The organism is Actinomyces sp. Marseille-P3109 (assembly GCF_900323545.1).
Taxonomy (GTDB): Bacteria; Actinomycetota; Actinomycetes; order Actinomycetales; family Actinomycetaceae; genus Actinomyces.
In genome coordinates this window covers 1,382,363-1,440,033 of sequence record NZ_OOHN01000008.1, presented here as the reverse complement: position 1 = coordinate 1,440,033, position 57,671 = coordinate 1,382,363, and the positions used below count along the sequence as shown (strand labels likewise).

At 69.4% G+C, this 57,671-nt stretch carries 49 protein-coding genes and 1 pseudogene (2 of these 50 running past the window's edge); 34 read left to right on the top strand and 16 right to left on the bottom strand.

Annotation, left to right across the window (positions count from 1 at the left end):
• On the bottom strand, positions 1-198 hold the start of the coding sequence (locus BQ8008_RS06490; RefSeq protein ID WP_108833302.1) for a hypothetical protein. It extends 552 nt beyond the left edge of the window; 198 of the gene's 750 nt are visible here — the first part of the coding sequence; it begins with the start codon at positions 196-198; its stop codon lies beyond the left edge, outside the window.
• 295 nt (positions 199-493) lie between these two features.
• On the opposite strand from BQ8008_RS06490, the gene BQ8008_RS06485 reads away from it, so the two are divergent.
• The 3 genes from BQ8008_RS06485 (at position 494) to BQ8008_RS06475 (ending at position 2,912) form a co-directional block, all read left to right on the top strand.
• A complete protein-coding gene (locus BQ8008_RS06485; RefSeq protein WP_234415264.1) occupies positions 494-1,408 on the top strand; it encodes a DMT family transporter in 915 nt (304 codons plus the stop codon).
• Between the two features lie 187 nt (positions 1,409-1,595).
• Complete coding sequence (locus BQ8008_RS06480; RefSeq protein ID WP_234415263.1) at positions 1,596-1,904, top strand: ArsR/SmtB family transcription factor; 309 nt, start codon at positions 1,596-1,598, stop codon at positions 1,902-1,904.
• An 84-nt stretch (positions 1,905-1,988) separates the two neighbouring features.
• Positions 1,989-2,912 (top strand): tyrosine recombinase XerC, encoded by a 924-nt coding sequence (locus BQ8008_RS06475; protein ID WP_108833300.1) that lies wholly within the window; start codon positions 1,989-1,991, stop codon positions 2,910-2,912.
• 119 nt (positions 2,913-3,031) lie between these two features.
• Here the strand turns inward: BQ8008_RS06475 and BQ8008_RS06470 are convergent, their stop codons facing one another.
• Positions 3,032-4,147 (bottom strand): serine hydrolase domain-containing protein, encoded by a 1,116-nt coding sequence (locus tag BQ8008_RS06470; RefSeq protein ID WP_108833299.1) that lies wholly within the window; start codon positions 4,145-4,147, stop codon positions 3,032-3,034.
• Positions 4,148-4,263: 116 nt separating this feature from the next.
• The gene (locus BQ8008_RS06465; protein WP_234415262.1) at positions 4,264-4,800 is read right to left on the bottom strand and encodes a M23 family metallopeptidase; all 537 of its coding nucleotides are present in this window, start codon (positions 4,798-4,800) and stop codon (positions 4,264-4,266) included.
• A gap of 872 nt (positions 4,801-5,672) precedes the next feature.
• Between BQ8008_RS06465 and rpsB the strand changes: the two genes are divergently transcribed.
• The 13 genes from rpsB to BQ8008_RS06400 all read left to right on the top strand — a co-directional run bounded on the left by rpsB (position 5,673) and on the right by BQ8008_RS06400 (position 18,874).
• Complete coding sequence (gene rpsB, locus BQ8008_RS06460) at positions 5,673-6,533, top strand: 30S ribosomal protein S2 (RefSeq protein WP_108833298.1); 861 nt, start codon at positions 5,673-5,675, stop codon at positions 6,531-6,533.
• Positions 6,534-6,649: 116 nt separating this feature from the next.
• Complete coding sequence (tsf, locus tag BQ8008_RS06455) at positions 6,650-7,489, top strand: translation elongation factor Ts (protein ID WP_108833297.1); 840 nt, start codon at positions 6,650-6,652, stop codon at positions 7,487-7,489.
• A gap of 287 nt (positions 7,490-7,776) precedes the next feature.
• Positions 7,777-8,529, top strand: coding sequence for a UMP kinase (gene pyrH / locus BQ8008_RS06450; RefSeq protein WP_108833296.1), 753 nt, complete (start codon positions 7,777-7,779; stop codon positions 8,527-8,529).
• 149 nt (positions 8,530-8,678) lie between these two features.
• Complete coding sequence (gene frr / locus BQ8008_RS06445; RefSeq protein WP_108833295.1) at positions 8,679-9,236, top strand: ribosome recycling factor; 558 nt, start codon at positions 8,679-8,681, stop codon at positions 9,234-9,236.
• 64 nt (positions 9,237-9,300) lie between these two features.
• Positions 9,301-10,230, top strand: coding sequence for a phosphatidate cytidylyltransferase (locus tag BQ8008_RS06440; RefSeq protein ID WP_108833294.1), 930 nt, complete (start codon positions 9,301-9,303; stop codon positions 10,228-10,230).
• A 67-nt stretch (positions 10,231-10,297) separates the two neighbouring features.
• On the top strand, positions 10,298-11,560 hold the full coding sequence (rlmN, locus tag BQ8008_RS06435) for a 23S rRNA (adenine(2503)-C(2))-methyltransferase RlmN (RefSeq protein WP_108833293.1): 1,263 nt from the start codon (positions 10,298-10,300) through the stop codon (positions 11,558-11,560).
• Entirely contained in the window at positions 11,557-12,102 is a 546-nt protein-coding gene (locus tag BQ8008_RS06430) for a DivIVA domain-containing protein (protein ID WP_075418578.1), read from the top strand. Before rlmN ends, BQ8008_RS06430 begins: the two co-directional genes overlap by 4 nt.
• A 59-nt stretch (positions 12,103-12,161) precedes the next feature.
• Positions 12,162-13,463: a 1-deoxy-D-xylulose-5-phosphate reductoisomerase gene (gene dxr / locus BQ8008_RS06425; RefSeq protein WP_108833292.1), complete on the top strand. Its 1,302-nt coding sequence runs from the start codon at positions 12,162-12,164 to the stop codon at positions 13,461-13,463.
• Positions 13,460-14,794 carry a M50 family metallopeptidase gene (locus BQ8008_RS06420; protein ID WP_108833291.1) on the top strand — a complete coding sequence of 445 codons (1,335 nt, stop codon included), beginning with the start codon at positions 13,460-13,462 and terminating at the stop codon, positions 14,792-14,794. Before dxr ends, BQ8008_RS06420 begins: the two co-directional genes overlap by 4 nt.
• 94 nt (positions 14,795-14,888) lie before the next feature.
• Entirely contained in the window at positions 14,889-16,070 is a 1,182-nt protein-coding gene (gene ispG, locus BQ8008_RS06415) for a flavodoxin-dependent (E)-4-hydroxy-3-methylbut-2-enyl-diphosphate synthase (protein ID WP_108833290.1), read from the top strand.
• Positions 16,071-16,117: 47 nt separating this feature from the next.
• Positions 16,118-17,107 (top strand): GNAT family N-acetyltransferase, encoded by a 990-nt coding sequence (locus tag BQ8008_RS06410; RefSeq protein WP_108833289.1) that lies wholly within the window; start codon positions 16,118-16,120, stop codon positions 17,105-17,107.
• A 103-nt stretch (positions 17,108-17,210) separates the two neighbouring features.
• On the top strand, positions 17,211-17,501 hold the full coding sequence (locus BQ8008_RS06405) for a hypothetical protein (protein WP_108833288.1): 291 nt from the start codon (positions 17,211-17,213) through the stop codon (positions 17,499-17,501).
• Entirely contained in the window at positions 17,498-18,874 is a 1,377-nt protein-coding gene (locus BQ8008_RS06400; protein WP_108833287.1) for a tripartite tricarboxylate transporter permease, read from the top strand. Before BQ8008_RS06405 ends, BQ8008_RS06400 begins: the two co-directional genes overlap by 4 nt.
• A 261-nt stretch (positions 18,875-19,135) precedes the next feature.
• On the opposite strand, the gene fni is transcribed toward BQ8008_RS06400, so the two are convergent.
• The 4 genes from fni to mvk are packed head-to-tail and all read right to left on the bottom strand — an operon-like array spanning position 19,136 to position 23,396.
• Complete coding sequence (gene fni / locus BQ8008_RS06395) at positions 19,136-20,224, bottom strand: type 2 isopentenyl-diphosphate Delta-isomerase (protein WP_108833286.1); 1,089 nt, start codon at positions 20,222-20,224, stop codon at positions 19,136-19,138.
• Positions 20,225-20,233: 9 nt separating this feature from the next.
• Entirely contained in the window at positions 20,234-21,418 is a 1,185-nt protein-coding gene (locus BQ8008_RS06390) for a phosphomevalonate kinase (RefSeq protein WP_108833285.1), read from the bottom strand.
• Complete coding sequence (mvaD, locus tag BQ8008_RS06385; RefSeq protein ID WP_108833284.1) at positions 21,415-22,437, bottom strand: diphosphomevalonate decarboxylase; 1,023 nt, start codon at positions 22,435-22,437, stop codon at positions 21,415-21,417. The genes BQ8008_RS06390 and mvaD overlap by 4 nt, the downstream gene beginning before the upstream one ends.
• On the bottom strand, positions 22,434-23,396 hold the full coding sequence (gene mvk, locus BQ8008_RS06380; protein ID WP_108833283.1) for a mevalonate kinase: 963 nt from the start codon (positions 23,394-23,396) through the stop codon (positions 22,434-22,436). Before mvk ends, mvaD begins: the two co-directional genes overlap by 4 nt.
• A 260-nt stretch (positions 23,397-23,656) precedes the next feature.
• On the opposite strand from mvk, the pseudogene BQ8008_RS06375 reads away from it, so the two are divergent.
• Positions 23,657-25,533: pseudogene (locus tag BQ8008_RS06375) on the top strand (proline--tRNA ligase).
• A gap of 74 nt (positions 25,534-25,607) precedes the next feature.
• Here BQ8008_RS06375 and BQ8008_RS06370 read toward each other — a convergent pair.
• Entirely contained in the window at positions 25,608-26,648 is a 1,041-nt protein-coding gene (locus tag BQ8008_RS06370) for a Tat pathway signal protein (protein ID WP_234415261.1), read from the bottom strand.
• Between the two features lie 142 nt (positions 26,649-26,790).
• Here BQ8008_RS06370 and rimP point away from each other — a divergent pair, with 142 nt between their 5' ends.
• From rimP to infB, 4 genes are all read left to right on the top strand, one after another.
• Positions 26,791-27,300 (top strand): ribosome maturation factor RimP, encoded by a 510-nt coding sequence (rimP, locus tag BQ8008_RS06365; RefSeq protein WP_108833282.1) that lies wholly within the window; start codon positions 26,791-26,793, stop codon positions 27,298-27,300.
• 196 nt (positions 27,301-27,496) lie between these two features.
• Positions 27,497-28,537, top strand: a complete 1,041-nt coding sequence (gene nusA, locus BQ8008_RS06360) for a transcription termination factor NusA (RefSeq protein ID WP_108833281.1) — start codon at positions 27,497-27,499, stop codon at positions 28,535-28,537.
• A gap of 119 nt (positions 28,538-28,656) precedes the next feature.
• Complete coding sequence (locus BQ8008_RS06355; protein ID WP_108833280.1) at positions 28,657-28,989, top strand: YlxR family protein; 333 nt, start codon at positions 28,657-28,659, stop codon at positions 28,987-28,989.
• 91 nt (positions 28,990-29,080) lie between these two features.
• Positions 29,081-32,104, top strand: coding sequence for a translation initiation factor IF-2 (gene infB / locus BQ8008_RS06350; RefSeq protein ID WP_108833279.1), 3,024 nt, complete (start codon positions 29,081-29,083; stop codon positions 32,102-32,104).
• Positions 32,105-32,205: 101 nt separating this feature from the next.
• Here the strand turns inward: infB and BQ8008_RS06345 are convergent, their stop codons facing one another.
• Complete coding sequence (locus tag BQ8008_RS06345; protein WP_108833278.1) at positions 32,206-33,777, bottom strand: molybdopterin-dependent oxidoreductase; 1,572 nt, start codon at positions 33,775-33,777, stop codon at positions 32,206-32,208.
• Positions 33,778-34,136: 359 nt separating this feature from the next.
• Between BQ8008_RS06345 and BQ8008_RS06340 the strand changes: the two genes are divergently transcribed.
• From BQ8008_RS06340 to BQ8008_RS06330, 3 genes are read left to right on the top strand one after another with little or no spacing between them, the layout of a single operon-like run.
• A complete protein-coding gene (locus tag BQ8008_RS06340) occupies positions 34,137-36,479 on the top strand; it encodes a nitric-oxide reductase large subunit (protein WP_108833277.1) in 2,343 nt (780 codons plus the stop codon).
• On the top strand, positions 36,479-37,420 hold the full coding sequence (locus BQ8008_RS06335) for a hypothetical protein (protein WP_108833276.1): 942 nt from the start codon (positions 36,479-36,481) through the stop codon (positions 37,418-37,420). The genes BQ8008_RS06340 and BQ8008_RS06335 overlap by 1 nt, the downstream gene beginning before the upstream one ends.
• Positions 37,421-37,471: 51 nt before the next feature.
• Positions 37,472-38,290 carry a slipin family protein gene (locus tag BQ8008_RS06330; protein ID WP_108833275.1) on the top strand — a complete coding sequence of 273 codons (819 nt, stop codon included), beginning with the start codon at positions 37,472-37,474 and terminating at the stop codon, positions 38,288-38,290.
• Here the strand turns inward: BQ8008_RS06330 and rarD are convergent.
• On the bottom strand, positions 38,196-39,236 hold the full coding sequence (gene rarD / locus BQ8008_RS06325) for an EamA family transporter RarD (RefSeq protein WP_108833274.1): 1,041 nt from the start codon (positions 39,234-39,236) through the stop codon (positions 38,196-38,198). The genes BQ8008_RS06330 and rarD overlap by 95 nt on opposite strands.
• A gap of 197 nt (positions 39,237-39,433) precedes the next feature.
• On the opposite strand from rarD, the gene rbfA reads away from it, so the two are divergent.
• The 3 genes from rbfA to BQ8008_RS06310 all read left to right on the top strand — a co-directional run bounded on the left by rbfA (position 39,434) and on the right by BQ8008_RS06310 (position 41,484).
• Positions 39,434-39,958: a 30S ribosome-binding factor RbfA gene (rbfA, locus tag BQ8008_RS06320; protein WP_108833273.1), complete on the top strand. Its 525-nt coding sequence runs from the start codon at positions 39,434-39,436 to the stop codon at positions 39,956-39,958.
• Positions 39,955-41,106 (top strand): tRNA pseudouridine(55) synthase TruB, encoded by a 1,152-nt coding sequence (gene truB / locus BQ8008_RS06315; RefSeq protein ID WP_108833272.1) that lies wholly within the window; start codon positions 39,955-39,957, stop codon positions 41,104-41,106. The genes rbfA and truB overlap by 4 nt, the downstream gene beginning before the upstream one ends.
• A gap of 75 nt (positions 41,107-41,181) precedes the next feature.
• Complete coding sequence (locus BQ8008_RS06310) at positions 41,182-41,484, top strand: hypothetical protein (RefSeq protein WP_108833271.1); 303 nt, start codon at positions 41,182-41,184, stop codon at positions 41,482-41,484.
• A gap of 11 nt (positions 41,485-41,495) precedes the next feature.
• Here the strand turns inward: BQ8008_RS06310 and BQ8008_RS06305 are convergent, their stop codons facing one another.
• Together BQ8008_RS06305 and BQ8008_RS06300 are read right to left on the bottom strand one after the other, a co-directional pair.
• On the bottom strand, positions 41,496-42,302 hold the full coding sequence (locus BQ8008_RS06305; protein WP_199907948.1) for an ABC transporter ATP-binding protein: 807 nt from the start codon (positions 42,300-42,302) through the stop codon (positions 41,496-41,498).
• A 10-nt stretch (positions 42,303-42,312) separates the two neighbouring features.
• The gene (locus tag BQ8008_RS06300) at positions 42,313-44,640 is read right to left on the bottom strand and encodes an ABC transporter permease (protein WP_108833270.1); all 2,328 of its coding nucleotides are present in this window, start codon (positions 44,638-44,640) and stop codon (positions 42,313-42,315) included.
• Positions 44,641-44,930: 290 nt separating this feature from the next.
• Here BQ8008_RS06300 and BQ8008_RS06295 point away from each other — a divergent pair, with 290 nt between their 5' ends.
• Both BQ8008_RS06295 and rpsO read left to right on the top strand, forming a co-directional pair.
• Positions 44,931-45,956: a bifunctional riboflavin kinase/FAD synthetase gene (locus BQ8008_RS06295; RefSeq protein WP_108833269.1), complete on the top strand. Its 1,026-nt coding sequence runs from the start codon at positions 44,931-44,933 to the stop codon at positions 45,954-45,956.
• Positions 45,957-46,176: 220 nt separating this feature from the next.
• A complete protein-coding gene (rpsO, locus tag BQ8008_RS06290; RefSeq protein WP_108833268.1) occupies positions 46,177-46,446 on the top strand; it encodes a 30S ribosomal protein S15 in 270 nt (89 codons plus the stop codon).
• A 98-nt stretch (positions 46,447-46,544) separates the two neighbouring features.
• Here rpsO and fucO read toward each other — a convergent pair whose 3' ends face one another.
• On the bottom strand, positions 46,545-47,696 hold the full coding sequence (gene fucO, locus BQ8008_RS06285; RefSeq protein ID WP_108833267.1) for a lactaldehyde reductase: 1,152 nt from the start codon (positions 47,694-47,696) through the stop codon (positions 46,545-46,547).
• Positions 47,697-48,124: 428 nt separating this feature from the next.
• On the opposite strand from fucO, the gene BQ8008_RS06280 reads away from it, so the two are divergent.
• From BQ8008_RS06280 to dapB, 3 genes are all read left to right on the top strand, one after another.
• Positions 48,125-50,497, top strand: a complete 2,373-nt coding sequence (locus BQ8008_RS06280) for a polyribonucleotide nucleotidyltransferase (RefSeq protein ID WP_108833266.1) — start codon at positions 48,125-48,127, stop codon at positions 50,495-50,497.
• A 185-nt stretch (positions 50,498-50,682) separates the two neighbouring features.
• Positions 50,683-52,089 carry a M16 family metallopeptidase gene (locus tag BQ8008_RS06275; protein ID WP_108833265.1) on the top strand — a complete coding sequence of 469 codons (1,407 nt, stop codon included), beginning with the start codon at positions 50,683-50,685 and terminating at the stop codon, positions 52,087-52,089.
• Between the two features lie 95 nt (positions 52,090-52,184).
• The gene (gene dapB / locus BQ8008_RS06270; protein WP_108833264.1) at positions 52,185-52,937 is read left to right on the top strand and encodes a 4-hydroxy-tetrahydrodipicolinate reductase; all 753 of its coding nucleotides are present in this window, start codon (positions 52,185-52,187) and stop codon (positions 52,935-52,937) included.
• A 53-nt stretch (positions 52,938-52,990) separates the two neighbouring features.
• On the opposite strand, the gene BQ8008_RS06265 is transcribed toward dapB, so the two are convergent.
• Entirely contained in the window at positions 52,991-53,752 is a 762-nt protein-coding gene (locus BQ8008_RS06265) for a GNAT family N-acetyltransferase (RefSeq protein WP_108833263.1), read from the bottom strand.
• Between the two features lie 119 nt (positions 53,753-53,871).
• Between BQ8008_RS06265 and dapA the strand changes: the two genes are divergently transcribed.
• Entirely contained in the window at positions 53,872-54,771 is a 900-nt protein-coding gene (gene dapA, locus BQ8008_RS06260) for a 4-hydroxy-tetrahydrodipicolinate synthase (protein WP_108833262.1), read from the top strand.
• 20 nt (positions 54,772-54,791) lie between these two features.
• A complete protein-coding gene (locus BQ8008_RS06255) occupies positions 54,792-55,238 on the top strand; it encodes a pyrimidine dimer DNA glycosylase/endonuclease V (protein WP_199907947.1) in 447 nt (148 codons plus the stop codon).
• 28 nt (positions 55,239-55,266) lie between these two features.
• Here the strand turns inward: BQ8008_RS06255 and BQ8008_RS06250 are convergent, their stop codons facing one another.
• Both BQ8008_RS06250 and BQ8008_RS06245 read right to left on the bottom strand, forming a co-directional pair.
• On the bottom strand, positions 55,267-57,054 hold the full coding sequence (locus tag BQ8008_RS06250; protein ID WP_108833261.1) for an AMP-binding protein: 1,788 nt from the start codon (positions 57,052-57,054) through the stop codon (positions 55,267-55,269).
• A gap of 71 nt (positions 57,055-57,125) precedes the next feature.
• A protein-coding gene (locus BQ8008_RS06245) for an AMP-binding protein (RefSeq protein WP_234415260.1) crosses the window boundary here: on the bottom strand, positions 57,126-57,671 show its final stretch. It continues 1,386 nt past the right edge of the window; 546 of the gene's 1,932 nt are visible here — the last part of the coding sequence; the start codon falls outside the window, past its right edge; it ends in the stop codon at positions 57,126-57,128.

Genomic DNA, 57,671 nt, shown 5'->3' with positions numbered 1-57,671 from the left:
CGTGGCGCCGATCCGGGAACCGATGTTGGCCACCCACCACAGCTCGGCGTCGTGCTCGATGATGAGGAAGCGTCGATGGAGGAAGAGGTTGTCCTCATCAAGGACGAGATCGCCCTCTCTGCCGATCTGGAAGGGGGCTCCGGGCACGATCCGAAACAGTTCACCAACGAAGTCGAGAAGCAGAGGCTCTTCACTCATCGTCGTCACTCCTTCAGATGTCAATGTCAGATGGTCCGAGATGCCTGGGAACGGTCGCGAAGGGCGGCGACATCCTCCCTGTCAGAATGCCATGGCCATCCGAGCGGTAGAAAGGGCTTGATCCCTATTGACGACCGGCTCCCATCCTGCTAGCGTCCCATGAATCGATGTATCGCATATTGTCGATATGTAAGTTGTGGTGCTGGTGATGAGGTATGCCGCCGGGCTGGATACGGGCGTCGGCCGCCTGAGGCCGGGCGGTGTCAGCAGCAATGGGAGGCAAGAGGAGGGAGACATGATGATGCAGCATCTGCGCCGTGCTGTCGGTGGTCGGGCGGGAGGGGGAGCGATCGCGTGCGCAGTGCTCGCGGTGGGATGCTTGGCGCTCGGGGGAGTGTTCGTCCGGCTCAGCGAGGTGGGGCCGATCGCCACCGGCGGCTTCCGGTCCCTGATCGCCGCCCCCATGCTGTTCCTGCTCGACGCCGGTGTCGGGCTCCGGCGCGGAGCCCAGCGGCAGGAACGCATGCCTTTTCGCGACCAAGTCACCATCGCGCTGGGCGGAGCTCTCTTGGCGATCGACCTGTGCCTGTGGAACGTGTCGTTCTTCTACACCACGCTGGCTGAGTCCAATCTCCTGGCGAATCTTGTTCCCTTCGCCGCGGCGATCTACGGGTGGGTGCTCTTCAGGGATGCTCCCGACGTCAGGCTCGTTCTTCCGGCGATCCTGGCGATCGGGGGACTACTGCTCCTGACCCCGGTCGGCGTTCACACAGACCCGCGCCATCTGCTTGGAAACGCGATGGCCCTGGCCACGGCATTCTTCTACACGGGATTTCTCGTTGTCGCCCAGGGGCTGCGAAAGCGGTACCCGGCGCTGCGCATCATGGCGGTACTCAGTCTCTGGTGCGCTGCGGTGTGTCTTGCGGTGGCGATGCTGCGTGGAGAGAACCTGCTTCCGCATTCCGTGACGGGATGGCTGCTGCTCGCCGCCCTGGCGCTCACCTCTCAGATACTCGGGCAGACCCTCATGGCGCACGCTATGCACTTCATGTCGCTGCAGCTCGGGTCGCTGTTCGCGCTGCTCCAGCCTGTGGCAGCGGCCGCCTACGCCTACATCCTCTTCGCCGAGACTCTGACGCCCTCCCAGCTCCTTGGCGTGGTGATCCTCATCGTCACCATCTATTGGGCCAGGCTCGTCCTCGGCTCGTAACGCGCCTCCGGTGCCGGATCGCGGAGCTGATGTCGTCTGCGTTCCCTGCAGGATGCCTCTCTGAGGGTGCAACGGTGCCTCAGGTATCGACATCAGTGCGGGTGGTATGCTCTGGCGCACCTCAGCAGGATTCGGGAGGGGCAGTATGTCCGCGAACGCCCATCGTCATCCGCATGACGATGAGGACATGAACGGACTGGTCGACGCCCTCAAGGTTCTTGCGCACCCGGTGCGCCTCCAGATCCTGCAGTGGCTCCGGAATCCTCGGGCGGAGTTCCCCATCGAGCAGGGGATCGCGGACCCGGATGAGTACGGGGTCTGCATCAAGCAGATCACCGACAAGGTCGGGCTGGCCCAGTCCACCGTCTCGGCGTTCATGCACGCCCTGGAGCGTGAGGAGCTGGTGACCTCCACACGTATAGGAAAATGGACTCACTACAAGCGCAACGAGCGGCGCATCGCCGACGTCCGCGCACAGTTCTCCGAACTCACCTAACTCACCCGCGTGGTCGCTCGCCTCGCCACCCATCGTCATTCGTCTTGCCATCGACCCAACAGAGCCGTCGTCAGGGGGACTATTATGCCGAGGACGCGCGCCGGCCTCCTCTCCGCCTACCAGCGTCACCTATCGCTGCAACGAGACCTCTCCCAGCACACCGTGCGGGCCTACCTCGTCGACGTGGGTGATCTCTTAAGTTTCCTCGGCGTCGGTGAGGGCGACGCCGAGCCCGTTGAGCCGGCCCTGGCCACCCTCGACCTGGCGGACCTGCGCGACTGGCTCGCCGCACAGGCCGCTGACGGGCGCTCCCGCGCCACCCTGGCCCGCCGCTCCGCCTCCGTGAGAACCTTCTCCACCTGGGCCTTCGAGGAAGGGCTGCTCGCCTCCGACGTCGCCGTGCGCCTGCGCGCCCCCCGCGTCGACAACCGACTCCCCGGGGTCCTGACGACCCAGCAGGCCGCACAGCTCCTCAAGACCGCCGCGGACCTTGCCTCAGACGGGAACGCTCTGGCCGCACGCGACCTGGCCATCATCGAGACGCTCTACGCGACCGGTGTACGGGTCTCCGAGCTCGTCGGTCTTGATGTCACCGACCTCGACCACTCCCAACGGACCCTGCGAGTCCTGGGCAAGGGCCGCAAGGAACGTACTGTCCCCTACGGGGTGCCCGCTGCCAGGGCCCTGGAGAACTGGCTGGGGCGACGCCCTGAGATCTGTGCCTCCGACGCCGGAGCCGCACTCTTCCTCGGGGCGCGAGGACGGCGCATCGACCCACGTGCGGTGCGCGACATCGTCCACCGGCTGTGCGCAGCCGCCCAGGTGCCCGACCTCGGCCCGCACGGACTGCGCCACAGCGCGGCCACCCACGTGCTGAGCGGGGGAGCGGACCTGCGCAGCGTCCAGGAGATCCTCGGACACTCCTCCCTGGCCACGACCCAGCGCTACACCCATGTCTCGGCCGAGCGGTTGCGCAGCGTCTACGAGCAGGCCTTCCCCCGCGCTTGAGACGGCGAGCACGTCCATCCAACGGCACGGTGGTGGGCTGACGCCGCGCGCGAGGCCTGGGCCCATGGGCACCTCCCCCGAAGGCGTGCAGGACCCGAGGGTCGGCGGGCGAGCGCGGCTCAGGACAGGCGGGCCAGGCGGCGGGCGATCGCGATGTGCAGTGCGAAACTGCGCTGCATCTGTGCGGTGCTGTGAAGGTTCATGACGACGTGGGCGCGTTGGCGCGGGTAGAAGAAGCTGTGTACCGCCCACAGGCCCAGACCTCCCACCGGCTCGGGCAGGCCCCGCAGGATCAAGGGCATGAACTCGCTGAAGCGGATCGTGGCCAGGCCCGTCCCGTAGTGGAGGCCCGCGCGCAGGCGGGAGCGGGGCCGGGCCAGGCGCGCCAGCAGATCCCGGTCGAGCAGGTCTCCCTCATGCAGGGCCTCCTGGAACCGCACCATGTCCTCCAGGGTTGTCACCGCGCCGCCGTCAGCGGACCCGGCGGACAGCGCCCTGGCATGGCTGATCTCCGCACCCTTGACCCAGACCGGAGCGATCTTCAGACCTGTGATCCGGACCGGAGCGATCTTCAGACCTGCCAGCTCCTCATCGGTGGCCGTGGAGTGCGGCTGACCCGTGCGCGTCATCCCCGCGGGCTGGAACACCTGGGTGCGCAGCACCTCGTGGGCGGACAGGCCGGTGACCTCCTGGAGCACGCACTGAGCCAGGGCGTAGTTGGCGTCCCCGTAGGCGAAGCGCTCACCGGGCCGGCCCTGGGGCGGCAGCCCCGCGCACTGCGCTAGCACCTCGGCCAGGTCCCACCGGCGGTCGGGGTGGCGCATGAGGCGGTCCAGCGAGCACTCGGTGGAGTATCCGCGCGGAGGCTGTATCGGGTCGGGTAGTCCTGAGCGGTGGCTGAGCAGGTGACTCAAGGTCAGGTCCCGGGACAGAATGACGCCGGGAGCGGCGGGTAGCGCGGACAGATCGATGCCCGGGGCGAGCTCGCCGATCGGCGCATCCAGGGACAGCAGCCCCTGCTGGGCCAGGCGTGCCGCCGCGACCGCCACGAAGGGCTTGCCGGCGCTCGCGGTATGAAAAGGCCGGTCGACCTCACCGAAGGAGAGCCTCACCCCCGGGGCGATGATGAGCACCTGCGGGGCCGGCAGGTCTGGGCGTCGCTTTGCGGCCATCCTCTCCAGCCTGGGCCGCAGGGAGGACTCGAACCAGCGCTGAAGGGACTCGGAGGGCCTCATGTCTCCACCTCTCTCAACAAGATGCCTTTGAAGGGGCTGTGCCCGAAAGCTCACCACTCTCCACGACCTCTCATCATCGGAAGGAATGCTGGCGAGATCAAGCATTGATCACCGTTCTACCGGACCGGCTTGAGGCGGATGACGGCCGGTTGCAGCAGGCGCAGTGGGTTGATGTAGGTCTTGGGGCCGGTGCGAGCTCCCCAGTGCAGGGCGCAGACCCCGTCCGACCGGTGCCCCGGCAGCAAGGTGCCGATGACCTGCCCGGCACCCACCGTCTCACCCGCGCTGACGCCCGGTTCCACAGGCTCATAGGTGGTGCGGATCCCGTCGGCGTGGTCGATGGAGACCACCGGACGCCCGGCCACCATGCCGGCGAATGCGACCGTCCCCGCGGCGGCGCTGCGGATCTGCGCGCCCTCCGCGGCCGCAAGGTCCACGCCGCGGTGCCCGCGTCCCCATACGACGGCCGGCGGATCGAAGCCCTCCACCACGGTGGCCGGTGCACCGGTCGGCCACTGATAGCGTCCTCGCGGCCGCCTGAGCTCATGCGGCTGCTGCACCCCGGCCTGCGCACCCGGTTCCGTCCCCTCGATGAACCGGGTGATGAGGATGGCGTCCGCGAAGAGTGAGATCGGCGAGGTCGGTGGAGTCACAGAACCGGTCAGCCCGGACGTCGTCGTGAGCTCGGGAAATGCAGGACCACCAATCTCCCGTGGTGTGCCGGAGCCGGTGGGAGACGACGGTGCGGTGAGTGCCCCGCAGGCGAGCAGGACCGCGGTCAGGGCCGCCGCGCGACGGGCTCTGCCGGGCCTTGTCGCAGGAGGGGCGCCCGGTGGGGAACCATGCGGCACACTGCAGGGACGGCAGGGTCGGCGGTGCCCCGGCAGTCCGGCTTCGTGCGTTCCGTGCGCCCTGCCTGCTGTTGCCGCCTGTACTTCCAGTGCTGTCTGTGGTTTGTGTCCCGGGTGCATGCCATCAGGGTGCGCGCCGGACGGACCCGGTCGCCGGGGACGTCGTCGGCCCTGTGGAAAACGTTCTCAGGAATCGTCCTGTGGTGACCGGAATGACTCCGAATGTCACCGAATTCGCCTCGGCAGGCGGCTCTGCCCTGTGGTAGCCTCACCCCGCAGCATTCTGCGGATCGCTCCGGCGTCAGCGGGAGACGGGACTGGGATGCTGACTTCGCGTGCCTGCACCCGAGCACCTCGGGACGTCCCTCCGGGCGACACGGTCGCGGTCCCGATCGTCATGGTTCGTCATGGTGAACGGGTGGCCGTGCGTCGCAGGCACTAGGCCCCGTCCGCGTCGGCTACCAGCCGGTCGCCGGGCTCCGGTCATCGGTCGGTCCTTGGTCATTCTTTGATCACTGTATCGGTCTCCGGCTCGGTGTGCGCCCATCCAGCGCGCGGAACCACAGGGGAACAACCCAGAAAAGTAACTCCGGGACGCGCCTGGGCCCACTGCTCAGCCGTCCCCCGAATGATCGTGCGTCGAGCAACCTCTCGGCACACACGGAAGGACCGTCATGGCCGTCGTCACCATGCGCCAGCTCCTTGATAGCGGTGTCCACTTCGGGCACCAGACCCGTCGCTGGAACCCCAAGATGAAGCGCTTCATCCTCACCGAGCGCAACGGCATCTACATCATCGACCTCCAGCAGTCCATCGAGGGCATCAACACCGCCTACGACTTCGTCAAGGAGATCGTCGCTCGCGGCGGCAACATCCTGTTCGTCGGAACCAAGAAGCAGGCCCAGGCCGCCGTGGCCGAGCAGGCCCAGCGCGTCGGCATGCCCTACGTCAACCAGCGCTGGCTGGGCGGCATGCTCACCAACTTCTCCACCGTGCGCGCCCGCCTGGACCGCATGAAGGAGCTCGAGCAGATCGACTTCGACGACGTGGCCGGCTCCGGTCGCACCAAGAAGGAGCTGCTCATGATGCGCCGCGAGAAGGACAAGCTCCAGCGCACCCTGGGCGGTATCCGCGACATGAGCAGGCTCCCCGCCGCCGTGTGGGTCGTGGACACCAAGAAGGAGCACCTGGCCATCTCCGAGGCCCAGAAGCTCGGGATCCCGGTCATCGCCATCCTCGACACCAACTGCGACCCGGATGAGGCCACCTACGGCATTCCCGGCAACGACGACGCCATCCGCGCCGTCACCCTGCTCACCCGTGTCGTCGCCGATGCCACCGCCGAGGGCCTGCTGGCCCGCTCCGGCGGCCGCGCCCGCACCGGGGAGGAGGCCGAGGTCGCCGCTGCCGACGCCGAGCCGCTGCCCGAGTGGGAGGCGCAGCTCCTCGCCGGAGCCGAGGCCTCCGAGGCTGCTGCTGAGGCCACCGAGGCCGTCGAGATCGCTGCCGAGGCCCCTGCCGCCGAGCAGGCCTGAGCCCAGGCATCGCATTCACGCCTCCTCGTTCACAGCGCGGCGCCTGCGCGCTGTGAACACCTTTCACACGTTCTTTTTCACACGTCTATTAGTCACTGACTGACCAGGAGACATTCATGGCGAACTACACCACTGCCGACATCAAGGCGCTGCGCGAGAAGACCGGCGCCGGCATGCTCGACGTCAAGAAGGCCCTCGACGAGGCCGAGGGCGACGCCGAGAAGGCCATCGAGATCATTCGCGTCAAGGGCCTCAAGGGCATCGCCAAGCGCGAGGGCCGCGCCGCCTCCGCCGGCCTCATCGCCGCCAAGGTCGTCGACTCCGGCGACGGCCAGGTCGGCATCCTCGTCGAGATCAACGCCGAGACCGACTTCGTGGCCAAGAACCAGAAGTTCCTCGACTACGCCGAGCAGGTCCTCACCGCCGCCCTCGCCTCCGGCGCCACCGACGCCGAGGCCCTGGCCGAGGTCGAGGTCGACGGCTCCACCGTCAAGGAGCTCACCGACGGCATGCAGGCCGTCATCGGCGAGAAGATCGTCGTGCGTCGCGTCGGTCGCCTCGAGGCCGACAAGATCGAGCTCTACCTGCACCGCACCAACCCCGACCTGCCCGCCCAGGTCGGCGTTCTGGTGGGCACCGACGCCAAGGCCGCCGAGGTGGCCCACGACGTCGCCATGCACATCGCCGCCTACTCCCCTGACTACGCCACCCGCGACGACGTCCCGGCCGAGGTCGTGGACAAGGAGCGCGCCATCGCCGAGGAGACCACCCGCGCCGAGGGCAAGCCCGAGAAGGCCATCCCCAAGATCGTCGAGGGACGCCTCAGCGGCTTCTTCAAGGAGAACGTCCTGGTCGACCAGGCCTTCGCCAAGGACCCCAAGACCACGGTCGGCAAGGTCGTCGAGGTCACCGGCGGCGAGCTGACCGGCTTCGTCCGCTTCCGCGTCGGCGCCTGAGCCACCCGCCGCCGGGCCGGCCCGTTGGGTGACCGGCGTCGTCGACCGGCTGGAGACATCCGGGGCGGGGGCACGAGCACCATGCTCGTGCCCCCGCCCCTCTCATTCCGCCTCGTTCGCCGACACCCGTTCGGGGCTGCGCCGTGGAGCACTCCGCGGAGCATGTCGCAGGGCATAGTCCCATGGCGTGTCTGACCCCTCCGGGCGACCACGATCGTGGCACAGCGCCGTCGCGGACGGGGTAGGCTGTGCGCAGCCTGCCCACCGACCCCAGGAGACATAGCGCAATGAGTCAGGAACCGGCTCGTGACGACCGCGTCGCCCACGGCACGCACCCCAGACGTGTTCTGCTCAAGCTCTCCGGTGAGGTCTTCGGCGGCGGATCGATAGGCTTGGATCCCGACGTCGTCTCCGACGCGGCCCGTCAGATCGCCGATGCCGTCCGTGCCGGGGTCCAGGTCTCCGTCGTCGTTGGAGGAGGGAACTTCTTCCGCGGCGCCGAGCTCTCGTCGCGAGGAATGGACCGAGCCCGCGCCGACTACATGGGCATGCTGGGTACCGTCATGAACGCCCTGGCCCTGCAGGACTTCATCGAGAAGGCCGGGGTCCCCGCCCGCGTCCAGACAGCCATCGCCATGGGGCAGGTCGCCGAGTCCTACATCCCCCTGCGCGCCATCCGCCACATGGAGAAGAACCGCGTCGTCGTTTTCGGCGCCGGAGCCGGCCTGCCCTACTTCTCCACCGACACGGTCGCTGCCCAGCGGGCTCTGGAGACCCACTGCGACGAGCTGCTCGTGGGCAAGAACGGCGTCGACGGCGTCTACACCGCCGATCCCCGCAAGAACCCCGACGCCCAGCGCCTCGACCAGCTCACCTACGAACGAGCCCTGGCCGACGGCCTCCAGGTGGTCGACGCCTCCGCCTTCGCCCTGTGCCGCGACAACGGACTGGCCATGCGCGTCTTCGGCATGGGGGAGCCCGGAAACATCACCCGCGCCCTGCTGGGTGAGAGAATCGGGACACTCGTCAGCTGCGGCTGACGCGGAGTCAGGCGGGGCCGACGACGAAACCCCTGATCCCGTCTCCGTCCACCGCGCGGACGAGCAGCACGCACGGTGCCCATACAGTCATCCTCGAGATGACCGATACCAACCCATGAACCCACCGACCGCCCAGTAAAGGAATCACCATGATCGACGACGTCATGCTCGAGGCCGAGGACAAGATGGACAAGGCCCTCCAGGCCGCCAAGAACGAGCTCGCCTCCATCCGCACCGGCCGTGCCAACCCCTCGATGTTCAACGGGATCGTGGTGGACTACTACGGCGCCCCCACCCCGCTCCAGCAGCTCGCCTCCCTGACGATCCCCGAGGCCCGCACCGTCCTGGTCAGCCCCTTCGACCGCTCCGCCATGAAGGACATCGTCACCGCCATCCGCGAGTCCGACCTCGGCGTCAACCCCACTGACGACGGAACGGTCATCCGCATCACCCTGCCGGCACTGACCGAGGAGCGCCGCAAGGACTACGTCAAGCTCGCCCGCTCCCGTGCCGAGGACTCCCGCGTCCAGGTGCGCGGCATCCGCGGCAAGGCCAAGAAGGAGCTCGAGGCCATCAAGAAGGACGGCGAGGCCGGCGAGGACGACGTCAAGCGCGCCGAGCACGAGCTCGATGGCCTCACCAAGCGCTTTGTCGAGCAGATCGACGCGGCCCTGAGCGCTAAGGAGAGCGAGCTCCTGGAAGTCTGACGCCTCCGAGCCTGGGACCCGTTCCCTCCTGAGATCCCAAGCCCCGCCGACCTCTGTGAGCCCAGTGACGACCCTGCTGAACCCGCGACCCACGCGCAACCACGACCCGCTGCCCGCCACCGGGCGGGCGGGCCGCAACCTGCCCGCCGCCGTCGGGGTGGCGGTCGTCCTCATCGCCGTGGTCCTGGGCTCGCTGGCCTTTCAGAAGATCATCTTCGTGGGCGTCGTCGTGCTGGCCGTGTGCGGGGCTCTGTGGGAGCTGGCTGCGGCCTTCGCCCGCAAGAACATCCGCCTGCCACTGGCGCCGTTGTGGCTGGGCACCCTGGGCATCTCCGTGTGCGCCTGGGAGCTGGGGGCGGAGGCGGCCTTCGGGGCCTACGTGGCCACTGCCGGCGCCTGCGTCCTGTGGAGCTTCATGGACCACGCCGAGGCGGAGACCGGCACCGTTCTGGAGCAGGCCGGTCATGACATCCCCCGCACCGACGCCCATGACGAGGTCCGCCGCTCGCGCTCCAGTGCCGCGGCCGCCTCGGTCTTCGCCGCCACCTACCTGCCCTACCTGGCCGGCTTCGCCGTCCTGCTCCTGGTCCAGGATCACGGAGTGGGGAAAGTCATGATGCTCATCGCGCTGGCGGCGGCCAGCGACACCGGCGGGTGGCTGGCCGGCATCACCTTCGGCCGCCACCCCATGGCCCCCTCGGTCTCGCCCAAGAAGTCCTGGGAGGGGTTCTTGGGCTCCCTGCTGGCGGCAGTGGCCACCGGTGCCGGCTGCGTGTGGGCCATCGGCGGCCCCTGGTGGGCCGGCGCCGCCCTGGGTACCTGCACCGTGATCGTCTCCACCCTGGGTGACCTGGGGGAGTCCCTGCTCAAGCGCGACCTGGGGCTCAAGGACATGGGCACGCTCCTGCCCGGCCACGGAGGAATCATGGACCGGCTCGACTCGATCCTCGTGGCCGCTCCACTTGTCTACGCCTTCACCCTCCTGGTGAAATAGGCACGGCATGCCCAACCCTATCGACCAGCCCGGCCCTCCCCAGCCCCGGGACACGAGGAGCACGAGCGTGAGTCCTTCGCGAGTACAGCAGCGCCCCCGGCGCCCGCAGCCCGTCAGCATCACCGGGCGGCCGCGTGACGGCCAGATCCAGGTCATGCCCACCGACCAGCCGCCGGAGGGCGCTACCAGTCCTGACGCCAAGCCGCGACTGTCCTTCGCCGTGCCGGCGGCTCGTGGCAAGGCCCCCCGGCACCTGGCCGACCTCGACCTGGCCGGTCGCAAGGCCGCCTGCAAGGACTCGGGCCTGCCATCCTTCCGCGCCGACCAGCTCTCACGTCACTACTTCACCCACTTCACCCGCGACAGCGCGGACATGACCGACCTGCCCGCCTCCCAGCGCGAGCAGCTGTGCGCCGATCTGCTGCCCGAGCTCATCACCCCGGTGCGCGCCCTGCGCGCCGATGGCGGCCGCACCATCAAGCACCTGTGGGAGCTCCATGACGGCGTCCGCGTCGAGAGCGTCCTCATGCGCTACAAGGACCGCACCACGTTGTGCGTCTCCTCCCAGGCCGGCTGCGGCATGGCCTGCCCCTTCTGCGCCACCGGCCAGATGGGTCTCACCCGCAACCTGTCGACCGCGGAGATCGTCGAACAGGTGCGCCACGCCGCCCAGGCATCGGCCGCCGGCGACCTGAGCGGGGGTCCGGCGCGCCTGTCCAACGTGGTCTTCATGGGCATGGGCGAGCCGATGGTCAACTACAAGAACGTCGTCGGCGCCCTCCACCGCCTCATCGACCCGGCCCCCGAGGGCTTCGGTCTGTCTGCCCGCGGTGTCACCGTCTCCACGGTGGGGCTGGTGCCCCTCATCCGCAGACTCGCCGGTGAGGGCCTGCCGGTGACCCTGGCCGTCTCCCTGCACGCCCCCGATGACGAGCTGCGCGACGAGCTCATCCCCGTCAACTCCAAGTGGAAGGTCGGCGAGCTGCTCGACGCCGCCCACGACTACTTCCTGGCCACAGGCCGGCGAGTGTCCATCGAGTACGCACTCATCAAGGACATGAACGACCACGCCTGGCGCGCCCAGCTGCTGGCCGAGGAGCTCAACCGCAGGGACACCGGATGGGCCCATGTCAACCCCATCCCGCTCAACCCCACCCCCGGCTCCATCTGGACCTGCTCGGAGGACGAGGTTCAGGATATATTCGTCGACACGCTTCGGCGTGCCGGAATTACCACGACAGTGCGAGACACTCGAGGCAGCGACATCGACGGTGCCTGCGGACAGCTCGCGACCGAGGTACTCAACCAGGAGAGGGCTAAGACGACATGAGCGACATGTTCCCCAAGTCAGCGCTCCTGCGACCGGGCTACCGCCCCGAGCAGGTCGACCGCTACTTCGAGACGGCTCACGAGATCTACGACGCCGGCGAGCTCGACGAGATGGACTCCGAGGGCGTGCGCACCGTCGCCTTCGACGTGGTCCTGCGCGGTTACCAGCCGCAGGCCGTCGACGCGGCCCTCGACCGCCTTGAGGCCGCCTTCCTCCAGCGCCGTCGCGCCGCCTTCGTGGCCAAGAAGGGGCGTCAGGCCTGGATGGACCAGGTCACCCAGCTCGCCACCACCCTCTACCCGCGCCTCCTGCGTCCGGCCGGCGAGCGCTTCGCCCCTGCCTCCGGGCAGGGGTATGACAAGACTGACGTCGACGCCCTCATGGACCGCATCGCCGGCTATTTCGACTCCGACACCACCCTGACCTCCAGCGAGGTGCGTGGAGCGGTCTTCCGCCGCGCCCGGGGAAACAAGGCCTACGGGGAGCCCAGCGTCGACCGCTACCTGGCGCGCGTCGTCGAGGTCCTCCTGTCCGTCGAGTAGGCCGAGCAGACCGAGTAAGCCGAGAAGGTCGAGTAAACCCTGAGGAAACCCGCCGCCCCATGACCGGCCACGCATCGTCACGTTCCTGTTCCCCTCAGTCCCTCCAGCGACTGGTCCTGCTCGGATCCACCGGGTCGATCGGCACCCAGACCCTCGAGGTCCTCACCCGCCTGGGCCAAACCGCTCCGCGAGTGGTCGCCCTGGCCGCCGGCGGAAGCCGCCTGGAGCTCCTGGCCCGCCAGGCCGTCGCCTGGGAGGTCCCCGTCCTGGCCGTCACCGGTGGGGGAGAGAACCTCGCCGGTCACCTGCGCCAGGCCCTGTCGACTGCGGCCGCCGAGACCGGTCGCCCTGACCCGGTCACCACGATTCTCGCCGGCCCCGACGCCGCCACCACGGCGGTCGAGGCCGCACAGCTCGGGTCCGGTGACACGGTCGTCAACGGCATCACGGGCTCCGTGGGCCTGCTGCCCACGCTGACGGCCCTGCGCAGCGGAGCCCGCCTGGCCCTGGCCAACAAGGAGTCCCTCGTCGTCGGAGGCGCCCTGGTCCGCCAGTCACTCACCCGGCCCGGCCAGGTGGTGCCCGTGGACTCCGAGCACTCCGCCATCGCCCAGGCCCTGGCCAGCGGCCGCCACGAGAAGGGCCTGACCAGTCCCGTCATCAGCGGGCGCAGCGAGGTGCGCCGGCTGGTCCTGACCGCTTCCGGTGGCCCCTTCCGCGGCAGGAGCCGGGAGACACTCACCGGGATCAGTGCCGCAGCCGCCCTCAACCACCCCACTTGGGACATGGGGCCAGTGGTGACCATCAACTCCTCGACCCTCATCAACAAGGGGCTCGAGCTCATCGAGGCCCACCTCCTGTTCGACGTGGCCCCCGAGCAGATCGACGTCGTCGTCCACCCCCAGTCGATCATCCACTCCATGGTCGAGTTCACCGACGGCGCCACCATCGCCCAGGCCTCCCCGCCCGACATGCGCCTGCCCATCGCCCTGGGACTGACCTGGCCCGAGCGTGCCGACCTGTCCGGCCTGGTGGTGCCCAACGACTGGCGCGAACCGGTCAGCTGGACCTTCGAGCCATTGGACGGCGAGGCCTTCCCCGCCGTCGACCTGGCCCGCAGCGCCGTGGCCGCATCAGCCACCCACCCGGCCGTCCTCAACGCCGCCAACGAGCAGGCCGTCGCCGCCTTCCTGGGCGGCGGGCTCGAGTGGCTGGACATCGTCGCGATCGACGCGGCCGTCGTCGGCGAGCACGAGGGGCTGTCCTCCCCGAGCCTCGACGACGTCCTGGCCGTGGAGACCTGGGCCCGCACCCGCGCCGACGAGCTGATCGCGGCACGAAACGGAGGAACGCACTCGTGAGCACCACCCTGGCCTACATTCTGGGCATTGTCATCCTCATCATCGGGATCGGTGTCTCGGTGGCCCTCCACGAGCTCGGGCACATGATCCCGGCCAAGAAGTTCGGCGTGAAGGTACCCGAGTACTTCATCGGCTTCGGCCCGAGGCTCTGGTCGTTCAGGCGCGGCGAGACCGAGTACGGCGTCAAGGCCATCTGGCTGGGCGGCTACGTCAAGCTCGTCGGCATGCTGCCGCCGGCCAAACCCGGAAAGCCGGACCGGCGCCGCAAGGACGGCAGCCTGGGCATGGTGGGCGAGGCACGTGCCGAGGCCCTCGAGGAGATCCGGCCGGGCGAGGAGCACCGCGCCTTCTACCACCTGAGCGTCCCCAAGAAGCTCATCGTCATGGCCGGGGGGATCCTCACCAACCTGGTCCTGGGAATCCTTCTTCTGGCAATCGCCATCGGCGCCGTCGGCATCCCGGGGCGCACGACCACGCTGTCGAAGGTGGAGCCCTGCGTCTCGTCCAACGTTGACGAGAACGCCCCCTGCCAGGACTCCGACCCGGCCGGCCCCGCCAGCGCCGCTGGTATCAAGGCCGGCGACCGGATCGTCTCCTGGGGCGGGGTGCAGGTCTCCACCTGGGAGGAGCTCCAGGCCCGGATCGCGGCCGGAGGGACCAGCCCCACCCAGGTCGTCGTCGAGAGCGGCGGTGCGACGCGCTCCGTGAGCGTCACCCCGGTCGAGGTGCAGCGCACCGTCCGCGACTCCCAGGGCGCCCCGGTCAAAGACGACTCCGGCACGGTGCGAACCGAGGCCCGCCCCTACGTGGGGATCGCCCCCTCCCTGGGAACCGTTCCGCAGAGTCCGGCCAAGATACCGGGCTTCATCGGACAGGCCGTCGGCGGCACGGTCAAGGCCATCGTCACCCTCCCGGTCGGGCTCTACCACGCCGTCCAGGCCGGACTGGGCATGGAGCAGCGCAGCGCCGACAGCGGCGTCGTCGGCCTGGTGGGCATGGGGCGCATGGCCGGGCAGGCCACCAGCGGTGGCGCCGTCGGCGGCGGGGAGGTTCCCCTGTCGATGCGCGTCAGCAGCATGCTCGTGCTGCTGGGCAGCCTCAACCTGGCGCTGTTCGCCTTCAACCTGCTGCCGCTGCTGCCCCTGGACGGCGGGCACGTGGTCGGAGCCTGCTGGGAGGGCGTCCGACGCATGATTGCCAAGGTGCAGGGAAAACCCGACCCGGGACCGGTGGACACGGCCAAGATGCTGCCTGTCGGCCAGGTCGTCTTCGGCCTGCTCATCCTCATGGCGCTCGTCCTGGTATGGGTCGACATCGCGGCTCCGCTGTGAACCCAGCGATGACCGGGGGCGCTCCGGTGCCGGCGGGAGCGATGCCACACGCCTGCGGTACAGGGCCGGGCAGGGTGGGTGACATACTGGTCGGGTGACTGAAGCGATCGCTCTTGGCATCCCCACCATGCGCGCCCAGGCCCCGGTCCTGGCGCCGCGCCGACCAACCCGCAAGATCAGGGTCGGCAGCCTCAACGTTGGTGGAGACGCGCCCATCACCGTGCAGTCCATGACCACCACCAAGACGCACGACATCGGTGCCACGCTCCAGCAGATCGCCGAGCTGACGGCCTCGGGCTGCGACATCGTGCGCGTGGCCTGCCCCACCGACAAGGACGCCGAGGCGCTGCCGATCATCGCCAAGCAGTCGCGCATCCCCGTCATCGCGGACATCCACTTCAACCCCAAGTACGTCTTCGCCGCGATCGAGGCCGGCTGTGGTGCCGTGCGCGTCAACCCCGGCAACATCCGCAAGTTCGACGACCAGGTCGCCGACATCTGCAAGGCCGCCTCCGACGCCGGTGTCTCCCTGCGCATCGGCGTCAACGCCGGAAGCCTCGACAAGCGCCTGCTCAAGAAGTACGGCAAGGCCACCCCCGAGGCGCTCGTGGAGTCCGCCACCTGGGAGGCCGGCCTGTTCGAGGAGAACGACTTCCACGACTTCAAGATCTCCGTCAAGCACCACGACGTCGTCACCATGGTGCAGGCCTACCGGCTCCTGTCGGAGGCCGGTCGCTGGCCCCTCCACCTGGGCGTGACCGAGGCCGGCCCCGCCTTCCAGGGCACCATCAAGTCCTGCGCCGCCTTCGGCACCCTGCTCGCCGAGGGCATCGGCGACACCATCCGCGTCTCCCTGTCCGCTCCTCCGGTCGAGGAGGTCAAGGTGGGCACCAAGCTCCTGGAGTTCATGGGCCTGCGTCAGCGCCAGCTCGAGATCGTCTCCTGCCCCTCCTGCGGCCGCGCCCAGGTGGATGTGTGGACCCTGGCCGAGGAGGTGGAGACCGGGCTCAAGAAGATCACCGCCCCGCTGCGCGTGGCCGTCATGGGCTGCGTCGTCAACGGCCCCGGCGAGGCCCGCGAGGCTGACCTGGGCTGCGCCTCGGGCAACGGCAAGGGGCAGATCTTCGTGCGCGGCCAGGTCGTCGAGACCGTCCCCGAGGACCAGGTCGTCGAGACCCTCCTCAAGCACGCCGAGGCCATGGCCGCCGAGATGGCCGAGGAGCTCGGCGAGGAGGCCCTGGCCGGCACCAGCCCCATGGTCTCGGCCGCCGGCTGAGGACTGGTGAGGGCGGGGCGCCGAGACCCCGCTCGAGCCCGGTGGGTATGAGCTTCCTGCGACACCGCGATCACGGACGCGCACAGCGCGGCGCCGACCGTCTGACACCGGTTCCCTCCGACCAGGTGTCAGGTGTCATGTCACTGTGCGACCTCGAGCCGGTCAGCGCCGTGGGCCTGGTCCAGCAGATGCAGCGCTGGTCGCGTTGGGGCCGCGGTGACGTCGTCGCCCTGGGCGGCCTGGCCCACCCCGTCGCGGCGGCGTGGTCGGTCGGCTCGCTCATGCCCTTCGGCCTGGCCGGGCGCCCCGAGCACGGACTGCGCGCCGCGGACTCCGGCGAGATCTGGGCGCTGGCCGAGCACGCCGGGCCCCGGCTGTCCCGTCGCGGCTCGGTCTCAGGACCGGCTCAGGACGTCGCCGCCGTCTGGGGCGCTCTGAGCGAGCAGGGGCAGCGCTCCCGCCATGAGCGTTGGAGGCAGCCGGTCCTCACCGCCCCCCACATCGGGGGCGGGCTGGTGAGCGCGCACCTGGGTCGTCGTCCGTCCCAGGCATGGGTGGGGCAGTCGGTTCGTCCGGCCCGACCGGACGAGGAGGAGCTGGTCCTGCCGGCCTCGGTGGACATGTTCGTCGGCGAGCTCGACTACGACCCCACCGTCGACGGTCCCGGGTACAGGCGCCACGTCAGCTGGCTCATTGAGCAGGGACGCAGCTACGTCGTTCTCGATGACGGCGCAGGCCACCCGATCCGGCCCGGATCGCCCCGGGCGGTGGCCTTCAAGGCCGACGTTGGAGCCCTGTGGCGATCCCCCTCCGGCGGCGTCGCTCAGCTGACCGGCGTGTGGACGCGCCCGGACCTGCGTGGGCGAGGAGTGGGGGCGGCGGCACTGGCCGGTGTGGTGGATGCCGTGCACCGGGACCATGTCGGGACCGATGGCGTCGTGAGCCTCTACGTCAACGACTACAACGCCGCGGCCTTGGCGCTCTACCAGTCCCTCGGCTTTCGACAGGTGGGCATGTTCGCCACCGTGCTCCTGTAATACCGGTGAGGCAAGACGATATTCTTTTGTTACAGGGTGCCCTGCAAAGTCATGGTGAACAACATATGGAGCGCCTCAGGCAACTCGCCTACGATCACCAATCGTGCGCAATACGGTCGAAGTCGACTCCGAGAGCACGGAGCGTCAGAATAATATCGAGGTCTGGAACGATCTCGTCTCGCCCAGAGATTTGCTCATCTGTCTTCTGATATCGGTGATGTGTGTCGTCGCAGCGGTACTTTTGTCCTCCTCTTTCGGTGGGAAGCCGCTGTTCTGGGGACTGGGGGCCTCAACGATCGGTTTTATCGCCTGCTGCGTCCTGGTGAGTCCCAAGCGCGAGGTCACCATTGTCGACGAGCTGAGCGTCGGTACGAGTGAAGGGGCGGACCAGTGACCGTGAGCCTTCTTCTCATGATGGTGGCCGCCATCCTGGCCGCCGTGGTGCTGTACACGTTCATCGGGTTCATTCCCGGCACCGATGAGACCGGGGTGCTCGCGCCCGTCACCCTGGCGATCATCCTGGCCGGAGCCCCGCCGCACGTGGTCCTCGCCTTCTTCATCTCCGCCGTGGTCACGCTCAACCTCATGAACGGCATCCCGACGGCGCTGGTGGGTCTTCCCGGTGGGGTGATGTCCGCTCCGCTCATGGATCATGCCATGGTGCTGCGCAACAAGGGCCTGGCCTCCGACACGATCCGGAAGATGGCGGTGGGCTCGGCCATCGGAACCCTCATCTCCATTCCCCTGAGCTTCCTCCTGGCCGGTCTGCTGCTTCCCATGGCCGACTGGATCAAGACCCATTCCGACATCGTCCTTGCGGCCGGAGCCGTGGTCCTGGCCCTGCTCGGAAAGAACCGCATCCTCTCACTGGTGTCAATTCTTCCCATGGCGCTCCTGTTTCAGGCGCTTCCGGCCCTCTACCGGGGCGCGGGCATCATTCCGGACAAGGCCAGCGTCAACACCTCCTTCTTCCTCGGGATCACTGTGGGACCCATGCTCCTGACCCTCCTCGAGCTGCTCAACGCCAAGCGCCGGGAGGAGCTGCCGCACGGCACCCGCACCAAGGCCGAGCTGCTGCGCTCCGGTTTCGGCCGCCAGGCGCTGTGGCCGGGCCGCCTCATCACCAGGTCCGAGGGATGGTGGAGTTCCGCCATGGCCGCCGCCTCCACCCCGCTGTTCATTCTCAGCCCGGTGGGCCTGACCTTCCTGCTGGGTGAGGCCTCCGTGGCCCGCCAGAAGGAGGACCGGGTGCCCCGCGCGCAGCGTGCGGTGACCGTCATGAGCGCGCTGACCCACTCGACCTACCTGGCCGGCGTCATCATCCCGCTGGTGGCGCTCGGGGTCCCGATCTCCGGGGTCTCCGTCGGTCCCGCCGGCCCGCTGTTCAACGCGGGCTCGGTCTACACCAAGCAGCACAACCTGCACCACCTGCTGGACCTTCCCGGGTTCATCGTCACCGTGTCCTTCGGGGCCCTTATCGCGGTTGCGATCACCTACGTCATCGCGGTGCGCTGGTCCTCGCAGATCACCTACTTCGTCATGCGCCGGATCCCCCACGAGGCGGTGCTGGCGCTGTTCGTCGCCTTCGTCATCCTGCTGGCCTATATCGACGCCGACCAGAAGGCGGGCCTGGCCAACGTCTTCGGGGTCCTGCTCGTAGGAGTCGTGTGCGGATCACTCAACCGTCTGGGCGTCGCCTACGGCGTCCAGTTCATGTCGCTCTACGCCGCCCCCGGCATCGTCAAGGCGCTGGCGGCGTTGGCCTGAGCGGCCCTCCAGAGGGAGGCGGCGGAGGTTGGGGACGGACCTCCGCCGCACGCCTGTGTGATGTACCGCGCGAGTCTCGTTGAGTATATGAGTCCTGGTCCGCTGCCTGAGGTCAGTGGCCTCCTGCGGAGGCCGGCCTCGGCAGCACTCGGGACGTCGGTGGTGGCGACGTCATCGGTGTTCCGATATCTGCACCATAAGAGCAGTTCGGAATAATGAGGTAGGGGGGCGATCCCCCTTGACGAGACCGCCTGTCGACGGCTACGCCTCGCTGCGGTGCGCCAGCCGCGTCAGGTCGACGCCGAGCAGACGCGCCTGCTCGGCGGTGCGTCCGGTCACGAGCACATCGGTGCGGCGCAGCTGCGCCACATCGGCCGCTCCCAGCAGGGTCATGAGCGTGCGCACGTGGTCGCTCCAGGTGCGCAGCTCGCGGCGCAGGGCCTCGGGGCCCTCCTTGACCAGGGTGCGCAGCACGTGCCCGGAGGCCCCGACGGCGCAGGCACCCAGGGCCAGTGCCCGGACGACGTCGAGCGGGCTGCGCACGCCCCCGGAGGCCAGCACCGGTAGACCGATCGGCTCATCGACCGCCAGAGACTCCAGCAGGCACAGCGCCGTCGGCTGGCCCCAGCCGATGAGGTAGGACAGGTCGCGTCGCGGTCGACGCTCGTTCTCAATGGCGATGAAGTCCGTGCCTCCCGCTCCGGCCACGTCGACGGCCGCGACGCCGGTGTGCGCCAGGGCCTCGATCGTCCGGCGTGAGAGCCCGAAGCCCACCTCCTTGACCACCACCGGGACGGGCACGGTCGCAGCGATGGCGGCGATCGCCTCGCTCCAGCCGGTGAAGTCACGGTCGCCCTCGGGCATGACCAGCTCCTGGGCCGCGTTGAGGTGGATCTGCAGGGCATCGGCCTCCAGCATCTCCACGGCCTGCACCGCCTCCTGCGGGCTGACGGTCGGCCCGACATTGGCCAGGACGAAGGCGTCCGGGGCCCGGCGTCGGATGACGTGGAAGCCATCTGACCGCTCGGGGTCGCGCAGGGCCACGTGCTGGGAACCGCAGGCGATCGCGACTCCGGCCTCAGCGGCCGCCTCGGCCAGGCTGGCGTTGATGGCCGCCGTTGCCTGTGTTCCGCCGGTCATGGCGTTGATGTAGAACGGGACCTCCCAGCGGGAGCCCAGGACGGTGGTGCCGATATCGACCTGCTCGGCGCTGACACCCGGCAGGCTGTGATGGATGAAGGAGACGTCGTCGAAGGCGCCGGCGCGGTTCTGACCGTGCAGACGCATCGCCAGCTCCAGGTGCTCGTCCTTGCGGGAGGCCCGTTGCGAGGTGGTGGGCTCGTGGCTCATGGGGCGACCTTAACGGGGGGAGACGGTCGAGGAATCAGTGCGTGCTTCAGCGGGGTCGGCTGCGCAGACGGCGGATGAGTCCTGACTGTAGACCGACAGGTCCAGGGGTCGGATCCCGGTCGTCTCCCACGCGGCTCGCAACGCAATCAGGTCCGTGGCCGGCGTGCACAGGGCGATTCCGCAGTCTCCGCCACCGGCGCCCGAGCTCTTGGCCGCGGCCCCGTGCTCGAGGGCGATCTCGACCAGTCTCGCCAGCTCAGCGGTCTCGATGGTCCGGCCGCTGATTCGGCTGAGCCCGGCCAGAAGAGCCCTGTTGCGCGCGATCTGACGCATGATCTGGGCAGCGTCGTCATCCTCGATCGCGGCGATGAGGCGAGCCAGGCAGTCCTGGCTGTCACGCAGGAAGACGGCGTAGTCGTTGGCCCCGTGGGATCCCGCCTGGACGTCGGCGACCAGGGCCGGGGTGGAGGCAGGCGCTCCGGTCCAACCCGCCTGAAGCCGCAAGGAGGGAGGCAGCAGGCGGCGGACGCTCAGACCTGGCCAGTCCGACTCCACGAGATCGCTCACGGAGCCGCCGACCCCGGCTCGCTGCCGGGCCCGGCGCAGCCATGAGCGGTCGGGGGAGGTGTAGGCCACCCATCCGGTCATGGCGCTGGCGGCAATGTCGCCTCCCGAGCCGATCGGCTGGACCGTGTCACTGGCCAGCATCGCCAGCTTGTAGACGGTCAGGTCGCCGGCGGCCAGGCCATAGAAGTCGGCGACGGCGCGCACCGTCGCCACCGTCACCGCTGATGATGAGCCCAGTCCCAGCTTGCGCCCGTCCGCCTCGTCCAGCTCGCTGGAGATATCCAGGTCGAAGGACCGCAGCCGGCCACCGACCTCGGCCACCAGCGCCTCGACGAGGCGGATCGCCGAGATGATGTAGTCGTCCTCCCCTCCGACCGCCTCGGCCAGGCCGTCCTGCGGTCGGCGGCGCCAGGGCCTGGAGCCGGTGGCGTAGAGCTGCGAGCTGATCGTGCCCGCGTGTCCGCCGGCGCGGGAGTGGGGCATGATGCGCACGGTGATGAATCGGTCGACGGCGACCAGGACCGCTCGGTGACCGGGCTCGACGACGGCGTACTCTCCGGCGATGTAGAGCTTGCCCGGTGCCCTGGAGACGACGCCGCCGGCGTGAGAGGTCAGTTGAAAGGTCATGGGCCTTCCTCGATACGCACCCCGCCGCCGGGATGCCTCACCGAGACGGTGGTGCCGGTCAGACGGTCCCGCAGCGCGGCGGCGACCTCCTCGGCGCGGGCGCCCTCGGTGAGGACCTTGACGTTGGGGCCGGCGTCGATCGTTGCCCACACGGGCAGGCCCTCCTCGCGCATGGCGCGGATCGCCTGCAGCGCCGCCACGGTCTGCGGCAGCCAGTAGACGATGCCCGGGCGGGCCGCGATCATCGTGGCGTGCATGCCCAGGGCGTTACCCTCGACGACCTCCCCGAGCTGCTCCAGGTCTCCCGCCCTGACCGCCTCCAGCGCCATCTGAAGGTCCTTCCCGCTGGCCTCGACCCAGGCGGGGAAAAGCGGGGAGGTGGTCATCGTGGCTCGCATGGCCCGGGTCGAGCTGATGGGCTTGTACTGCTCGGAAAGCACGACGACGACCATCGCCAGGTCCATCTCGCAGGCCACCGGCTCGGCGTAGGAGGAGGCGTCGTCGTGGCCCGCGTTCCACCGGACCAGCCCGCCGAAGACGGAGCGGGTCGCCGACCCCGAGCCGCGTCGCGCCAGTCGGGAGAGCTCCCGGTCGTCGAGATCCATGCCGGCGGCTCGGGAGGCGGCTGCCGCAAGCGCCGCGAAGCCCGCCGCCGAGCTCGCCAGGCCGGCCGCCAGCGGGACCGAGGCCCGGGAGGTGACGGTTGCCGCAGTGGTGACGCCTGAACGGGTGCGCACCAGGTCGAGGAACCGGCTCACTCGCCCCAGCTCCGCAGCGCTGGGGGAGGCCCCGTTGATCGTCACCGAGTCCGCGGCGCCGGCACCGCCGTCGAAGGAGACCGTCGTCGTCGTCCGGGTACCGCCGAGGGTGAGGGACAGGCTCGAGGTGGCGGGGATCGCCAACGCCTCATCCACCTTGCCCCAGTACTTGATGAGCGCGATGTTGGTGTTGGCGCTGGCGGTCGCAGTCGAGGTGGCGGCCGGGGAAAAGCCGGCGCTGGCAGGGGAAGCGACAGTCACTCGTCCACCTCGCTGACGCGCATCCGGTAGCTCCACGTCTGCGACGCACCGGCCCTCTCCAGCGCGGCGCGCACCCGGCGTGTGGTCGGCTCCCCAGCCACCAGGGCGATGACGCAGCCGCCAAGCCCCCCGCCGGTGAGCTTGGCACCCAGAGCCCCGGCGTTGCGCGCGGCGTCGGTGAGGTCGTCGAGGATCGGCAGGCTCAGGCGGAGCTCGGACAGCACCGTGTGCGCCTCATCCATGGCGGCCCCGAGGGCCGGGGCGTCGGCCTGGTCCAGGGCCGTGATCGCGCTCTGGGTGAGTGCTCCCAGGCGGTTGATGCGCGGGCCGATGTTGTCAGGATCGTTCTCGTAGCGCCGGCGCAGGCCGCCGACGGCCTCCCGGGTGGAGCCGTGGACACCCGAGTCGGCGATGACCAGGGAGGCGTTGTCGATGCGCTGGCTCAGGGGCCGCATCTGCCCGCCCTGGAACCGGATGGGGCACGGGGAGCAGGTGGCGGCGGCGTCCAGTCCCGAGGGCTTGCCGTGCGCGATCTGCTCAGCCATCTGCGTCAGCGCGAACAGCTCGTCGGAGCCGGCCTCGCGCCCGCAGGCGTCTAGGACGGCGCGAATGATCGCGCCGGCCGCCGCCGCCGACGAGCCGAGCCCGCGCTCATGGGGGAAGTCGCTCACGGTGGTGATGTCGAAGGCCTGGTCCAGGCGGCCGGAGAACTCACGGGCCACCTCGAAGGCCCGTGCGACGCTGGCGAACCGGGACCCGGCCTGGTCCAGGGGTCCCGAGTAGTCCAGGCTGCTCAACGTGGAGGGACCGGAGGTCGGGCTCGCCGTGGCTCGCATCCGCAGGTCCTGCAACGGTACGGCGACGGCGGGGTGCCCGTAGACGACCGAGTGCTCACCCAGGAGAATGGCCTTCGCCCACGTCTGGCCGTGTCCCTCACGGATGGAGGAATGCCTGTCCATATGTTTCCTTGCCTGTGGCCCACGCACCGGGGAGATCGTGACGCGAGCCGGTTTCAGGGATAAGAGGGCTTGACGGACCCTTTGATGGGATCGAGCGTATCGGGCCCTTCTTGAGGGCTGCAAGTCCTACCTGACCAGCATCGAGGCGGTTTGCGCGCAGCTGCGCACGCAGACCCGCTGTGACCCTTTGCTCCCGTGATTTCGCACGGCCGAGCGGGCCCCGTTGGGGCGGCAGCTCAGGGACCCCGTAGGATCGCCCTGTGCTGCACAGACTCTCCACCTCCTTCATCCGAACCCTGCGCGAGGACCCGGCCGACGCCGAGGTCGCCAGCCACCGGCTGCTCGTTCGTGCCTGCTACATCCGCCGGGCCGCCCCCGGTGTGTACACCTGGCTGCCGCTGGGCCTGAGGACGCTGCGCAAGATCGAGGACATCGTGCGCCAGGGGATGGACGCCATGGGCGGTCAGGAAGTCCATTTCCCGGCTCTCCTGCCGGCCGAGCCCTACCAGGCCACCGGACGCTGGAACGACTACGGCCCCACCCTGTTCAAGCTCCACGACCGCAAGGACGGGGACTACCTGCTGGCTCCCACCCACGAGGAGATGTTCACCCTCGCGGTCAAGGACCTCTACTCCTCGTACAAGGACCTGCCGGCCATCGTCTACCAGATCCAGACCAAGTACCGCGACGAGGCCCGCCCCCGCGCCGGCATCATCCGCGGCCGCGAGTTCGTCATGAAGGACTCCTACTCCTTCGACATCGACGACGCCGGGCTGGCCGCCGCCTACCAGGCCCACCGCGACGCCTACGAGCAGATCTTCGCCCGCCTGGGTCTGGACTACGTCATCGTCAACGCCATGGCCGGCGCCATGGGCGGCTCCCACTCCGAGGAGTTCCTCTACCCCTGCGAGATCGGCGAGGACACCTTCGTGCGCTCCTCAGGCGGCTACGCGGCCAACGCCGAGGCCGTCACCACCGTGGTCCCCGATCCCGTGGATGCCTCCGGGATCGGCCCGGCCCGTGTCGTCGACACCCCCGACACCCCGACCATCGACTCCCTGGTCGACCTGTGCAACGAGGCCTACCCGCGCTCGGACGGGCGGGCCTGGACGGCCGCCGACACGCTCAAGAACGTCGTCGTCACCCTCATCCACCCAGGTGGCGAGCGTGAGCTGCTCGTCGTGGGCGTGCCCGGGGACCGCGACGTCGACATGAAGCGCCTGGAGGCCGCCGTCGCCCCCGCTGAGGTCGAGATGGCCGGTGACACCGACTTCGAGACCCACCCCGAGCTCGTGCGCGGGTACATCGGCCCCACCGCCATCGGCCCCAACTCGCCGCTGCGGCGGGTGGAGAGGCTCGACGACGGCACCGAGGTCCTCACCGGCTCGGTGCGCTACCTCGTCGACCCCCGGATCGTGGAGGGAACCAGCTGGGTCACCGGCGCCAACACCGACAAGAAGCACGTCCTCGACCTGGTCATGGGGCGTGACTTCACCGCCGACGGCACCATCGAGGCCGCCGAGGTCCGCGAGGCACCGCCGACGGCACCATCGAGGCCGCCGAGGTCCGCGAGGGAGACCCCGCCCCCGACGGCTCCGGCCCCCTCCACCTGGCCCGCGGCATCGAGATCGGCCACATCTTCGAGCTGGGACGCAAGTACTCCCAGGCCCTGGGGCTGACCGTCCTGGACGAGAACGGCAAGGCCCGCGTGGTCACCATGGGCTCCTACGGCATCGGCGTCAGCCGCGTCATGGCCGCCCTGGCAGAGGCCAACCACGACGACAAGGGGCTGTCCTGGCCGGTCCAGATCGCCCCCTACCACGTGCAGGTCCTGGCCACCGGCAAGGACCAGGCGGTCTTCGACGTCGCCGAGCAGATCGCCTCGGCCCTGGACGCCGACGGCGTCGAGGTCCTCTACGACGACCGCCGCAAGGTCTCCGCCGGCGTGAAGTTCGCCGACGCCGAGCTCCTCGGCCTGCCCTACACGCTCGTCGTCGGCCGGGACCTGGCCAAGGAGGGGACCGTGGAGATCCGCGACCGCCGTACCGGTGATCGCCGCTCCGTTCCCGCCGACGCCGCCGCGGCCGAGCTCAGCGCCACCGTCCGTACCGCCCTGGAGGCCGCCCAGAGGGCCTAGGGCCTCGCCGCCGCACGGCCAGCATCACTCCGTCGTGCGGCGGAGTCCAGGGGGCTGCCCCGAGAACCCGCTTATCAGGTGGCGTAGCCGGGCAGGGAGGAGAAGTCGGCGCCCCAGGCGGTGGCGCGGCGGGCGGCGTCGACCGCGCCGGTGACGGCCGCCTCGCGGGCCGGCGTGGAGGCCTTGGCCGAGCCCGCCTCCTGGACCTCGGCCGACACGATGGCGGACCACACCTGCCGGGCCCAGGACACCTGCCCGCTCGCGTCAGGGGTGGAGGACCCGGTCGGGGCGGCGTAGGCGCCCAGTCGGGTGTCCTCGCTGCCCGCGGCCACGGCGGCGTTGACGACGGAGGTTGCGGCCTTGGCGTCCTCGGCGGCCTGGGTGCGCTGAGGATCATCGCTGCGCGCCGCGATCTCCTCCATGGCGTAACGGGCGGCGTCGTAGGAGGTCAGCAGGCCGGCGCTGATCCTGCTGCCCTGAGCCACGTCCACACGCGGCGTGTCCGCCGAGCTCGCCGGGACGATGAGATCGTGCTGCAGGCTCCAGGCCACCGTCAGCGCGGTGAAGAGCCGGGTGTCCTGCTCCGAGGCGGCGCCGATCGCCGCCCTGCGCGCCATCGTCGAGCCGTCGCCCAGGGCTGTGGCCAGGTCCTGGACGGTGGCGTCGGCCGACGCCGAGGGCACCGGGGCGGCCGTGGGGTAGGAGGACGGTACCTGTGAGGCCCAGGGCTCCCACACGCCGCCCAGGGTCTCGAGCTGGGCGTCCGCTGTCTGCTTGACGCCCTCGGCCAGGGGAGCCACGGTGGCGTCCGTGCCGCCGGCCTGTGCGACGACCCCTGCGGTGGACGAGATGAGCGCGGCCTGCCGAGCCAGGCCGTCGCGAGTGGTCTCCGCCTGCGAGGCGCTCGGCAGAGAGGCCGGAGATCCCTTCCCCAGGCGTAGCCCGCAGCCGCCCAGCGCGGTCACGGCCGCCCCCAGGGCGAGGACCGCCGCGCGCCTGCTCATGCGCAGACCGGTGGCTGCGACGTCGGGGCCGCGGCCGCTGCCGGAGCCGTCACCGACGGGCGCCGGAGTCCGGTTGGTCTGGGTAGGGCGGGGAGAGCGACGTGTGTTCACGCGGGAATCCTCCCACAGACGGCGGGTAGCATGATCCTGACCTTGACCACGTCGACCACGTTGACCGTCTTGGCTATTTTGACCATCTTGATCACGTCCGCCCGGGCCACCCGCCCGGGCTCACCCGGGAGGAAGAACGACTATGGCGGCCCACGATCCGCGCAAGCGGGCTGACGCGCTGGCCCGCAGCCTCACCGACCTGCTCGCCCCCGTCGTCGCCGACGCCGGCCTCCACCTCGAGGGCGTGGAGACCACCCGGGCGGGCAGGTACTCCGTCGTCCGCGTCCTCGTGGACTTGGCCGACGGTCCCGGAGACCTTGACATCGATGCCCTGGGGCCGGTCACTGCGGCCGTCTCGCAGGCCCTCGACGAGGCCGATCCTGTCAAGGGTCAGTACACCCTCGAGGTCTCCACCCCCGGAGCAGAGCGCGAGCTGACCACCCTGCGTCACTTCAGACGTGCCGTTGGTCATAGCGCCCGGGTGCGTACCGCCGATGAGGAGCTCACCGGCGTCGTCACGGCGGCCGACGCCGACAGTGACAGCAGCAAGGGGAGCGACGGCGGCACGGTGAGCATCGAGGTCGACGGCACCGCTCGCCGTGTCGCCCTGAAAGACGTCCTCGATGCCCGGATGGTGGTTGCCGGTCTCTAGAGCCGGGCAACAGGCCGGGGCTTATAAGATGGCCTCTGCGGATAGCGCCCGGGAATAATGTGTGACCTGAGAACTGATAGAAGATTGACAGACCGGCGCGGAAAGCCCTGATAGACCACCCGGCCCGTCACGGGCTACCTTCGATGGGGAGCCCAGCGCACACCCGCCCAGCGGACCAGAGAGGACCTAAGCACCCATGGACATCAATATGCCGGAGCTGCGAGGCGCCGCCGACGAGCTGGGCATTGACCTGGACAACCTGCTGCCCGCTATCGAGGACGCCATCCTGGGTGCCTACTCCAAGGTCCCCGGAGCCATCCGGGGCGCCCACGTCGAGATCGACCGCCGCACCGGGCACATGAGCGTGCTGGCCCCCGAGGTCGACGAGGACGACCAGCCCACGGGGGAGTACTTCGACGACACCCCCGACGACTTCGGCCGCATCGCCCAGGCGACCGCCCGCAGCGTCATCGTCCAGCGCATTCAGGACCGCCGCGACTTCGAGGTCCTGGGCGCCTTCAAGGACAAGACCGGTGAGCTGATCTCCGGCACCGTGGAGCAGGGCCGCGACCCCCGCATCGTCTACGTGCGCCTGGACGAGGAGCATGAGGGCATCATGCCTCCCCACGAGCAGGTCCCCGGTGAGCGCTACCGCCACGGCGACCGCGTGCGCGCCTACGTCACCGACGTCTCCCGCGGCACCCGCGGGGCCCAGATCATCCTCTCGCGCACCCACCCCGGTCTGGTGCGCAAGCTCTTCGAGCGCGAGGTCCCCGAGATCTCCTCCGGTGACGTCGAGATCGTCTCGGTGGCCCGGGAAGCCGGTCACCGCACCAAGATGGCCGTGCGCTCCAAGGTCCGCGGCGTCAACGCCAAGGGCGCCTGCATCGGACCCATGGGCCAGCGGGTGCGAGCGGTCATGACCGAGCTCGGTGGTGAGAAGATCGACATCGTGGATTACTCGGAGGATCCGGCGCGTTTCATCGCCAACGCCCTGTCGCCGGCCCGTGTGGCCGCGGTAGGCGTCATTGATGCCGAGGAGCGCACCGCCCGTGCCATCGTCCCTGACTTCCAGCTCTCCCTGGCCATCGGCAAGGAGGGGCAGAACGCCCGCCTGGCCGCCCGCCTGACCGGCTGGAAGATCGACATCCACGCTGACGCCGAGTCCGGCGAGATCACCCCGGGCCAGGGCTCCCAGTCCGACGACGTGACAGGTCCCTCAGGGCTGGGCGACTGAACCCGCCTGCGCGGGGATGTAGACTTTCCGGCGGACCTTTGCGGGTCCCGCAGCCGGGACGTCTCGGCCGCGGTGCCCGCGTCAGCGGTTGCAGAGCAGCGGAAGGACACCGACGGACGGTGGCGACCACCCCTCACGTGCCCGAGCGCACCTGCATCGGCTGTCGGCAAAGAGCCCCGCGGGCGCAGCTGCTGCGTCTCGTGCTGACGCCGAGTGGTGAGCTCGACGTCGATGCCCGGGCCGTCAGACCCGGGCGCGGCGCCTGGATCCACCCGGATCCGGAGTGCCTGACCCTCGCTGAGCGACGACGTGCCGTTCCACGCGCCCTGCGCACCGGCGGACCACTGGACGTGGGCCGCGTGCGCGGGTTCCTGGAGCGGGACCTGGTCAACGACGGCGAGGGCCCCGCTGCCCGACCGGGTGAGCGGACCACCGATAGCGAAGGCGGGTAGGAAGCCGATGGGCACCCGATGAGTACCCAGCGATGAGCTGCCTCTAGAAGCACCCACCCCTGTCCGGGGTGGGAAACCGGACAGGAGAAAAGTGGCTAAACCACGCGTTCATGAGCTCGCCAAGGAGCTCGACCCCACTGGCAAGAAGGTCACCTCGAAGGTGATCCTGGCCTGGCTCAAGGACCAGGGAGAGTTCGTCAAGGCGGCCTCCTCCGCGGTCGAGCCCCCCGTCGCCCGCCGGGTTCGCGAGCACTTCGCCGCCCAGGTGCAGGAGGCGCCGGCGGACACCAAGACTGACAGCAAGGCCGCCAAGCCGACCAAGACCGCCCCCGAGGCTCCCAAGCCCTCCAAGGCCGCTCCCAAGCCCGGCGCCAGCACGGCCCAGGCCGGAAGGCCGGGAACGGCCCAGGCCGGAAGGCCGGGACCTGCTGGAGCCGGTGCTCAGGACTCGACGCCGAGCCCGGCCACCAAGCCGGCCGCCCCCAAGCCCGGCGCCGGTGCTCCCAAGCCGGGCATGCCCGCTTCCAGGCACGGTGCATCAGCACCGAAGCCGGGCGGCGGTGCCCAGCCCGCAGCCGGCGCTGCCAGACCCGCACCCCAGGAGAGCGCCCCCGCCTCGGGTGACGCCTCCAAGGCGCCCAAGCCCGGCGGTGGTGCTCCCAAGTCGGCGGCTGCCCCCACGCCCGGCCCTCGTCGTAACGCTCCGACGCCGGGACCGCGTCCCGGTGCACCGCGTCCGGGGAACAACCCCTTCGCCACCTCCCAGGGCATGCCCCGCCAGGGCGGCCAGGGTGGTCGCGGCCAGCGCTCGGGCCAGTCGCGCTCGGGTGCACCGCGTCCGGGGAACAACCCCTTCGCCACCTCCCAGGGCATGCCCCGTCCGGGTGGCTCCGGCGGTCCTCGCCCCCAGGGCGGGCCGCGTCCCGGGGGTCCCCGTCCCCAGGGCGGCGCGCGCCCTCAGGGGGCCGGTCGCTCCGGTGGCGCCCCGCGTCCGGGCGGTCCCCGTCCCAACCCGGGCATGATGCCCGGCCAGTCCTCCATCGGCCGGCCCGGCGCCCCCGCGCGCGGCGGTGCCGGTGGTGGCGGAGGCCGCGGCTCGCGCCCCGGTGGCGGAGGCAGGCCCGGCGGTGGTGGCGGCGGCCGTCCCGGCGGCGGCTTCGGCGGGCCCCGCGGCGGTCGTGGCGGCCGCGGCTCCACCCAGGGGGCCTTCGGCCGCGGCGGCGGCGCTCCGCGGGGACGCAAGTCGAAGCGGGCCAAGCGCCAGGAGTTCGAGCAGCAGAGCGCGCCGTCGATCGGCGGTGTCATCGTCCCGCGCGGTGACGGCTCCACCCCGGTGCGCGTGCGCCAGGGGGCGACGCTCACGGACCTGGCCGAGAAGATCAACGCCAACCCCGCTGCCCTGGTGACCGTGCTGTTCCACCTCGGTGAGATGGCCACGGCCACCCAGTCCCTCGACGAGGACACCTTCGCCCTCCTGGGCGCCGAGCTGGGCTACAACGTTCAGATCGTCTCTCCCGAGGACGAGGACCGCGAGCTGCTGGAGTCTTTCGACATCGACCTCGAGCCCGACGAGGACGACGCCACCCTCGTGCCGCGGCCCCCGGTGGTCACGGTCATGGGGCACGTCGACCACGGTAAGACCAAGCTGCTGGACGCGATCCGCTCCACTGACGTCGTCGCCGGCGAGGCCGGAGGCATCACCCAGTCCATTGGTGCCTACCAGGTGCGCGTCAACCTGAACGATGAGGAGCGTCCGATCACCTTCATCGACACCCCTGGTCACGAGGCCTTCACGGCCATGCGTGCCCGCGGTGCCGAGGTGACCGACATTGCCATTCTCGTCGTGGCCGCCGACGACGGCGTCATGCCCCAGACCGTTGAGGCCCTCAACCACGCCCAGGCGGCCAACGTGCCGATCGTGGTGGCGGTCAACAAGATCGACAAGGAGGGCGCCAACACGGACAAGATCCGTGGCCAGCTCACCGAGTACGGTCTGGTTCCCGAGGAGTACGGCGGCGAGACGATGTTCGTGGACATCTCCGCCAAGCAGCGCCTCCACATCGACGAGCTCCTCGAGGCGGTCCTGCTCACCGCGGACGCCGCCCTGGACCTGCGCGCCAACCCGGAGACCGAGGCTCGCGGCGTCACCATCGAGGCCAAGCTCGACAAGGGCCGCGGCGCCGTGAGCACCATCCTGGTCGAGCGCGGCACGCTGCGGGTCGGCGACCCGATCGTGGCCGGAAGCGCCTACGGGCGCGTACGTGCCATGTTCAACGAGCACGGGGAGAACCTCACCGAGGCCGGGCCCGCCCGTCCTGCCCTGGTCCTGGGGCTCACGAACGTGCCCAGCGCCGGCGACTCCTTCATCGTCGCCCCCGACGACCGCACGGCCCGCCAGATCGCCGACAAGCGTGAGGCCGCCGAGCGCGCCGCTCTGCTGGCCAAGCGCCGCAAGCGCGTGTCCCTGGAGAACCTCACCGACGTCCTCAAGGAGGGCAAGGTCGACACCCTCAACCTCATCCTCAAGGGCGACAGCTCGGGTGCGGTCGAGGCCCTGGAGGACTCCCTGCTCAAGATCGACGTCGGCGAGGAGGTCGCCCTGCGCGTCATCCACCGCGGCGTGGGCGCCATCACGCAGAACGACGTCAACCTGGCCACGGTGGACTCCGCCGTCATCATCGGCTTCAACGTCCGGCCCGCCGAGCGCGTCTCGGAGATCGCCGACCGCGAGGGCGTCGACATGAAGTTCTACTCGGTCATCTACAACGCGATCGAGGACGTCGAGGCCGCTATGAAGGGCATGCTCAAGCCCATCTACGAGGAGGTCGAGCTCGGCACCGCCGAGATCCGGCAGATCTTCCGCTCCTCGAAGTTCGGCTCCATCGCCGGCTCCATCGTCCGCTCGGGCATCATCAAGCGGGGCGCTAAGGCCCGCCTGGTGCGCGACGGCGTGGTCGTCGACGGCGACCTGTCCATTGAGACGCTGCGCCGTGAGAAGGATGACGTCACCGAGGTCCGCGAGGGCTACGAGTGCGGTATCAACCTGGGCTCCAAGGACATCGCCGAGGGCGACGTCATCGAGACCTGGGAGATGCGCGAGAAGCCGCGCGACTGAGCACTGCCGCACCAGCAACGGCGGCCGGCCACCCTTCGTGGGTGGCCGGCCGCCGTCGTTGTGAGCTGACCGAGGTGAACCGGGCGACTGACTGCGCCTCGTCAGATGCGCGCGCTGACCTCCTGGTAGCCGGAGTCCTCGCGGGTCCCGCCCATGCCGTCTCCGACTTCGCTGTAGTGGCGGATCAATGTCACCGACCGGACCCACTTGATCATCTTGTATCCGTGGCTCGACTCGCAGCGCAGACGCAGCGGGGCGCCGAACATGCCTGAGAGCGGCTCGTCATTGCGGGCCCAGGCCAGGATCGTGTCATCCTCGAGAGCCATGTCCAGCGAGAGGCACGTGTAGTAGGGCTCAACCGGGCGTCCGTCGTGCATGTGCTGGGCCATGCCGAAGGACTCGAACATTACCCACCCGGCCTCGGGATCGATCTGGCCGACCTGTGTGAGCAGGTCCCGGACACGGATTCCCGTCCACTTGGCGATACCGGTCCACCCCTGCATACAGGTGTGCATAGTGATCTGGGACTGGATGGCGATCTCCTTGAGCTCGTCAAGGGAGAAGGATGCCGGTTCCGAGACCAGGCCGCCCACCTCGAGGCGGAAGTCGGCGAAGTCGTTCGCAGCCAGGTCCTGGTACTCCGGGGACTCCTCGCGCGAGGGGGTGCGGGTGTTGATCCAGTGGAACTTGGAGATGTCCTTCTCCGTCCACGGCTTCTTAGCCGCCTGCTGCGAACTGCAACGGTCAACCGTGACCCGCCGGATCCCCCGCGTGGCGTCCCACAGGATCTTCTGGCTGCGGCGCGTGTCCGCCAGTGTCCAGTAGGACAGGGCGATCCAGAGGGCCACGACGACGACGATCGTTGCCAGGACGGTGACATAGGCCTGGCCCACGCGGTTGGGGTCGTAGTAGCCGAAGACGAGGTGGGTGAGGTTGTGGGGCGCGTGCACGATGAACACCAGACCCACGTGGACGATGGCGAAGCCCAGGTAGGTGAACATGCCAATCAGGTGCAGGGAGCGAGCGGCCTGGCGACCGCCGAACATCTTGGCGTACCAGGGGAAGCGCCCGACGACAGCGGGAGACATGACCGGGCCCGTCACGATCATCAGCGGGGCGGCGATGAAGACGATGAAGAAGTACCCCAGCTGCTGAAGGCTGTCATAGGGGGTGAAGTCGCACAGGGACGGGGTGCGCAGATGCGCATAGGTCAGCAGGGAGTCCCAGGCGTCGGGGAGGATCTTCCACGTCGTCGGAACCAGGCGCTGCCAGGCCCCGGTGCCCACGAGGAAGGCGACGTAGATGACACCGTTGAGCAGCCAGAAGCTCGTGGCCACTCCGTGCCATGCACGCCCTAGCCCGATCTTGGCCCGGCCGGGCAGCGAGACGAGCGGGGAGAGGTCGCGCTGGTCGTCCCGAGCGGTGAAGGCGCCCTCCTCAAGGGGCACCTTGTCCTTGGTGAACCGGATCCACTCGGAGCCGGGCTCGCACTGGTCCTTGAAGTAGAAGCGCGGGTGCGAGGCGATGATCTCGATGCCGGAGCGGATGAGGACGCCCATGAGGAGGAAGTTGATGAAGTGGGTGACGCGCAGCCACAGCGGAAAGGTCTCGGTGTCGACGCACTGCTGGGCGACGTCGTTGGCGGTCTGTGCAGCTAGGGGCAGAAAGGACATCATCGTGCCTTACAAACGGGGTCAAACACTTGCCGTGTGGTCGATTATACCGCCGATTCTCGGTTCTATACAGTGCTTTGTGACAATAAGTCGCGATCAACTTCTTCAGTACGCATTAGTTAAGGGCGCCTTAGCTAAATAGCAAAGTAAAGTGTTGTTAAAATGGCTGGAGTCTCGGTCGGCGGTCGATTCTACGTGTTGAATATGTATGGCGTAGATCTGATGAAATATTGCCGATCGGTCGGTGTGCTGACGGGATAGTCCCGGATTGCCCCGTAAGTGGGCGGTGTGGTGCTTGTACGGTGACTGTCAGACGCGGAAGACATCCGCTGTCTGCTGAGATACACGGAGGTATTCTCATGTCACCCGCTGCCGCGGCTGAAGGGGCGACAATCCGACGCGCTCGCCTCATCGGCAAGGGTTGGATCCAGGGCGTCGCTCTGGTCATGCTTTTCGGATTCACCGTCATGGGCTTGCTGGCCTATCGCACCTACACCAACTCCATGCCTCAGCCGGAGAGGGTTGTCACCGAGAGCGGCGAGACCCTCTTCACGTCGCAGGACATCACCGAGGGGCAGAAGCTCTTCCAGGCCAGGGGCCTCATGGAGTACGGCTCCATCCTGGGGCACGGCGGTTACCTCGGCCCCGACTTCACCGCCGAGTACCTCCGTATGGAGGCCACGAGCGTCAAGGAGCAGCTCGCCTCCCAGGGAGTCGAGGACCCGGCCACCGCCACCAAGGAGATGCTGCGAACCAACCGCTACGACACCTCCACGGGAACCCTGGTGTGGACTGACGAGCAGGTCAAGGCCTACAACGACGCCGTCAGCCACTACACCAAGATGTTCGGGCCCGACGCCCACAGCCATGGACTCAAGCCGGATCTCATCACCGATCCCACTCAGGTCAAGCAGGTGACGGCCTTCTTCGGCTGGACCGCCTGGGGCTCGTCGGCGCAGCGCCCGGGGCACGACTACTCCTACACGAACAACTGGCCTCCGGAGTCCTTGGTCGGCAACGCGCCCACTGGTGACCTCATGATCTGGTCGGTCCTCTCACTGATCGTCCTCATCGGCGGAACCGGGGTCATGTTCGCCATCTACGGCCGCTGGAGCCAGAGGATCGGCTGGCACTCGGAGGAGGCCCCGGCCCTGTCCTTCCGACAACCCGAGGAGATCGGACTGACCAAGTCGCAGAGGGTGGTGGCCTGGTACGTGTTCACCATCGCCGCCCTGTTCCTCGTTCAGACGCTCCTGGGGGCACTGGCCGAGCACTACCGGGCCGACGTGCTGTCCTTCTTCGGCTTCGACCTGGGCCGGCTCCTGCCCTTCTCCCTGGCCCGCACCTGGCACGTCCAGCTCTCCTTGTTCTGGACCGCCATCGGGCTGCTTGCGGCCGGTCTGTTCCTGACGCCGTTCATCGCCAGGCGCGAGCCGAAGAAGCAGCACGTCCTGGTGTGGACCCTGTTCATCGCGGCCACGGTCGTCGTCGTTCTGTCCTGCCTGGCCGAGGGTGCCAGCCAGCACGGTCTGAGCTGGGCCAAGGGACCGCTGTTCTCCCAGCAGTGGGAGTACCTCGACCTGCCCTTTGTCTTCCAGGTCCTGCTCACCCTGGCCCTGTTCATCTGGGTGTTCATCATCTGGCGCGCCATGCGCTGGCGCCTGAGCAACGAGCACGTGGCCAACATGCCCTGGTTGTTCATGTTCGCCGCCCTGGCGATCCCGGCCTTCTACGCCGTGGGGATGATGGCCCGCACCGGCACCCATGTCACCGTCGCCGAGTTCTGGCGCTTCTGGGTGGTTCACCTGTGGGTTGAGGACTTCCTCGAGCTGTTCACCACCGTCATGGTCGCCTACGTGTTCGTCCTCCTGGGCGTTGTCCGGGAGAAGATCGCACTGGGCATCATCTTCATGGACATCATCCTGTACTCCGCCGGCGGCGTCATCGGCACCATGCACCACCTCTACTTCTCCGGGACACCGGTGGAGCACATGGCCCTGGGAGCCTTCTTCTCAGCCGCCGAAGTGATCCCCCTGACCTTCCTGACGGTGGAGGCCTGGGCCTTCATGCAGCTCGGTGCCAACCGCCACGGCAAGGAGGCGGGACCCTTCCCGCACCGCTGGGCCGTCATGTTCCTCATGGCCGTCGGCTTCTGGAACTTCCTGGGAGCCGGTGTCTTCGGCTTCCTGGTCAACCTGCCCATCGTGTCCTACTACGAGATCGGCACCGCGCTGACGGCCAACCACGCCCACGCATCCATGATGGGGGTCTACGGCTTCATGGCGCTGGCGCTGGGAATGTTCGCCCTGCGTTACCTGGTGCCGGCCAACAAGTGGCCCGAGAAGCTCGCCAAGACCTCCTTCTGGAGCCTCAACATCGGCCTGGCCTGGATGTGCTTCGCCACCCTGCTGCCGCTGGGCATCCTCCAGCTGCGCTACTCGGTGGGTACCGGCTACTTCGAGGCCCGCCAGCTCATCTACGTCACCAGCTCGGTCAACACCATCATCGAGTGGGGACGGATGCCCGGAGATCTCATCTTCATCATCGGTGGAGTCCTGCCATACCTCTACATCGCCTTCCTGGGACTCAGGAACTGGCGTCGCGGAAGGACGGTGGACACCTTCGCCGAGGACGCCCTCTACGAGGAGATCAAGGGCGGGCGCAAGGCTTGGCGCGGCGAGCGCGCGGAACTGAACGACTGATGGGCGCTCCCGATCTGAGCGTGTGGCTCGTCGCCGCCTACGCGCTCATCATGCTGGCCGTTGCGTGGGTCGTGGACGTCCTCGGTTCACGCAGCGCCCGGCACTCGATGTCCTGGCGTCACGCGGACTTCGTCTACCACGACGACGTCGACGGATGGAGATGCCACGAGGACCAGTGGCTGTGGCCCACGGCCTTCGACCCGGACAAACGCGTCATCCGCTACGAGGGCGCCCACGCGATCTGCGGGCGCTGTCCGTCCAAGGACAGCTGTTCACCCACTCCTGGCCCGCGGGAGATCACCCGGCCCATCGACCCGTGGCCCTACTCCGACGCCGGACGCTTCCACCGTGGCGTGGGCCTGGTCATCGCCTGTGTCGGCGTCTTCATCCCGCTGCTTCTCATGATGGCCCTTCACGCCACCGGTGACCTCATCGTCCTGGGCACAACAACCGTCATCGTCATCGTCACAGGAGTCCTGCCACTGGCCCGCCACCTGCGGAGCACTCCGGACAACGCCCCGGCCCACCTGCCGCACGTCGGCTCCCAGGAGTACCAGGAGGCCGAGGAGGCCCGTCGCTCCGCGAGCAGCGTCTCAGCCGGGCCCGTGCCGGTCACGATCGGCTCGCGTCCCTCGGGCTACCGCTCGGTGCGAGAGGCGGCCGAGGCGATCGCCACCGCTCAGGCGCGTGCGGCGGCATCGGGCCGGACAGCTCACGTCTCCTTCATCGCCGAGTCCGACGACGTCAGAAGGCATGACGGCTCGCCCGCTGCCTCCGGCGAGCCCGAGCTGCGCCGAGTGTCCGCCCTGCGCACCCGTAAACGTGTGCCGGTTGCCGGTGCCGAGCCGGGCTCGGACGGCGCACCGGAAGACTCTCGCGGCGGAGCCAGACGCTCCTGGTCCTCGGTGTGGAACGAGGGCACCGACACGAGGACCAGATGACCCGGCCCATGTTTCTGCCCCGCTTCGACCCACCTTCCTGAAGGATCCTCCATGACTGCTCCTGCAGCCGCCATCGCGGCGCTCCTCGTCCTTGTGCTGCTGGCCCTGGCGCTCTCGCTCAAGATCATCACCCAGTACGAGCGGGGCATCGTCTTCAGGCTGGGGCGCCTGCGGCCCGTCTACAAGCCCGGTCTGCACCTGGTCATCCCCTTCCTCGAACGTCTGGTTCGGGTGGACACCCGAGTGGTCACCCTGACCATCCCGCCCCAGGAGGTCATTACGGAGGACAATGTGCCGGCGCGCGTCAACGCCGTCGTCCTGTTCAACGTCACCGACCCGGTCAAGGCCGTCATGGAGGTGGAGAACTACGCGATCGCCACCTCCCAGATCGCCCAGACCACACTGCGATCCGTCCTCGGACGGGTCGACCTGGACACTGTGCTCGCGCATCGCAGCGCCCTGAACGCCGACCTGCGCGACATCATCGAGAAGCTCACCGAGCCCTGGGGCGTGCAGGTCAGCGTCGTCGAGATCAAGGACGTCGAGATCCCCGAGCAGATGCAGCGGGCCATGGCCCGTGGTGCTGAGGCCGAGCGTGAGCGCCGCGCCAAGATCATCAACGCACGCGGTGAGCTCCAGGCCTCCGAGGAGCTGCGCCAGGCGGCGGACACGCTCTCGAGGTCACCGGCCTCCCTCCAGCTGCGCTACCTGCAGACCCTTCTGGAGCTGGGCGCCGACCAGAACTCCACAGTCGTCTTTCCCCTGCCGATGGACATCATCGGTCCGCTCCTGGAGCGTTTCGGGTCCGAGGTCGACCTGCCGGGCGCAGACGAGGACGGCGGAGGAGCTGGTGGACCGCGTCACCGATGAAGACGACCACCGCGAACCACACCAGCACCATCGCCGCCCAGCGGGCCGGCGGGATCTGCTCGCGGAAGACGGCCCAGGCCAGGAGGAACTGGATGGTCGGGGCGATGTACTGGCTCATGCCCACCACCGACAGCGGTACGCGCCGAGTCCCGGCGGCGAAGAGCAGCAGCGGAACCGCCGTCACCGGCCCGGCCACAACGAGCAGCGCCATGATCGACCAGCCCGCCTGTGGCGCCTGCCAGGCCGAGTGCCCCTGCCAGACCAGGTATCCCAGATAGGTCAGAGCGACGGGGGCCACGACGGTGCTCTCCACTGCCAGGCCAGTGAGGGCATCCACCTGCGCCCCGATCTGCTTCTTGACCAGGCCGTACAGGGCGAAGGAGAAGGCCAGCGCCAGGGAGATCCACGGCAGCGAACCCTGCAGGACCACCAGGAGCACCACGGCGGCGCTCGCCAGCACGATCGAGACCCGGTGCGCGGGGCGCAGACGCTCGCGCAGCACCAGCGAGGCGAGGGCCACGGTGACCAGCGGATTGATGAAGTAGCCCAGAGCTGCGTCGGCCGTACGGTCGGTGTTGACACCATAGACGTAGACGAGCCAGTTGACCGAGACCAGGAGCCCGCAGACGGTCAGCGCCCCCAGCAGACGGGGTGTGCGGCAGACGCGGGCAAGACTCGCCCAACGGCGGCGCACGGCGACGAGCAGCAGGCAGGTGCCCAGGGTCCATACGATCCGGTGGCCGATGATCTCCACGCTGCCGGCCGCCGAGAGCAGCCGGAAGTAGAGGGGGAAAACGCCCCAGAGGGTGTAGCAGCCGATGACCAGGGCCATTCCGGTGCCGTTGAGCGCTCCTGAGTCCGACGCCGGCACCCGGGTGCCGGCCGGAGAACCCGGAGTCGCGGAGGGCTCGGGTTCCAAGGAGGATGCACCGGGGGAGGATCTCATTGTGATTTGTTCCTGATCCGTTCGCGCTCGGGGATGGCGGCGGTGACCGCGTCGCCGCTCCACGTAGCATAGTGAGGCGCACTGGACCGCCTCGGAAGGGCTCGCTCTTCAGCGGACGAGGACGGCGCGCCGATCGGTCCCGATCGCTCAGCCCCGGGCCTCACAGACCCGGCCCCCGCACGTGAAGGAGTCCCACCATGGCCGACGCCGCCCGCGCCCGCAAGGTCGCCGACCGCATTCATGAGACCGTCGCCCGTCTCCTTCAGGGGCGCATCAAGGACCCGCGCCTGGGCTTCGTCACCGTCACCGACGTCCGCGTCACCGGGGACCTCCAGCAGGCGACCATCTTCTACACCGTCTACGGCAGTGATGAGGAGCGCGAGGAGACGGCCAGGGCCCTGCGCTCGGCCAAGGGCCTCATCCGCTCCGAGGTCGGCAAGGCCCTGGGGATCCGTCTGACCCCGTCGCTGACCTTCCAGCTCGATGCCCTGCCCACCACCGCCAAGACCCTCGAGGACGCCCTGGCGCAGGCCCGGGTGCGCGACGCCCAGATCGCCAAAGCCGCCGAGGGCGCCACCTATGCGGGCGAGGCCGACCCCTACCGTCACGACGATGAGGACGCGACAGAGGTCGGCGATGACGGCACGGAGCCGGTCGAGGCCGGCGAGGATGACGAGCAGACGACCGATCAGGGCCCGGCTCGGGACGCCGAGGTCCTGTGAACGTCTCCAAGCAGGCTGAGCCGGTGGCGCGGGCCGGTCACGAGAGCGACCACCACCGTGGGCGTCGGCGCCGTCTCGAGGTCGCTCGCGGAGCCGTCCCGGCCTCCGACGGGATCCTCCTGGTGGACAAGCCCCAGGGGCTGACCAGCCATGACGTCGTCGGTGCCACCCGGCGCCTGGCCGCCACCCGCAAGGTGGGCCACGCCGGCACCCTCGACCCCATGGCCACCGGCCTGCTGGCCCTGGGGATTGGGCGCGCCACCCGGTTCCTCACCTATCTGGTGGGAGCGGACAAGACCTACGAGGCCACCATCCGCCTCGGGGTGGAGACCACCACCGAGGACGCCGAGGGCGAGGTCACCACGGCCCACGGCTGCCGGACGGACGACCTGACCGAGGAGCGCCTGCGGAAGGCGCTGGCGGGCCTGACCGGACGGATCCAGCAGGTGCCCAGCGCCGTCTCGGCCATCAAGGTCGACGGTGTGCGCGCCTACAAGCGGGTCCGCGACGGCCAGGACATCGAGCTGGAGGCCAGGCCCGTCTCTATCCACGAGCTGCGCCTGACAGGAGAGCCCTGTCAGGTAGGTGTCGACCTCGCCAGTGCTGCGGCAGCGGATGTCTCAACGGGCGCCGAGGCGGACGGAGCCGGAGGCGAGGTCCAGGTCGTGGATCTCGATGTCGTGGTCTCCTGCTCGTCGGGCACCTACGTGCGAGCCCTGGCCCGGGACCTGGGTCAGTCCCTGGGGTGCGGCGCACACCTGACCGCGCTGCGGCGCACCGGCGTCGGCCCCTTCGTCGTGGACGAGGCCCATACTCTCGCCACCCTGTCGGAACGGACCCAGGCCGACGCCGCCTCCCCCCACCCGAAAGGCCTGGCGACGATCCCGTTGGAGGAGGTGGCCCGGCGCTGCTTCGAGCAGCTGGCCCTCACAGAAGAGGAGGCTCGCGCACTGCGCTACGGCCAACCGCTCGACGCCGCGGTCCTGGAGCGGACCGAGGCGCCCGAGGGCCAGTCGGGTACGGTGGCCTCCAAGGGGGCCCCGGGGCGGCGCGTCGTGGCCGGATTCGCCCCCGACGGACGGCTCGTGGCACTGTTGGGGCATCAAGGCTCGCGCGCGCGTCCGGTTCTGGTCCTCGACCCGGCCTGAGAACGAGTCCGGACACGAGCCGCCGGCTCGTCCGGCGTGAGCAGACATGATGAGTGCCTTTTCTGAGGAGACATGATGAGCCAGACCGGTGGGTGCAGCTGCGGATGCGGCGGTCACGGCAAGCGGAGTGAGCAGGACGAGCGGGCGACCGCTCCCGCGGTTGCCCAACCCCTGGGCGAGGGCTACCGGTCCCAGCCCGTGCAGACCTCCCCGGAGGACGTGGATGCCGTCGCAGTCGCCACAGCGGTGACGACTGCGCTGGGGGCGGCGGCCCCGCAGGGCGTCGCCCCGGGACACAAGGCCGGCAACCTGCTGGGCCTGCGTGACGTCTCCGCGTCCGCCTCGAACGGCGGCGGTTGTGGCTGTGGCGGCCACTGAGCCCGCTGCCGTCACACGCTGCGGCGTTGGAGGGCCTCGGTGACCGTGACCAGGCGTGAGGGAGCCTCCGTCTCCTGGTAACGGCCCAGAGAGAGGTCCTCCTCGATCCGGCCGTCCACGAGTACCAGGACCCGATCGGCCCGGGCGGCCACCTGGGCGTCATGGGTGACCATGACGAGGTTCGTCCCTGAGGCGTTCACCTCGCCGAGCAGGTCGAGGATCTGCAGTGCTGTCGCCGAGTTGAGCGCCCCTGTGGGTTCGTCGGCGAAGACGATCCCGGGGTCGTTGATCAGCGCCCTGCAGATGCCTGCCCGCTGGAGCTGGCCGCCGGAGACCTCGGTGACGCCGCTGGCGGCCAGCTCAGCGATCCCCATGCGCTTCATGAGCTCCTGTCCTCGCGCCGTCACCTCGGGGCGCGGACGCAGACCCGCCAGGAACCCGGGTAGGACGATGTTGTCCAACAGGCACAGAGTCGTCATGAGATGAGCCTGCTGGAAGACGAAACCGAAGCGCGTCAGCCGTAGCGCCGCCAGCTCCTTCTCGCTCAGGGTGGTCATCTCGGTGTCTCCCAGGAGTACTGAGCCGTCGGTGGGGCGGTCCATTCCGCTCAGGCAGTGCAGAAGCGTCGACTTCCCGGACCCGGAGGGGCCCATGATGGCGACGAACTGCCCTTGCTCGATGTCCAGATCCAGGTCCGTCAGAACGGGGCTCTGGTAGCTCTTCGACAGGCCCCGGGCACGCAGGGCGGGACCTGTGGCCTCGGCCGGCGTCGTGCTCGCAGTGTCCGGGTGGGCGTTGGTGGGGATCGAGGTGCTCATCGTTTCTCTCTCATTCGCCGGTGGTCAGAGTCGTGGACAGGGGCATGGTGTGTAGGCGCCTGAGTGCCAGGGCAACTGCGCCGATGACGGTGGCCAGTAGCGCGCCCGGCAGGACCAGTCCCACTAGCCACAGGTTGGGTAGAAGCTGAAGATCGGGTGCTCCGCGTGAGGACATGACCGCTCCGATCGCGGAGCCTCCCAATGTGAAGGTGCCCAGGAGCCCCAGGGCGATACCGGTCAGGGCCAGGACGCTGAAACGGATGAGGTACTGACGGGCGACGGCGCCCCTGGTGCAGCCCAGTGCGAGGAGAACGCCCAGCTGGGGCCTTTCCCTCGACACGATCAGGACGGTGAACAGGACGGTGATGAGGAAGGACAGTCCCAGTGCGATGACGCAGGCCATCATGGTGATGCGGTGAACCTGGGAGCCGGTGGCCCCGAAGAACTGGGAGGCGTACTGGCTCATGCCGATCGCCTGGATGCCCGGGTACTTCTCGTTCAGGTCACGGGCGAAGGCGCTGGCCTGGTCCGTGGAGTGGGCATCGGCGTAGATGATCTGCCACAGCGCGGGGGCACCGTCGTCGAAGGTGGCCTTGGCGGTCTTCCCGTTGTTGGTGATGTCCTGGTAGACGCCCGTGACCGTGAGGTCCTTGTCCCCGCCGGCGGTCTGCACGGTGACCGTGGATCCCTCCTTGGCGCCCGTGGCCTCGGCCTGGCTGTAGGACAGGGAGACCTCGTCGTCCGTGGTGGGACCGCGCCCGGAGATGTACTTCATGGGGAAGGCCTCATGGTTCCCGATATCGATGATCACCGGCTCCCAGCCGCCTCTGCTCGTAGACATCTTGTAGCTGCGGCGCAGTATCGTGGTGTGCCGGGTGACACGGGGGTCGGAGTCGACCGCCTCCTCGACGGTGGCAAGGTCCTGGACCCCGGTGCGCACGTCGATGCGCAGATCCGCCTGGCCGGTTCCCAGGTAGGTGGCGATCCGTGGATCGCTCAGCGTCGTGGAGACGTTCATCGGCAGTACCATGGTGACGGTGCACAGCGCCAGGACGCCGAGCAGCAGCGCGTTGGAGGGGCGCAGCGCCTCGCGTGCGCCGAGCCATACCTGGACCGGAAGACGACGCATGCCGCTGAGCCTCCACCGCTGGCGACGCGGGCGCAGAGAGGCGCTGGTGCCGCTGCGCAGGGCCTCGATCGCCGAGATGCGCCCGATGCGTCGCAGGGACAGCCACGTGAAGCCGACGATGACCGCGGCCAGAACCAGCACCGCGAGGATGGGGATCCCCACGCTCCAGATGGTCCTGGGCGGTGTGCCCAGGTAGAGAGTCGTGGGGGCCTCCAGCTGTGCCGCCAGGGGCTGGCCCGCCGCGTAGCCAACGATTGCTCCCACCGCTGACAGGACCAGGTACTTGAGCACGTAGAGGCGGCGTATCCGGCTCTGAGGCGCTCCGATGGCCTTGAGCACGGCGATCTGAGCCAGATCCGCCTCGATGGCTGCCAGCACCGTGTAGCGCAGGGCGAGCATGGCGACCACGGCCAGCACGATCGCCACCACGAGGGCCACGGCTACAATGAGCATGGTGTTCAGGGAATTCGCGAGCTCCATCATCGAGGCGCTGAGGTCCTGGCCGTTGCTGGGCAGGCCCGCCTCCTTGTAGCTGTTGATGACGGTTCCGGAGTGGGCGCCGTCTGCCAGGATGAACTCGATGAGGTACTCGGGCTCGGCGATCTGCTGCTCCAGGGTGGAGAAGTCCTCTGATGAGATCACCAGTCGCTTGGAGGGGATCATGGCGGCATTCATCTGCGCGTCCCTGGCGAAGCCCACCACCTTCAGCGTCATCGGCTTGCCGGAGGTGCTCACGGTGACGGTGTCGCCGACGTCGACGTTGGCGTCCTCGATCGCCCGGTAGTGGATCGGCAGAACCACCTCGCCCGGCCTCGGGTCCACGGGGTTGCCTTGATCATCGAGCAGCAGGTCGAAGCTCTTGGGGGAGGTGACGAAGGCGGGCTCGTTGTAGGACTCGCTTTGGTTGCGGCCGTTGATCGTGAGTTCTTGGCGCGGTACCGGCAGGGTCTTGATCACCTGGTGGTCGGCGATGTCGCTGCGTGCCGCGGCCCACTGGTCGACGGCCTCGAAGTCCACCGTCCCGGTGTGCATCTGGACCAGGTCCGGCAACTTGGCCTGGGTGGACAGCCGGCTTGTCGCGGCAAGGCTGTCCACGACCAGGGACGTCCCGGCCGACATCAGCGTGGCCGCCAGGGCGATGAGTGCCGTCAGGGTGGTGGCCACGATGGCGCCGCGCGCCAGGTCGGCCTTGAGAAGTCGCGTCAGCATGGCAGCGGCCTCCTTGAGTCTTTCTCTCCGGTCTCTGTGTCTCTTTCTCGGTCACGGGATCGGTTTCGAGGTGAACCGACCGTCGGTCGATACCGAGAATAGACTGACGGTCGGTTTGCGTCAAGGCGTGTCTGCGGCGATGAGGTCGCGCCCGAAGGCGCGACCGTGGCAGGGTTGTCCCGCACAAGCAGCCTTCCCCGACCTGTCTGTGCAGGTCGGGAGCGTGCGGATAAGGACGCAGGTAGGGACGCGATGCGTCCCGCGAGGAGACGAGAGCAGGGATATCGGCAGTGGAGGTCTGGTACGGCGCCGAGCAGGTGCCAGCGAGCCTGAGCGCGCCGGGTGGAGTGGGTTCCGTGGTCACCATGGGGATCTTCGACGGCGTCCACCGCGGACACCAAGCGGTCCTGGGGCGTGTCGTCGAGCTCTCCCACGAGCTCGCCTGCGACGGCAAGCGGCCTCTGGCTGTTGCGGTCACCTTCGACCCGCATCCCCGCAGTGTCCATCAGCCGGAGGTGGATCTGCCCCTCATCACCTCCCTGACCGACCGTCTGGCCTCCCTCAAGGACCTCGGTCTCGATGCGGTCCTGGTCATCACCTACACCCTCGACTTCGCCTCCCAGAGCCCGCAGGACTTCGTGCGCACCTGGCTGGAGGAGCTTCTCGGGGCTCGCGCGGTTGTCGTCGGCGACGATGTGCGCTTCGGGTGCCGCAACTCCGGCGACGCCGCCACGTTGGAGCAGATTGGTCGGGGTGACGGCTTCAAGGTGGAGATCATCTCCAAGATCCGCTCGGACGAGGGCAGGCGCTGGTCGTCGACCTGGATCCGCCAGTGCCTCAAGGACGGGAACATGGGGCAGGCCAGCCAGGTCCTGGGCCGTCCCCACCGCCTGCGCGGGGTCGTCGTGCGGGGTCTGCGCCGCGGGCGCGAGCTCGGGTTCCCCACCGCCAACCTGGAGGCGGCCACCGCCGGAGTCGTGCCGCCCGACGGCGTCTACGCCGGCTGGCTGGTGCGCGGCAGCGGCGCCGACGGGGGCGGACAACGGCTGCCGGCCGCGATCTCCATCGGCACCAACCCCACCTTTGACGACGTGCCCCAGCGCACGGTCGAGGCCCACGTCCTGGGGCGAGCCGACCTCAACCTCTACGGCGAGGAGGTCGGGATTGAGCTCGTCGAGCGCCTGCGCCCCATGCTCGCCTTCGACGGATTGGAGCCGCTCCTGGTCCAGATGCGCGCCGACATCGAGGACACCGCCCGGATCCTGGGCGTCCCGGTCCCCGATCCGATCCGCCCGGAGGACGTCACCGCCCAGTAGCCCTGGCCGTCGAGCTGGAGCCTCTGGGGTGTGCTTGCCGTCGGAGCGGCGCCGTCGTATCCCGGTTCTGCCGCGGAACTGTGCCGATTCGCACAGCATCCGGAGTGATCGGCGGGCGGTGGCGCTGGTAGGGTTGGCGGGCCGTCGATCGGCCACGGATACCTCATGCCCGGGAGAACCTGCCCCGGCGCTCCGTGCAACGAGACCCGAAGGAGTCCGCATGTCGGTTAGCCCCGAGCGCAAGCAAGAGATCATCGCCGAGTACGCCACCCACGAGGGTGACACGGGCTCCCCGGAGGTTCAGGTCGCCATCCTCACGGAGCGCATCTCCAACCTCACCGAGCACTTCAAGGGCCACACCCACGACCACCACTCGCGTCGTGGCCTCTACCTGCTCATCGGTAAGCGCCGTCGCCTCCTCGACTACCTCATGAAGGAGGACATCGAGCGCTACCGTGCCCTCATCGCCCGCCTCGGCATCCGCCGCTGAGCGCGCTGGCAGCCGCGAGCCGTGCGGCCCGGCTCCCCGGAAACGGGGGTCGGGCCGCACGGCGTGTCGAGGAGAGCCTTCACCTCTCCTGGGCGCGATTACAGCAGTGAGGTGTAGAGCGCCTTGATGTCCTCGCGGGTCGCGGGGCGCGGGTTTCCCGGCGTGCACACGTCGGCGAAGGCATCGTCGGTCAGGGCCTCGATGCCGTCGGGTCCCACCCCGACCTCGGAGATCCGCGTGGGGTTGCCCAGGTCCCGCGTCAGTTGGGCGACGGCCTCCACGGCTGCGGCGCGTGCCTCGTCAAGCGGCATCGTCCGGGCACCGGAGACCCCGAAGGCCTCGGCGATGTCGCGGTACTTCTCCCCGGTGTACTCGGCGTTGAAGGCCATGACAGGGGCCAGCAGGATCCCGTTGGCCACCCCGTGCGGGGCGTTGTAGCGCCCGCCCAGCGGGTGGGCCATACCGTGGACCAGGCCGAGCCCGACGTTGGAGTAGGCCATGCCGTTGATGTAGGCGGCCAGCCCCATCTGCTCGACGGCGTCGGCGTCCCCGTCGGCCGCGGCGCGCAGGTTCGCCGCGATCATCTGGATCGAGCGCAGGCACAGGGCGTCGGAGAGCTCCCACGCGCCCGGTGTGATGTAGCCCTCGATGGCGTGGGTGAGGGCGTCCAGCCCGGTGGCGACCTTGAGCGAGCGGGGCATGCCGTCCATGAGGTCGGGGTCCACGATGGCCAGGACCGGGATGTCGTGGGGATCGACGCACACGAACTTGCGCTGCTTGGCGGTGTCGGTGATGACGTAGTTGATGGTGGTCTCGCTGGCCGTGCCCGCGGTGGTGGGCACGCCGATGATCGGCACGCCCGGCCTGGTGGTGGGGGACAGGCCCTCCAGGCTCAGCACGTCCTCGAAGTCGGGGTTGGTGGCGATGACCGAGATCGCCTTGCACGTGTCCTGGGGCGAGCCTCCACCCAGACCGATGAGCACGTCGGTGCCCGAGGCACGGAAGGCGGCCAGGCCGGCCTGGACCTTCTCGATCGGCGGGTTGGGGGCGACGTCGGAGAAGATCTCCCAGCCGATGCCGGCCTGATCGAGCAGGTCGGTGATGCGGGTCGCGGTGCCGTTGTCGGCCAGGACGGGATCGGTGACGATGAAGGCCTTGGACAGGCCCCGGCGGGTGATCTCGGGGGCGATGTGGGCGATGGCGCCCCTGCCGAAGTAGCCGGTCTGGTTGAAAATCATGCGGTGGGTCATCGTTGACGCTCCTGAAGAGAGGTGGGACGGGACAATTTGTCCGGTCATTGCCCGACACCTTGTCACGCAGGCGGGGACGCGGTCCAGAATCGAAGGTCCCGCGCGTCTCATCTCACGTGGCGAGCGGCGGTGCCGATCGGCATCATGAAGGCCGCACGCGATAGAATCTGCGCGGCTGCGCCTCCGTGTGCTCATCACGGCTCTTCGATGCTCTCCTGAGCGTGAGAACCGGTGAGGAGCGCGGGGGAGTCGCAGTCCACCTCTGGGAAGAGACCCGGAGAGCTACCGGCCCCGTCGGTTTTCGGTGGTGGCCTCCGGAACCGCGCCCACGCCGTCGGATCATGGCGACCCGACGACGGACGAGGCCGGGTCCGTGGGCCTCGATCGAAGGCCACGGACCGGCACGACGATCGCGAGAAAGAGACTTCATGTTCATTGACGACCCCGAGGTCACCGCCGCCGAGGCAGTGATCGACAATGGCTCCTTCGGCAAGCGCGTGGTGCGCTTCGAGACGGGCCGCCTGGCCAAGCAGGCCGCTGGAAGCGCCATGGCCTACCTCGACGGCGAGACCGCCGTCCTGTCCGCCACCACGGTGGGCAAGCACCCCAAGGACCAGTTCGACTTCTTCCCCCTGACCGTGGACGTCGAGGAGCGCCAGTACGCCGCCGGCCGCATCCCCGGCTCCTTCTTCCGCCGCGAGGGCCGCGCCGGCACCGCCGCCATCCTGGCCTGCCGCCTCATCGACCGCCCGCTGCGCCCCTCCTTCGTCAAGGGCCTGCGCAACGAGGTCCAGGTCGTCGAGACCGTCCTGGCCATCCACCCCGACGACGACTACGACGTCCTGGCCATCAACGCCGCCTCGATGTCCACCCAGATCGCCGGCCTGCCCTTCTCCGGGCCCGTTGCCGGCACCCGCCTGGCCCTCATCGACGGGCACTGGGTGGCCTTCCCCCGTTACTCCGAGCTGCAGCGCGCCACCTTCCAGATGGTCGTGGCCGGCCGCGTCCTGGAGTCCGATGACGTCGCCATCATGATGGTCGAGGCCGGCGCCACCGAGCACGCCTGGGAGCTCATCAACGCCGGGGCCGTCGCCCCCACCGAGGCCGTCGTCGCTGAGGGCCTGGAGGCCGCCAAGCCCCACATCAAGGCCCTGTGCGAGGCCCAGCTCGAGGTCGCCCAGCACGCCTCGAAGCCCACCGCCGAGTTCCCCCTCTTCCTGGACTACTCCGACGAGCAGTACGACGCCGTCGAGAAGGCCGCCGAGGCCCACGGCCTGGCTGCCGCCATCGCCACCGAGGGCAAGCAGGCCCGGGACCTGGCCACTGACGCCGTACGCGACGAGGTCCTGGCCGAGCTCGCCGAGTCCTTCCCCACCGAGGAGGACACCAAGGCCCTCAAGGCCGCTTTCCGCTCCGTGACCAAGAAGCTGGTGCGCCACCGCACCCTCACCGATGGCGTGCGCATGGACGGTCGCGGCCTGAAGGACATCCGCACCCTGGCCGCCGAGGTCGAGGTCCTGCCCCGCGTCCACGGCTCGGCCATCTTCGAGCGAGGCGAGACCCAGATCCTGGGCGTGACCACGCTCAACATGCTGCGCATGGAGCAGCAGCTGGACGACCTCTCCCCGGTCACCCACAAGCGCTACATGCACAACTACAACTTCCCGCCCTTCTCCACTGGTGAGACCGGTCGCGTGGGCGCCCCCAAGCGCCGCGAGATCGGCCACGGCAACCTGGCCGAGCGGGCCCTGGTGCCCGTCCTGCCCGCCCGCGAGGACTTCCCCTACGCGATCCGCCAGGTCTCCGAGGCCCTGGGCTCCAACGGCTCGACCTCCATGGGCTCGGTGTGCGCCTCCACGCTCTCACTGCTCAACGCCGGTGTCCCGCTGCGTGCGCCCGTCGCCGGTATCGCCATGGGCCTCATGCACGAGGTCATCGACGGCGAGACCAAGTGGGCCACCCTCACCGACATCCTCGGCTCCGAGGACGCCTTCGGGGACATGGACTTCAAGGTCGCCGGAACCCGCGACTTCATCACGGCCCTTCAGCTGGACACCAAGCTCGACGGTCTGCCCTCCGAGGTGCTGGCCGGCGCGCTCGGTCAGGCCCGCGACGCCCGCCTGTTCATCCTCGACGTCCTGGCCCAGGCCATCGACGCCCCTGACGAGATGGCCCCCACGGCCCCGCGCGTCCTGGCTGTGCGTATCCCGGTGGACAAGATCGGCGAGGTCATCGGCCCCAAGGGCAAGATGATCAACCAGATCCAGGAGGACACCGGCGCGGACCTCACGGTCGAGGACGACGGCACCGTCTACATCGGCGCCTCAGACGGCCCCTCGGCCGAGGCCGCCCGCGACGCCGTCAACGCCATCGCCAACCCGCAGATGCCCGAGATCGGCGAGCGCTTCGTGGGCACCGTGGTCAAGACCACGACCTTCGGCGCCTTCGTCTCCCTGACCCCCGGTAAGGACGGTCTGCTCCACATCTCCCAGATCCGCCGGCTCGTCGGTGGCAAGCGCGTGGAGAACGTCGAGGACGTCCTGAACGTGGGTGATAAGGTCCAGGTCGAGCTGGCCGAGATCGACCAGCGCGGCAAGCTGAGCCTGCACGCGGTCCTCACCGACGAGCAGCTCGCCGCCGAGGCCGAGGGCGAGGTGGCCCGGAAGGCCTCCCGCGAGAACGGTCCGCGCCGCGAGCGTGAGAGCCGTGAGAGCAGGGACGGCGACGGCGAGCAGCCCCGCCGTGAGCGCCGTCCGCGTCGTCGTCGGATGCGCAGCGCTGACTCCTCCGAGGAGGAATGAGACCCGTTCAGCGGCGCTAGCCGACTGACGCATCTCCGCGGTGTCCCCGTTCGGTCCCCTGGGCCGGGCGGGGACACCGTCGTCATCGGGGGAGCTCGTTCGCTGCGCGCGGCAGGGTGCGGCCGGGTAGGGGAACGACAGTGGGCCCCGGAGCCCGTTAGTCTTCGCGGGTGACCAACCCAGACATGCGACCCGGCTCAGCCCGGCCGGCGGCCTCTCAGCCCTCCTCGATCCCCACGACCGGGGAGCCCTCGAGCCCGACCGACTATGCCGAGGTGGAGCTCGGGCGCGGGCGGCCCGGCCGCGATAGCACCGAGCTGACCCTGCACGACGACGGGGCACTCACCCGCCGCTCCGTCCTTCCCGGTGGGGTGCGGGTCATCACCGAGTCGGTGCCGGGGCTGCGCTCGGCCTCGATCGGCATGTGGTTCGGTGTCGGCAGCCGGGACGAGGTCCCGGGGCAGGAGGGCTCCACCCACTTCCTGGAGCACCTGCTGTTCAAGGGCACCGCCACGCGCGACGCGCACGATATCGCCGAGGCCTTCGACATGATCGGTGGGGAGTCTAACGCCGCCACATCCAAGGAGCACACCTCCTACTACGCCCGTGTGCTCGCCCCTGACGGCATGCAGGCCCTTGACTTGCTCGCCGACATGGTGACCTCCTCGCGCCTGGAGCCGACCGATGTCGAGACCGAACGCGGCGTCATCGTCTCAGAGCTCGCCGACGCCGCTGACGACCCCGCTGACGTCGCCCAGGAGGCCTTCGCCCGCGCCGCCTTCGGCGAGGACACGCCGCTGGGCCGCCCCATCGGCGGCACCAATGAGACCGTCACCGCCGTGCCGCGCGACGCCGTGTGGGAGCACTACAGGCGCACCTACGCCTCCGACACCCTCGTGGTGGCCGCCGCCGGCGCCGTCGACCACGACGAGGTATGCGAGCGGGTCCTGGCCGACCTGGCCGCCGCCGGCTGGGACGCCTCATCCGATGCCGTCCCGCGTGAGCGGCGCTTCGAGATCGAGCCCTTCACGGCCCTGGACGTCCACGACATCACCGTCCCGCGTGAGAGCGAGCAGAGCCACCTGTACCTGACCTGTCAGGGCATCGCCGTGCGCGATGAGCGGCGCTGGGCGATGAGCGTGCTCACCACCATCCTGGGCGGAGGCATGTCCTCGCGCCTGTTCCAGGAGGTGCGCGAGAAGCGCGGCCTGGCCTACACCACCTACGCCTTCGACACCTCCTACGCTGGTGCCGGCGCCTTCGGGCTCTACGCGGGCTGCGCCCCCGGTGACGTCGACGAGGTGTGCGCCGTCATGATCGGCGAGTTCGAGAAGCTCGCCGAGAGCGGGGTCACCGAGCGGGAGATGATGCGCGCCCGCGGCCAGCTGCGCGGTGCCATGGTGCTCGGGGGAGAGGACTCCCTGGCGCGCATGGGGCGCCTGGGGCGCGCCGAGGTCGTTACCGGGCGCCTGCGCTCCATGGAGGACAACCTGCGCCGTCTGGAGGCCGTGACTTCCGAGGAGGTTCGTGAGATGGCCGCCTGGCTGGTGGAGCAGAAGCGCGCCCGCATCCTCGTGGGCCCGGCCGATTGACGATGCTGCCAGCTCAGGCACTCGGCTACCGGGCCCGGTGTCAGGAAGGCGGCCTTGACCCCCGTGGTGGACGGGAGAGTCGCTAGGGTGGGGCCATGACGATTCGTGTAGCTGTTGTGGGCGCCGCCGGGCGCATGGGATCGACCGTCTGCCAGGCGGTCCAGGACGCCGAGGGCCTTGAGCTCGTGGCCCGCCTGGACGTGGGGGACACCCTTGACGCCGAGCACCTGGCGGGCGCCGACGTCGCCGTCGACTTCACCGTTCCCAGCGTCACCGAGGCCAATGTCCATGCCCTCCTCGACGCCGGGGTGGATGTCGTCGTCGGAACCACTGGCTGGAACGAGGAGTCCTACGGGCGCGTCCGCGAGCACCTGGCCCGGCCCGAGGCCGCCGGCCGCAGCGTCCTCATTGCCCCGAACTTCGCCCTGTCCGCCGTGCTGGCCATGAGCTTCGCCGCGAAGGCCGCCCCCTACTTCGAGTCCGCCGAGGTCATCGAGCTCCACCACCCGAACAAGGTCGACGCGCCCTCGGGCACCGCGGTCGCTACCGCCCAGGGCATCGCCGCCGCCCGCGCCGAGGCCGGCCTGGGCGCCATGCCGGACGCCACGCAGACCGACCCCGACGGCGCCCGCGGGGCCGTCGTCGACGGCGTCCACGTCCACGCCGTGCGCCTGCGGGGGCTGACCGCCCACGAGGAGGTCGTGCTCGGCAACCCCGGCGAGCAGCTGACCATTCGCACCGACTCCTTCGACCGGGCCTCCTTCATGCCCGGCGTGGTCCTGGCTGTGCGGCAGGTCTCCGGCCGGCCCGGCCTGACCATCGGCCTGGACGCCCTGCTCGACCTCTGAGTCGGGGGAGTGGGCGGGAACCGGTCGGGAGTCGGCCAGGGCTTGGTGAGGCGTTACAGCGAGGCCGCCCAGCAGTCCTCGGTGATGCCCTCGCCGACGCCGAGCACCCGGTGGGCCCCGGTGGGCGCCATGCCGACCGAGGTCAGGAGCCGGCTCACTGACTCGTCCCCGCGCACCGCCCAGGCCACCAGCGCCCTGGCGCCGTCCTGACGGGCCAGGTCCACGGCTGCCGCCAGGAGCCTGGATCCGTGTCCCCGGCGCTGGCTGTCGGGCTCCACCCCGAGGGCCGTGACCTCCACGGCCTGCACACCGGTCTCATCAACGCGGCCCTCGGCGTCCATGGACTGGGTGGGGGCCAGGCCCAGCAGACCCACCACCGTCCTGTCCGTGGAATCACTCTCGGCGGTGGTTGCCACCAAAACGTGGTGCTCGGGTGAGGGAGGCTCGGTCACGGCCGTCTCCCAGCCCGCCGCGATGACAGGAGCGGCGATCATCGCCCGCACGCCTTCGGGCAGTGGAGCGTCGTGCTCGGCGGTGTGACCGGCCTCCAGGGAGGCGAGCATGGTGGCGGACTGGACCTGCCCGATCGCCGCCAGGTCCTCCGCCCGGGCCGGGCGCACGAACCCCCCTGGTGCCTGGGGGTCGTCATGGTCATGCGGGTCGTGAGTGCCAGGGGAGTGCTGGTGCGGTGTGCGCGCGTCCAGGTCGGAGCCGAGTCTGGCCAGCGGATCGGCGCCCAGAACGGAGTCGTTCCGGCTGCTGGAGGGCGATGAAGGCGATGAGGACGATGCAGGCGAGGGCGTCGAGGAGGTCATGGACCGAGCCTAGGTGACGGCCCTGCCGGGTCCCTGAGCGCAGCCGGGAATGCAGACACTTATGCGACAGATCATGAGAAGGGGACCGTGGGAGGCGAGGTGCACGTTATGGTGGCGCCATGAGCAGCGCAGCCCCCTCCCGCAGCTTCGGTTCCGTCGGCGTCGCCATGGTCACCCCCTTCACGCCCAGCGGGGAGGTCGACCTCGACGCCGCCCGCGCCCTGGCGGTCAGCCTGGTCGACGACGGCGCCGACCTGATCCTCCTGTCGGGCACCACCGGTGAGTCCCCGACCACCCACACCCCCGAGAAGCAGGAGCTGATCCGCCAGGTCAAGGACGCCCTGGCCGGACGCGCTATGGTCATGGCCGGCGCTGGCTCCAACGACACCGCCCACGCGGTGCGCATCGGTGTGGCCTCCCAGGAGGCCGGTGCCGAGGGCCTGCTCATCAACGCCCCCTACTACAACCGCCCCAGCCAGGAGGGCGTCTACCAGCACATCAACGCCGTTGTCGAGGCCACTGACCTGCCCGTCATGGTTTACGACATCCCCGGGCGCACCGGCGTGAAGATCACCGAGGACACCCTGGCCCGTCTGGCAGAGAACCCCCGCGTCAAGGCCGTCAAGGACGCCACCGGCGACGTCGAGCAGGGCTTCCGCCGTATGGAGTCTACCGGCCTGGAGTACTACTCCGGCGACGACGGCCTCAACTTCGCCTGGCTCACCCACGGCGCCTCCGGCGTCATCTCCGTGGCCGCCCACGCCGATGCCCACTCCTGGCGCCAGATGATCGCCGCCGTCGACGCCGGCGACCTGGCCAGCGCCCGCACCCTCGCCCGGACGCTCCGCCCCCTGGTCCACGCCATCATGGGCGGCGGGCAGGGGGCCGTCATGGCCAAGGAGGCCCTGCACCTCCAAGGGCGCCTGCCCAGCCCCGCCCTGCGCCTTCCCCTGGTACGCGCCGAAGAGGCCGAGGTCGCCGCCCTGCGTGAGGTCCTGGCCGCCTCCGGGCTGCTCTAAGACCGGCAGGGCGCGCCGCCATGCGCATGTGGTCGCTTCACCCCTCCCACCTGGACCGCGCGGGCCTGGTGGCCTGCTGGCGGGAGTCCCTGCTGGCTCAGGCGGTCCTGGCCGGACGCACCCGCGGCTACCGCAACCATCCCCAGCTCGAGCGCTTCCGGGGTGTCCCGGCCCCGGCCACGCCCGCGGTGGCGGTGGGCGCCTACCTGTGGGGGCTGCGCGAGGAGGCCGTCCGGCGCGGCTACCGTTTCGACGCCTCGCGCATCGACGTGCCCGAGTCGGAATGCGCCGATGTCAGCCTGACGGTGACCGAGGGGCAGATGGACCTGGAGCGCAGCCACCTGGAGGCCAAGCTGGCCGGGCGTGCCCCGGATCTCCTTCCCCTGCCGGAGCGGCTTGAGGCGCACCCGATCTTCCGGGTGGTCCCCGGCGACGTCGAGCCCTGGGAGCGGGCGCTCGCCCCGTAGGCCTGCAGGCGTCCGGCTTCGCAGCCGTTCAGCTGCTTGAGCCGAGCACCCGCTCGCGTACGACGCGGCGCAGGATCTTGCCGATCTGGGAACGCGGCATCTCCTGGATGACCTCCAGGCGGTGCGGCAGCGCGTAACGCGGAACCATCCGCTCGGCGTGCTTCCGCACCGCCTCCAGGGTCACGGAACCCGGAGCGATCCCGTCAGCTAGGACGACGGCGGCGCAGACGAGCTCGCCTTTGGCGCCGTCGGGCAGCCCCACCACGGCGACGTCGGCCACGCCCTCCAGGGGGCGGATCGCGGCCTCCACCTGGCTGGGATAGACGTTGAAGCCGCCGGTGAGGATCAGCTCGCGCTTGCGGTCTGCCATCCACAGGAAGGAGTCCTCCCTGCGCACGATGTCGCCCGTGCGCAGCCACCCACCCGGCAGGATCGCGGCCTGCGTGGCCGCCTCATCCTCCCAGTAGCCGGCGAAGACCTGGGGGCCGCGCACCAGCAGCTCGCCCGGCTCGCCGTCGGGGACCTCTCGGGCGGGGTCCGGGTCCTCGGTGTCCACGACGCGCACGTCGGTGGAGGGGAACGGCAGTCCCAGCGCGCCCAGGCGGCGCGAGGGACCCATGGGGGTGCCCGCGACGATCGGGCTCGTCTCGGTCATGCCGTAGCCCTCGACGAAGAACCCGCCGGTCGCCTTCTCCCACCGGGCCCCGACTTCCGGCGGCATCGGGGCCGCCCCGCACACCCCGTAGCGCAGGGTGCGCAGGCTCGTGCCCCTCTTCTGAGCGCCGTCGAGGATGCGCTCGAACATGACCGGTACGCCGACGAAGAAGGTGAAGGGGCGGCGCTCGTGCGCGGCGAGCACCTGATCCACCGAGAACTTGGGCAGCATCACCTGGGTGGCGGCCTTCTGGACCGCGCAGAAGAGGTTGAAGGTCAGCCCGAAGGCGTGGAAGAAGGGCAGCAGGCACAAGAAGTTCTCCCCGCCCTCGTGCAGCATCGGCACCCAGGCGATGGCCTGGTTGGCGTTGGCCCGCAGGTTGGTGTGCGTGAGCATCGCCGCCTTGGGCGTGCCCGTTGTCCCGCCGGTGTGCAGCAGAACCGCGACGTCGGAACCGGCCGGGTAGGGGAAGCGCGAGGGGATCCGATGAGCACCGGCCACCTCCTTGTCCCAGGAGCGCACGCCGGTGGGAAGTCTCTCCGCCCGGAAAGCAGCCCTGTGCTGACGGGCCCGCTCCACCGGGAGGCGCAGCGCGGCGCGCAGACGCACCGGCATCGCAGCCGAGAGGTCCACGCTGAAGACCGTGCGACCCCTGAGAGGGTCGCCGCCGGCGCCCGGATCGCCGGCGCGGTCAGTGGCGAGATCTGTGACGAGCTCAACACCCTTCTCCCATACGATGACGACCTTCGCCCCGTGCGCGTCCAGCTGGGAGCGGATCTCCTCGGCGGGCGCCAGCGGGTTGTGCTCGGCCACGATCGCCCCGATGCGCAGCGCGCCGTAGAGCGCGATGGCGTGCTGCGGGCAGTTCGGCATGATGAGGGCCACCCGGTCGCCCTTGCGCACGCCCGAGGTCCGCAGCACCTGCGCCGCCCGCTCCGAGGCCTCCAGCAGCTCGCGGTAGGTCAATGCTGCACCCAGGAAGTCGATGGCGACCCGGTCCGGGTAGAAGCGCGCCGCGGTCGCCAGCAGCTCACTCAAGGGCGCGTCGGGAACCTCGATCGCCGCGGGAATCCCCGGCTGGTAGTGAGGGCGCAGGTAGTGGTGGTGGTCCTCGGTGGCCTGCTGCGGTGGGGCGCCGGTGTCGATAGTGCTGTTGCTCATGTCTATGGGATCGGATAGGGCTGTCGCTGGGTGTGGGAGGAGGCGGGAGCGGTGGTGACACAGGCCGGGGCTCAGCGAGGCGTCTTGTCATCCTTGCTGTCTGGCTGACCGTCGTCCTTGCGCTCGCCCCTGCCGGGAAAGTGCTCGACGATCGAGACGGCCGCCGCGGCCGCCGCCCCGGAGGCCGCCTCCCGGGCCGCCAGGAGCTCCTCGCGCACGACGCGCCGCAGCACCTTGCCGATCTGGGAGCGGGGCATCTCGGTCAGGATCGCGATCTGGCGCGGCAGGGCGTAGTTGGACAGGTTCTTGGCGGCCCACTCGCGCACCTGCTCCAGGGTGACCGTCTGGCCCTCCTTGGGCAGGATCGCGGCGACAACGGACTCGTTACCGGCCTCGGCCGGCAGCCCGACGACGGCGACGTCCTCCACCTGCGGCATCGAGCGGACCGCGGCCTCCACCTCCGTGGGGTAGATGTTGAAGCCCCCGGAGATGATGAGCTCCTTGCGGCGGTCGGCGATGACGTAGAAGCCGTCCTCCTCCTGGCGCACCAGGTCCCCCGTGCGCAGCCAGCCCCCGTCCAGCAGCGTCTCGGCGCTCTCCTCGGGGTTGTCCCAGTA

Bases quoted from the DNA above. Each gene is read 5' to 3' on its own strand.
- rarD (WP_108833274.1), bottom strand. From the start codon at position 39,236: ATGAGATCCTCCCCCGGTGCATCCTCCTTGGAACCCGAGCCCTCCGCG.
- nusA (WP_108833281.1), top strand. From the start codon at position 27,497: ATGGACATCAATATGCCGGAGCTGCGAGGCGCCGCCGACGAGCTGGGC.
- BQ8008_RS06390 (WP_108833285.1), bottom strand. From the start codon at position 21,418: ATGACCTTTCAACTGACCTCTCACGCCGGCGGCGTCGTCTCCAGGGCA.
- BQ8008_RS06345 (WP_108833278.1), bottom strand. From the start codon at position 33,777: ATGTCCTTTCTGCCCCTAGCTGCACAGACCGCCAACGACGTCGCCCAG.
- BQ8008_RS06300 (WP_108833270.1), bottom strand. From the start codon at position 44,640: ATGCTGACGCGACTTCTCAAGGCCGACCTGGCGCGCGGCGCCATCGTG.
- BQ8008_RS06250 (WP_108833261.1), bottom strand. From the start codon at position 57,054: ATGAGCAACAGCACTATCGACACCGGCGCCCCACCGCAGCAGGCCACC.
- BQ8008_RS06480 (WP_234415263.1), top strand. From the start codon at position 1,596: ATGAACGGACTGGTCGACGCCCTCAAGGTTCTTGCGCACCCGGTGCGC.
- dapB (WP_108833264.1), top strand. From the start codon at position 52,185: ATGACGATTCGTGTAGCTGTTGTGGGCGCCGCCGGGCGCATGGGATCG.
- BQ8008_RS06275 (WP_108833265.1), top strand. From the start codon at position 50,683: ATGCGACCCGGCTCAGCCCGGCCGGCGGCCTCTCAGCCCTCCTCGATC.
- tsf (WP_108833297.1), top strand. From the start codon at position 6,650: ATGGCGAACTACACCACTGCCGACATCAAGGCGCTGCGCGAGAAGACC.
- BQ8008_RS06330 (WP_108833275.1), top strand. From the start codon at position 37,472: ATGACTGCTCCTGCAGCCGCCATCGCGGCGCTCCTCGTCCTTGTGCTG.
- BQ8008_RS06470 (WP_108833299.1), bottom strand. From the start codon at position 4,147: ATGAGGCCCTCCGAGTCCCTTCAGCGCTGGTTCGAGTCCTCCCTGCGG.
- BQ8008_RS06410 (WP_108833289.1), top strand. From the start codon at position 16,118: ATGAGCTTCCTGCGACACCGCGATCACGGACGCGCACAGCGCGGCGCC.
- pyrH (WP_108833296.1), top strand. From the start codon at position 7,777: ATGAGTCAGGAACCGGCTCGTGACGACCGCGTCGCCCACGGCACGCAC.
- dxr (WP_108833292.1), top strand. From the start codon at position 12,162: ATGACCGGCCACGCATCGTCACGTTCCTGTTCCCCTCAGTCCCTCCAG.
- BQ8008_RS06430 (WP_075418578.1), top strand. From the start codon at position 11,557: ATGAGCGACATGTTCCCCAAGTCAGCGCTCCTGCGACCGGGCTACCGC.
- rbfA (WP_108833273.1), top strand. From the start codon at position 39,434: ATGGCCGACGCCGCCCGCGCCCGCAAGGTCGCCGACCGCATTCATGAG.
- rimP (WP_108833282.1), top strand. From the start codon at position 26,791: ATGGCGGCCCACGATCCGCGCAAGCGGGCTGACGCGCTGGCCCGCAGC.
- frr (WP_108833295.1), top strand. From the start codon at position 8,679: ATGATCGACGACGTCATGCTCGAGGCCGAGGACAAGATGGACAAGGCC.
- rpsO (WP_108833268.1), top strand. From the start codon at position 46,177: ATGTCGGTTAGCCCCGAGCGCAAGCAAGAGATCATCGCCGAGTACGCC.
- dapA (WP_108833262.1), top strand. From the start codon at position 53,872: ATGAGCAGCGCAGCCCCCTCCCGCAGCTTCGGTTCCGTCGGCGTCGCC.
- BQ8008_RS06265 (WP_108833263.1), bottom strand. From the start codon at position 53,752: ATGACCTCCTCGACGCCCTCGCCTGCATCGTCCTCATCGCCTTCATCG.
- BQ8008_RS06280 (WP_108833266.1), top strand. From the start codon at position 48,125: ATGTTCATTGACGACCCCGAGGTCACCGCCGCCGAGGCAGTGATCGAC.
- fucO (WP_108833267.1), bottom strand. From the start codon at position 47,696: ATGACCCACCGCATGATTTTCAACCAGACCGGCTACTTCGGCAGGGGC.
- BQ8008_RS06310 (WP_108833271.1), top strand. From the start codon at position 41,182: ATGAGCCAGACCGGTGGGTGCAGCTGCGGATGCGGCGGTCACGGCAAG.
- BQ8008_RS06475 (WP_108833300.1), top strand. From the start codon at position 1,989: ATGCCGAGGACGCGCGCCGGCCTCCTCTCCGCCTACCAGCGTCACCTA.
- BQ8008_RS06305 (WP_199907948.1), bottom strand. From the start codon at position 42,302: ATGAGCACCTCGATCCCCACCAACGCCCACCCGGACACTGCGAGCACG.
- BQ8008_RS06340 (WP_108833277.1), top strand. From the start codon at position 34,137: ATGTCACCCGCTGCCGCGGCTGAAGGGGCGACAATCCGACGCGCTCGC.
- rpsB (WP_108833298.1), top strand. From the start codon at position 5,673: ATGGCCGTCGTCACCATGCGCCAGCTCCTTGATAGCGGTGTCCACTTC.
- fni (WP_108833286.1), bottom strand. From the start codon at position 20,224: ATGAGCCACGAGCCCACCACCTCGCAACGGGCCTCCCGCAAGGACGAG.
- BQ8008_RS06485 (WP_234415264.1), top strand. From the start codon at position 494: ATGATGATGCAGCATCTGCGCCGTGCTGTCGGTGGTCGGGCGGGAGGG.
- BQ8008_RS06255 (WP_199907947.1), top strand. From the start codon at position 54,792: ATGCGCATGTGGTCGCTTCACCCCTCCCACCTGGACCGCGCGGGCCTG.
- mvk (WP_108833283.1), bottom strand. From the start codon at position 23,396: ATGGACAGGCATTCCTCCATCCGTGAGGGACACGGCCAGACGTGGGCG.
- BQ8008_RS06335 (WP_108833276.1), top strand. From the start codon at position 36,479: ATGGGCGCTCCCGATCTGAGCGTGTGGCTCGTCGCCGCCTACGCGCTC.